At 72.1% G+C, this 57,157-nt stretch carries 53 protein-coding genes and 3 tRNA genes (2 of these 56 running past the window's edge); 40 read left to right on the top strand and 16 right to left on the bottom strand.

Features of this window, described 5'->3' with window-relative positions; all coding sequences use genetic code 11:
• From JAO84_RS11560 to rfbB, 8 genes are all read right to left on the bottom strand, one after another.
• A protein-coding gene (locus JAO84_RS11560) for a hypothetical protein (protein WP_370412789.1) crosses the window boundary here: on the bottom strand, positions 1-1,346 show its 5' portion. Its footprint begins 205 nt before the window's first position; only the first 1,346 of its 1,551 coding nucleotides appear in the window; its start codon is at positions 1,344-1,346; the stop codon falls past the left edge of the window.
• Positions 1,347-1,405: 59 nt separating this feature from the next.
• Entirely contained in the window at positions 1,406-3,676 is a 2,271-nt protein-coding gene (locus tag JAO84_RS11555) for a CDP-glycerol glycerophosphotransferase family protein (RefSeq protein ID WP_370412788.1), read from the bottom strand.
• Between the two features lie 48 nt (positions 3,677-3,724).
• Positions 3,725-4,660: a glycosyltransferase family 2 protein gene (locus JAO84_RS11550; RefSeq protein WP_370412787.1), complete on the bottom strand. Its 936-nt coding sequence runs from the start codon at positions 4,658-4,660 to the stop codon at positions 3,725-3,727.
• On the bottom strand, positions 4,657-5,391 hold the full coding sequence (locus JAO84_RS11545; RefSeq protein ID WP_265862349.1) for a glycosyltransferase family 2 protein: 735 nt from the start codon (positions 5,389-5,391) through the stop codon (positions 4,657-4,659). Before JAO84_RS11545 ends, JAO84_RS11550 begins: the two co-directional genes overlap by 4 nt.
• Positions 5,388-5,780: a DUF2304 domain-containing protein gene (locus tag JAO84_RS11540; RefSeq protein WP_370412786.1), complete on the bottom strand. Its 393-nt coding sequence runs from the start codon at positions 5,778-5,780 to the stop codon at positions 5,388-5,390. The genes JAO84_RS11545 and JAO84_RS11540 overlap by 4 nt, the downstream gene beginning before the upstream one ends.
• 148 nt (positions 5,781-5,928) lie before the next feature.
• On the bottom strand, positions 5,929-7,197 hold the full coding sequence (locus tag JAO84_RS11535) for a hypothetical protein (protein WP_370412785.1): 1,269 nt from the start codon (positions 7,195-7,197) through the stop codon (positions 5,929-5,931).
• A complete protein-coding gene (gene rfbD, locus JAO84_RS11530) occupies positions 7,194-8,087 on the bottom strand; it encodes a dTDP-4-dehydrorhamnose reductase (RefSeq protein WP_370412784.1) in 894 nt (297 codons plus the stop codon). The genes JAO84_RS11535 and rfbD overlap by 4 nt, the downstream gene beginning before the upstream one ends.
• Positions 8,087-9,073, bottom strand: coding sequence for a dTDP-glucose 4,6-dehydratase (gene rfbB / locus JAO84_RS11525; protein WP_370412783.1), 987 nt, complete (start codon positions 9,071-9,073; stop codon positions 8,087-8,089). The genes rfbD and rfbB overlap by 1 nt, the downstream gene beginning before the upstream one ends.
• 126 nt (positions 9,074-9,199) lie before the next feature.
• Here rfbB and rfbA point away from each other — a divergent pair, with 126 nt between their 5' ends.
• The 8 genes from rfbA (at position 9,200) to JAO84_RS11485 (ending at position 17,042) form a co-directional block, all read left to right on the top strand.
• Positions 9,200-10,090 (top strand): glucose-1-phosphate thymidylyltransferase RfbA, encoded by an 891-nt coding sequence (gene rfbA / locus JAO84_RS11520; RefSeq protein WP_265862339.1) that lies wholly within the window; start codon positions 9,200-9,202, stop codon positions 10,088-10,090.
• Between the two features lie 40 nt (positions 10,091-10,130).
• On the top strand, positions 10,131-10,736 hold the full coding sequence (rfbC, locus tag JAO84_RS11515; protein WP_265862337.1) for a dTDP-4-dehydrorhamnose 3,5-epimerase: 606 nt from the start codon (positions 10,131-10,133) through the stop codon (positions 10,734-10,736).
• A gap of 123 nt (positions 10,737-10,859) precedes the next feature.
• A complete protein-coding gene (gene galE, locus JAO84_RS11510; RefSeq protein ID WP_370412782.1) occupies positions 10,860-11,849 on the top strand; it encodes a UDP-glucose 4-epimerase GalE in 990 nt (329 codons plus the stop codon).
• Between the two features lie 145 nt (positions 11,850-11,994).
• Positions 11,995-13,116, top strand: a complete 1,122-nt coding sequence (proB, locus tag JAO84_RS11505; RefSeq protein ID WP_370412781.1) for a glutamate 5-kinase — start codon at positions 11,995-11,997, stop codon at positions 13,114-13,116.
• 179 nt (positions 13,117-13,295) lie between these two features.
• Entirely contained in the window at positions 13,296-13,772 is a 477-nt protein-coding gene (locus JAO84_RS11500) for a hypothetical protein (RefSeq protein ID WP_370412780.1), read from the top strand.
• 121 nt (positions 13,773-13,893) lie between these two features.
• Positions 13,894-15,177, top strand: coding sequence for a glutamate-5-semialdehyde dehydrogenase (locus JAO84_RS11495; RefSeq protein ID WP_370412779.1), 1,284 nt, complete (start codon positions 13,894-13,896; stop codon positions 15,175-15,177).
• An 89-nt stretch (positions 15,178-15,266) separates the two neighbouring features.
• A complete protein-coding gene (locus JAO84_RS11490; protein WP_370412778.1) occupies positions 15,267-15,839 on the top strand; it encodes a hypothetical protein in 573 nt (190 codons plus the stop codon).
• Positions 15,840-15,962: 123 nt separating this feature from the next.
• On the top strand, positions 15,963-17,042 hold the full coding sequence (locus JAO84_RS11485; RefSeq protein ID WP_370412777.1) for a hypothetical protein: 1,080 nt from the start codon (positions 15,963-15,965) through the stop codon (positions 17,040-17,042).
• On the opposite strand, the gene JAO84_RS11480 is transcribed toward JAO84_RS11485, so the two are convergent.
• The gene (locus tag JAO84_RS11480) at positions 17,027-18,133 is read right to left on the bottom strand and encodes a M48 family metallopeptidase (protein WP_370412776.1); all 1,107 of its coding nucleotides are present in this window, start codon (positions 18,131-18,133) and stop codon (positions 17,027-17,029) included. The two genes, JAO84_RS11485 and JAO84_RS11480, sit on opposite strands and share 16 nt — an antisense overlap.
• A 128-nt stretch (positions 18,134-18,261) precedes the next feature.
• On the opposite strand from JAO84_RS11480, the gene JAO84_RS11475 reads away from it, so the two are divergent.
• The 7 genes from JAO84_RS11475 to JAO84_RS11445 all read left to right on the top strand — a co-directional run bounded on the left by JAO84_RS11475 (position 18,262) and on the right by JAO84_RS11445 (position 22,556).
• A complete protein-coding gene (locus JAO84_RS11475; RefSeq protein ID WP_370416961.1) occupies positions 18,262-18,525 on the top strand; it encodes a hypothetical protein in 264 nt (87 codons plus the stop codon).
• A gap of 83 nt (positions 18,526-18,608) precedes the next feature.
• Entirely contained in the window at positions 18,609-18,773 is a 165-nt protein-coding gene (locus JAO84_RS11470; protein ID WP_265862321.1) for a hypothetical protein, read from the top strand.
• 69 nt (positions 18,774-18,842) lie between these two features.
• The gene (nadD, locus tag JAO84_RS11465; RefSeq protein ID WP_265862320.1) at positions 18,843-19,463 is read left to right on the top strand and encodes a nicotinate-nucleotide adenylyltransferase; all 621 of its coding nucleotides are present in this window, start codon (positions 18,843-18,845) and stop codon (positions 19,461-19,463) included.
• Positions 19,464-19,482: 19 nt separating this feature from the next.
• Positions 19,483-21,219, top strand: coding sequence for an LCP family protein (locus JAO84_RS11460; protein ID WP_370412775.1), 1,737 nt, complete (start codon positions 19,483-19,485; stop codon positions 21,217-21,219).
• An 83-nt stretch (positions 21,220-21,302) separates the two neighbouring features.
• Positions 21,303-21,740, top strand: a complete 438-nt coding sequence (gene rsfS / locus JAO84_RS11455; RefSeq protein ID WP_265862740.1) for a ribosome silencing factor — start codon at positions 21,303-21,305, stop codon at positions 21,738-21,740.
• A complete protein-coding gene (locus JAO84_RS11450; protein WP_265862739.1) occupies positions 21,737-22,390 on the top strand; it encodes a histidine phosphatase family protein in 654 nt (217 codons plus the stop codon). Before rsfS ends, JAO84_RS11450 begins: the two co-directional genes overlap by 4 nt.
• 93 nt (positions 22,391-22,483) lie before the next feature.
• Positions 22,484-22,556: transfer RNA gene (locus JAO84_RS11445), tRNA-Ala, on the top strand.
• 84 nt (positions 22,557-22,640) lie between these two features.
• Here JAO84_RS11445 and JAO84_RS11440 read toward each other — a convergent pair.
• Complete coding sequence (locus JAO84_RS11440; RefSeq protein WP_370412774.1) at positions 22,641-23,513, bottom strand: helix-turn-helix transcriptional regulator; 873 nt, start codon at positions 23,511-23,513, stop codon at positions 22,641-22,643.
• A 93-nt stretch (positions 23,514-23,606) separates the two neighbouring features.
• Between JAO84_RS11440 and JAO84_RS11435 the strand changes: the two genes are divergently transcribed.
• Positions 23,607-25,040 (top strand): MFS transporter, encoded by a 1,434-nt coding sequence (locus tag JAO84_RS11435; protein WP_370412773.1) that lies wholly within the window; start codon positions 23,607-23,609, stop codon positions 25,038-25,040.
• Positions 25,041-25,258: 218 nt separating this feature from the next.
• Positions 25,259-25,492 carry a hypothetical protein gene (locus tag JAO84_RS11430; RefSeq protein ID WP_265862737.1) on the top strand — a complete coding sequence of 78 codons (234 nt, stop codon included), beginning with the start codon at positions 25,259-25,261 and terminating at the stop codon, positions 25,490-25,492.
• Here JAO84_RS11430 and JAO84_RS11425 read toward each other — a convergent pair.
• On the bottom strand, positions 25,471-26,808 hold the full coding sequence (locus JAO84_RS11425; protein ID WP_370412771.1) for a glycosyltransferase 87 family protein: 1,338 nt from the start codon (positions 26,806-26,808) through the stop codon (positions 25,471-25,473). The genes JAO84_RS11430 and JAO84_RS11425 overlap by 22 nt on opposite strands.
• Before the next feature lie 121 nt (positions 26,809-26,929).
• Here JAO84_RS11425 and JAO84_RS11420 point away from each other — a divergent pair.
• From JAO84_RS11420 to JAO84_RS11375, 10 genes are all read left to right on the top strand, one after another.
• Positions 26,930-27,002: transfer RNA gene (locus JAO84_RS11420), tRNA-Ala, on the top strand.
• A gap of 14 nt (positions 27,003-27,016) precedes the next feature.
• Positions 27,017-27,089, top strand: a tRNA-Ala gene (locus tag JAO84_RS11415).
• 264 nt (positions 27,090-27,353) lie between these two features.
• Positions 27,354-30,224 (top strand): leucine--tRNA ligase, encoded by a 2,871-nt coding sequence (gene leuS / locus JAO84_RS11410; RefSeq protein WP_370412769.1) that lies wholly within the window; start codon positions 27,354-27,356, stop codon positions 30,222-30,224.
• 133 nt (positions 30,225-30,357) lie between these two features.
• Positions 30,358-31,083 (top strand): hypothetical protein, encoded by a 726-nt coding sequence (locus JAO84_RS11405; protein WP_370412767.1) that lies wholly within the window; start codon positions 30,358-30,360, stop codon positions 31,081-31,083.
• A 166-nt stretch (positions 31,084-31,249) separates the two neighbouring features.
• Positions 31,250-32,095 carry a DegV family protein gene (locus JAO84_RS11400; RefSeq protein WP_370412765.1) on the top strand — a complete coding sequence of 282 codons (846 nt, stop codon included), beginning with the start codon at positions 31,250-31,252 and terminating at the stop codon, positions 32,093-32,095.
• A gap of 110 nt (positions 32,096-32,205) precedes the next feature.
• Positions 32,206-33,279, top strand: coding sequence for a helix-hairpin-helix domain-containing protein (locus JAO84_RS11395; protein WP_370412763.1), 1,074 nt, complete (start codon positions 32,206-32,208; stop codon positions 33,277-33,279).
• Complete coding sequence (locus JAO84_RS11390; RefSeq protein ID WP_370412761.1) at positions 33,276-35,702, top strand: ComEC/Rec2 family competence protein; 2,427 nt, start codon at positions 33,276-33,278, stop codon at positions 35,700-35,702. The genes JAO84_RS11395 and JAO84_RS11390 overlap by 4 nt, the downstream gene beginning before the upstream one ends.
• A 52-nt stretch (positions 35,703-35,754) precedes the next feature.
• A complete protein-coding gene (locus JAO84_RS11385; protein WP_370412759.1) occupies positions 35,755-36,348 on the top strand; it encodes a winged helix-turn-helix domain-containing protein in 594 nt (197 codons plus the stop codon).
• 3 nt (positions 36,349-36,351) lie between these two features.
• Complete coding sequence (locus JAO84_RS11380) at positions 36,352-37,620, top strand: MFS transporter (protein WP_370412757.1); 1,269 nt, start codon at positions 36,352-36,354, stop codon at positions 37,618-37,620.
• 153 nt (positions 37,621-37,773) lie between these two features.
• On the top strand, positions 37,774-38,655 hold the full coding sequence (locus JAO84_RS11375; protein ID WP_370412755.1) for a YceI family protein: 882 nt from the start codon (positions 37,774-37,776) through the stop codon (positions 38,653-38,655).
• A gap of 7 nt (positions 38,656-38,662) precedes the next feature.
• On the opposite strand, the gene JAO84_RS11370 is transcribed toward JAO84_RS11375, so the two are convergent.
• Positions 38,663-38,908, bottom strand: a complete 246-nt coding sequence (locus tag JAO84_RS11370) for a hypothetical protein (protein ID WP_370412753.1) — start codon at positions 38,906-38,908, stop codon at positions 38,663-38,665.
• Between the two features lie 56 nt (positions 38,909-38,964).
• Between JAO84_RS11370 and holA the strand changes: the two genes are divergently transcribed.
• Entirely contained in the window at positions 38,965-39,954 is a 990-nt protein-coding gene (holA, locus tag JAO84_RS11365; RefSeq protein ID WP_370412751.1) for a DNA polymerase III subunit delta, read from the top strand.
• Between the two features lie 204 nt (positions 39,955-40,158).
• On the opposite strand, the gene rpsT is transcribed toward holA, so the two are convergent.
• Positions 40,159-40,425 carry a 30S ribosomal protein S20 gene (rpsT, locus tag JAO84_RS11360; RefSeq protein ID WP_265862295.1) on the bottom strand — a complete coding sequence of 89 codons (267 nt, stop codon included), beginning with the start codon at positions 40,423-40,425 and terminating at the stop codon, positions 40,159-40,161.
• Between the two features lie 185 nt (positions 40,426-40,610).
• Here rpsT and lepA point away from each other — a divergent pair, with 185 nt between their 5' ends.
• From lepA to hemW, 3 genes are all read left to right on the top strand, one after another.
• A complete protein-coding gene (gene lepA / locus JAO84_RS11355) occupies positions 40,611-42,479 on the top strand; it encodes a translation elongation factor 4 (RefSeq protein ID WP_265862294.1) in 1,869 nt (622 codons plus the stop codon).
• Positions 42,480-42,649: 170 nt separating this feature from the next.
• Positions 42,650-44,527: a long-chain fatty acid--CoA ligase gene (locus JAO84_RS11350; RefSeq protein WP_370412749.1), complete on the top strand. Its 1,878-nt coding sequence runs from the start codon at positions 42,650-42,652 to the stop codon at positions 44,525-44,527.
• 76 nt (positions 44,528-44,603) lie between these two features.
• Entirely contained in the window at positions 44,604-45,836 is a 1,233-nt protein-coding gene (gene hemW / locus JAO84_RS11345; protein ID WP_370412747.1) for a radical SAM family heme chaperone HemW, read from the top strand.
• A gap of 14 nt (positions 45,837-45,850) precedes the next feature.
• Here the strand turns inward: hemW and JAO84_RS11340 are convergent, their stop codons facing one another.
• The gene (locus JAO84_RS11340) at positions 45,851-46,654 is read right to left on the bottom strand and encodes a DUF3097 domain-containing protein (protein ID WP_370412745.1); all 804 of its coding nucleotides are present in this window, start codon (positions 46,652-46,654) and stop codon (positions 45,851-45,853) included.
• Between the two features lie 76 nt (positions 46,655-46,730).
• Positions 46,731-47,453, bottom strand: coding sequence for an MBL fold metallo-hydrolase (locus JAO84_RS11335; protein ID WP_370412743.1), 723 nt, complete (start codon positions 47,451-47,453; stop codon positions 46,731-46,733).
• Positions 47,454-47,620: 167 nt separating this feature from the next.
• Here JAO84_RS11335 and hrcA point away from each other — a divergent pair, with 167 nt between their 5' ends.
• The 7 genes from hrcA (at position 47,621) to JAO84_RS11300 (ending at position 54,174) form a co-directional block, all read left to right on the top strand.
• A complete protein-coding gene (gene hrcA / locus JAO84_RS11330; protein WP_265862287.1) occupies positions 47,621-48,640 on the top strand; it encodes a heat-inducible transcriptional repressor HrcA in 1,020 nt (339 codons plus the stop codon).
• The gene (dnaJ, locus tag JAO84_RS11325) at positions 48,641-49,780 is read left to right on the top strand and encodes a molecular chaperone DnaJ (RefSeq protein ID WP_265862286.1); all 1,140 of its coding nucleotides are present in this window, start codon (positions 48,641-48,643) and stop codon (positions 49,778-49,780) included.
• A gap of 96 nt (positions 49,781-49,876) precedes the next feature.
• Complete coding sequence (locus tag JAO84_RS11320) at positions 49,877-51,001, top strand: nitronate monooxygenase (protein ID WP_370412740.1); 1,125 nt, start codon at positions 49,877-49,879, stop codon at positions 50,999-51,001.
• Positions 50,998-51,741: a 16S rRNA (uracil(1498)-N(3))-methyltransferase gene (locus tag JAO84_RS11315; RefSeq protein WP_370412738.1), complete on the top strand. Its 744-nt coding sequence runs from the start codon at positions 50,998-51,000 to the stop codon at positions 51,739-51,741. The genes JAO84_RS11320 and JAO84_RS11315 overlap by 4 nt, the downstream gene beginning before the upstream one ends.
• 133 nt (positions 51,742-51,874) lie before the next feature.
• Entirely contained in the window at positions 51,875-52,234 is a 360-nt protein-coding gene (locus tag JAO84_RS11310; protein WP_370416726.1) for a histidine triad nucleotide-binding protein, read from the top strand.
• Positions 52,235-52,248: 14 nt separating this feature from the next.
• Positions 52,249-53,163 carry a ribonuclease Z gene (locus tag JAO84_RS11305; protein ID WP_370412736.1) on the top strand — a complete coding sequence of 305 codons (915 nt, stop codon included), beginning with the start codon at positions 52,249-52,251 and terminating at the stop codon, positions 53,161-53,163.
• 12 nt (positions 53,164-53,175) lie between these two features.
• The gene (locus JAO84_RS11300; RefSeq protein WP_370412734.1) at positions 53,176-54,174 is read left to right on the top strand and encodes an adenosine deaminase; all 999 of its coding nucleotides are present in this window, start codon (positions 53,176-53,178) and stop codon (positions 54,172-54,174) included.
• A 12-nt stretch (positions 54,175-54,186) separates the two neighbouring features.
• On the opposite strand, the gene JAO84_RS11295 is transcribed toward JAO84_RS11300, so the two are convergent.
• The gene (locus JAO84_RS11295; RefSeq protein ID WP_370412732.1) at positions 54,187-55,608 is read right to left on the bottom strand and encodes an MFS transporter; all 1,422 of its coding nucleotides are present in this window, start codon (positions 55,606-55,608) and stop codon (positions 54,187-54,189) included.
• Positions 55,609-55,768: 160 nt separating this feature from the next.
• Between JAO84_RS11295 and JAO84_RS11290 the strand changes: the two genes are divergently transcribed.
• On the top strand, positions 55,769-56,977 hold the full coding sequence (locus tag JAO84_RS11290; RefSeq protein WP_370416725.1) for a carbohydrate kinase family protein: 1,209 nt from the start codon (positions 55,769-55,771) through the stop codon (positions 56,975-56,977).
• 167 nt (positions 56,978-57,144) lie between these two features.
• Positions 57,145-57,157: the beginning of a PhoH family protein gene (locus JAO84_RS11285; protein ID WP_370412730.1), read on the top strand. 1,040 nt of this gene lie beyond the right edge of the window; 13 of the gene's 1,053 nt are visible here — the first part of the coding sequence; its start codon is at positions 57,145-57,147; the stop codon falls past the right edge of the window.

The raw sequence follows: 57,157 nt of genomic DNA, 5'->3' as shown, positions 1-57,157 counted from the left end.
AGGCCCAGCGTCACGGAGACCAGGGCCAGCGTGCCCTTCAGCTTGGTGCGGCGGCGGTACAGCAGCACGATCAGGTACGACGCGTAGCACCAGATCGCCCCGCGGAACAGCAGCCACTGCAGCTGCGGCACCTTGAACGCGCGCCACGAGAAGTCCGCGACCTTGTGCAGCGGCTCCGACAGCGGCCGGATCTTCAGCTTCGGCCGGTACTCGCTGTGCTTGATGTCGTCGTTCCACTTGAGGTACGAGAACAGCGTCTTCGACGTCTGCGGGTCACTCAGCAGCGTGTTCGCCCGCAGCTCCTTCGGGCCCGGGAAGATCGCCCACGCGATGTGCGCCCGGCACACCCGCGCCCCGATGACCAGGTCCGGCGTGCGCTTCATGACCCGCTTCCACAGGGCCATCAGCTCGTCGTTGCGCTCCGCCGCGAGCGGCCGGTTCATCGGCGGGGACTCCATCGCCCAGTCCGCGTTGTAGCAGTTCGCGGCGCGGCCCTTCCAGTGGGACAACGGCGCGATGCTGGACATCAGCGCCTTGTCCTCCTTGGTGAAGAAGCCCGGGCGCTGCCCGTACGCGACCGCGATGTCCGCGTAGAAGAAGGCGTACACCGCGTCCTTCGGCGGCGTCTTCACGCCGGCCGCCGGGTAGATCACGGCGGTCAGCAGACCGAAGATCAGCACCGGCACGGCGGTCGCCGCGAGCACCCACTTCCGCATCGACGGCAGCGCGATCAGCAGGATCGGCGCCGCGACGACGCCGACCAGGATGCCGTTGTTGCGGAACAGTGCGAGCGACAGGAAGCCCAGGAAGAGCAGGCCGACCGTGCGGTAGAACTCCCTGTCGCGGACGGCCTGCCGGCCCCGGGCCCGACGGGCCGCGAGCCGGCCCGCCGCGCCGAAGGCGAGGACCGCGCCGATGACGAACGGCACGTCCTTCCAGACGAAGATCACGAAGACCGCCGTCGGCGGCAGCAGCGCCGGCACGCTCGCGGCGACGGCCGCCCACCGCTGCCGGACACCCCACGCGCGCAGGGTGACGGAGCAGTAGGCGAGCGCCGCCGACATCGCGACGGTCTGCGCCAGCGTCAGGATCCACAGATCACCGGTGGTGTTCAGCGACAGCCACACCAGCGAGTCGTAGACCACCGAGTGGTTCGACTCCCAGTGGTTCGTCGTGACGTGCCACACGTAGGTGATCGAGTCGTAGCTCAGCGCTCCGGGGAAGAACGCCGCCCACCACAGCAGGAAGAGAAACTGCGTCGTGGCGAAGACCGCCACGGGCAGTCGGCGCTTCTCCGGGATTCTCTTCCACTGCTTGCTGAGGAAGGCGTTGCGCGGGAGTTTCAAACTCGGCTCCGCTGGGCATCGTGGTTGGACGTTCGGGACAGTCGAACAGACTAGTCGGTTCAGACGGTCTCTCGGTCACGCGGCCTGGCCACCTCGGCCAGCGGCTGCTGCCCGGGGCGCGGCGGCACCGGACGCTCGCCGATCGGCAGCACCGGCGGCACCTCGTCCTGGCCGAGGAACACCTTGCGGACCACGCGCTCGGCCGCCCGGCCGTCGTCGAACTCGCAGAAGGTCTTGCGGAACTCGGCGCGGGCCGCGTCCGACTCGGGACCGTTCCAGCGGCCCGAGGTGAAGACCTCCAGGAGCTCCTCCTCGGTCTGCACGGTCAGACCGGGGGAGTCGACGGTGACGTCGAAGTAGGTGCCGCGGGTCGTGCGGTACACCTCCCAGTCGTTCGCGTAGATCACGACCGGACGGTCGAGGTTCGCGTAGTCGAACATCACCGACGAGTAGTCGGTGAGCAGGCAGTCCGCGGCGAGGTACAGCTCCTCGACCGAGGGGTGGCTGCTCACGTCGACCAACCGCGCGCTGCCGGTCGAACCGGCGGCCAGCAGGCTCTGGTCGTAGAAGTAGTGCGCGCGCACCAGCAGGGTGAACTCGGAGCCGAGGGTCTCGGCGAACTTCTCCAGGTCCAGCATCTGCTTGGGGGCGTCGTGGTAGTCGCGGTGCGTCGGCGTGTAGAGGATCACCTGGGTGCCCTCGGCGATGCCGAGCTTCTTGCGGGCCGCGGCCACGTCCGCCGCCGACGCGTTGACCAGCTGGTCGTTGCGCGGGTAGCCGTACTCGAGCGCCTCGTAGAACGAGGGGTAGGCACGGTCCCAGGCGGCGGTGGAGAAGCTGTTGGACGTGAGGCTGTAGTCCCAGCGGTCCACCCGGTCCATCAGCCGGACCAGGTTCATGCCGCGCCGGCCGACCGGGTACTCGGCCAGGTCGACGCCCATGCGCTTGAGCGGGGTGCCGTGGTGGGTCTGGAGGTGCACCTGGCCCTCGCGCTTGACCACGGACGGCGGGAAGTTCACGTTGTTGACGAAGTACTTGCCGCGGGCCATCGCCTTCCAGAACCCGAGCGAGCCCGGGTGCACGGTCGGCACGCCCTTCGGCGGACGGCTGGTGGCGTCGTTCTTGAGGACCCACACCGCCTTCATGCCGGGGGCGAGTTCCTTCATCTTCTCGTGGATCGCCGCCGGGTTGCAGGAGTACGAGCCGTTCCAGTACGCCGCGAACACGGCGACGTCCTGCTGGACCGGCAGCATCCGCTGGGCCCGGTAGTAGGCCTGCAGCACGCGCTTGCGCAGCTTCTTCTTCAGCTTCGCCGGCACGGACTTCTTCGCCCGGAGCGAGCGGACCGTCTTGCGGGCCTTCTCCCGGTGCTTCGCCGGGATCATCTGGCCCTTGCCCTTCGGCGCGGCCGGCACGCCCGCCGGACGGAGCCGGCCCTCGGCCTCGGCCCAGCGCTCGCGGAACTCGGCGCGCGCGTCGTCGGGGAGCCGGCCGGGGGAGACGTCGACCACCCGGAAGTGGTTGACCATCCGCTCGTACAGCGCGCCCCGGTACTCGTCGAACTGCGGGTTCTCGTCGAGGAACTTGAAGACCAGGTCGTACTGGTCGAACACGTCGAAGTGCTTGCGGCTGGTGCTGTGCAGGATCGAGCCCTGGCGCCGCTGGCGGTAGTAGACGCAGACGCGGTCGAGCACGGCGATGGTCTCCGCCGCGATCATGACCGGGTAGGTCCAGGGGGTGTCCTCGTAGTAGCCCGAGGGGTACTGGAAGCCCCACTGCTCGACGAAGTCGCGGCGGTACGCCTTGTTCCAGGCGACCTGCAGCAGGCCGAGCAGCTCCGGCTGCTTCTTCAGCGGGAAGACGCCCTGCTTGGCGGCCTTGGCCAGCACGTCGGCGCGGGCGTTCGGGGTGACCCGGCCGTCCCAGTGGGTCCGCGAGTAGTCGAAGATCACCAGGTCCGGGTCCGCGGCCTCCTCGATGCGGCGGGCGATGGCCTGGAGCGAGCCGGGCAGCATCGTGTCGTCGCTGTCGAGGAAGAGCAGGTACTTGCCCTTGGCCCGGGCCATGCCCGCGTTGCGGGCCTTCCCGAGACCGACGTTCTGCTCCAGGTGCATCGCCACGACGCGCTCGTCGGCCTTGGCGTAGTCGTCGATGATCGCGCCGCAACCGTCCGGCGAGCAGTCGTTGACGACCAGGAGCTCGTAGTCCCGGAACGACTGCTCCAGCACCGAGTCCAGACAGTCCCGCAGGAACGCCTGCACCTTGTACGTGGGCACGATGATGCTGAACAGGGGCACTTCGGAACCGGAGGGGGATTGCGTCTGTGTCATCTCAATACCGTGGAATCTGACGTGGGAGACAGGGGCGTGACCGCCGGGTCAGCGCTGACTCGTGGACAGGGCGTAGCCGAGGAGCGTGCGTATGGTCTTCGACTGTCCGTGGCGCAGCGCCCCCGGAACCATTGTCAGCGCGTGCAGCCGCATGGACAGGTGCCGACGCGCGGCACGCGCGGCCTTGGACCAGCCGTGTGCGTCGAGTTCGTCGGCGACCTGGTGGAAGAAGCGCACGGCCTCGCCGAAGCGGGCGCCGGAGACGGCTTCCGCGGAGGAGAGGCTGCCGGAGTGCCGGCGGTAGCGGAACGCGGTCGTCGGCTCGACGACCAGCTTCCCGCCGCGCCGGATCAGCTCGATGATCAGCGCCAGGTCCTGGATGACCGACAGGTCCTCCCGGAAGCTGACCTCCTTGACCGCTGCGGCGCGCCAGACGATGGACGGGAAGTAGAGCCAGTTGCCGCCGAGCAGGTTGGCGGCGAGCGGCTCGCCGGAGAGCACCAGGCGGCGGCCGGTGTCCTTCGGCGCGTACAGCCGCTTCTTGACCTCGTCGCCGAGGGTGGAGGACCGGTTGCCGTGCTCGTCGATGACCTCGACGCCCGGCTGGTAGATCGTGGCGTCGGGGACGGCCGCGATGGCGGCGCGCATGGTCTCGACGTAGTTCGGCAGCAGCAGGTCGTCGCTGCCGAGCATGCTGAAGTGGGTGGATTCCACCAGGTCGACGCACTTGCGGAAGTTCCGGGTGATGCCCAGGTTCTGCTCGTTGCGCTGGTAGCGCACCCGGTCGTCGCCGAGCGAGGCGAACCACTCGGGGACGCCGGGTTCCCTGCCGTCGTCGACGACGGTCAGCCGCCAGTTCCCGTCGGTCTGCTCCAGGACGCTGCGCACGGCGGCCTGCATCAGACCGGTGTCGCCGTAGTGCGGGAGCATGATGTCGAGCGGGGCGGCGCCGGCCGTGCTGTCGCTGTGGGGCACTGCGGTCACTTGCCCTTCCCCTTGGGGCCGAGGGCCGAGCGGCGGCTGAGCGCGAGCAGCAGGATCATGCCGATCCGGCCCAGGTAGAGGGTGGCCTTCCACGGCGACTGGCTGGGGGTGCCGGTGGCCCGCGGGCGCATCGCGACGGGCACCTGCTCGACGCGGTAGCCGGCCCGGACGACGGCGATGGTGGACTCCACCGTGTCGCCCAGGTACTCCACGGGGTACCAGTGCGCGAAGACGTCGATCAGGTCGCGGTTGGAGGCGCGGAAGCCGGAGGTGACGTCGGTCAGCTTGGTCTTCGCCATCTTCGACAGCCAGAAGGCGAGGACGACCATGGCCCACTTGCGCGGGCCGCGGGTCTCGTACGCGCCGGTGCCGGCGAAACGGGCGCCCATGACGAGGTCGGCGCCGCCGTCGAGGCGGGCGAGCAGCTCGGGCACGTTGCGCGGGTCGTGCTGGCCGTCGGCGTCGACCTGGATGGCCACGTCGTAGCCGCGGTCGTGCGCGTACCGGTAGCCGGCCCGCATCGCGCCGCCGACACCGAGGTTGTACGGCAGGGTCATCACGGTCGCGCCGGCGCCGCGCGCGACGGCGCTGGTGTCGTCGGCCGATCCGTCGTCCACCACGAGGACGTCGACGCCGGGGAGGGTCGTGTAGACCTCCTTGACGACGTCGGCGACGCCCTCGGCCTCGTTCCACGCGGGCATGATGATCAATACGCGCTTGCCGTCGATCACTTGAGGCCCCCCTGCCCGGCCCGGTCGGCCGCCTCCCCGGACGCCGCGTGTTCCGCGACCTGCTTCTGCAGTTCCTTCACGTCGATGCGCAGCAGCGCGACTTCCTCCGAAAGGGTGCGCCCCTCTTCCTCGAGATGACCCACCTCCCAGCTGAGCTGGAGGCAGACGATGAAGAGGAAGGCGACACTGAGGAAGAGCAGCAGGCTCACACCGGAGCGGACGCCCACCGCGGCGGCGACCGAGTCGAGACCGCTCGGGAAGAAGCCGAGGGGGATGATCACCAGACCGGTGAGCACCCAGAGGAAGGCGTACTTCTCCTTGAGCTTGCGACGGCGCAGCAGCTCGATGATGCACGCGACAAGGAAGACTCCGGTGACCGAAGTCAGCATCCACAACTTCACGCGGGGCTCCGGTCTATCGGACGACTCATGGAAACGGCCTGTCTACTTTTCCGGGGTGAGAGGCGAAGAACGCCGCAAGACTGCAGCACACTGTCCGTCGCGTTGGTCACGGAGAGTGAGGGAATGGTGATCATTCCTATGAGTGCACCGAACGGTAGCCTACACGAGAGCGAAGAAGCAGCGTCATGCAGGTGACGACCGCCAGCGACCCCACGGCATAGGCGATCTCGACCCTGGTGCGCAGCTCCAGCGGACTCAGCGTGACCGCCAGGAGAACGCCCGTTCCCACGATCCAGGACACCAGCTGCTGCCGGGCCGCGCCACTTGTGAGCATCGCCTGACCGAGCACCATCGCCAGCATGTAGAGGGTCGTGCCGAGCGCCAGCCAGAAGAAGTCGACCGGTCCGAGCACGTCCGGCGAACCGAACAGCACCGGCAGCAGGAACGGACCGAGCGCCACCGCGACGATCCCGAACACCGCGCCCATGCCAGCCGTGATCGAGCACGCCCGCAGCAGCAGCCGCCGGTAGCCGCGGTCGTCGCCCTCCGCCTGCGCCGTCGACAGACCCGCGAGCAGCGAGGCCTGGAAGGCGCCGAACGCGAAGAGCGGCACCCGGGCAAGCACCAGGGCCGACAGCAGGGCCGCGACCAGCGCGCTGTCGTCCGTGGCGATCAGCTTGGTGCTGATCACCGCGATGTTGACCAGCACCTGCGCGAGCAGCGTCGAGCCCACGAGCAGCCCGAGGTGCTCGATCAGCTCCCGCCAGTGCGCCGTGGAACCGGGCCGCGCCCCGCGCAGCACCGCCGGCAGGGTCACGAGTACGGAGATCAGCGGAGCGACCGTCATCACGGCGGCGAAGACGAACGCCGAGGTGACCCCGGCGAACGCCAGGCCCACCGAGAGGACGATCCGCAGCAGTCCGTCGAGCCCCAGCTGCAGCCCGTACGACTCGAAGCGGCCGAGGCCCGCGAGGACACCGCGGGTGACATGCGCGCAGGCCAGCGCCGCGAAGGCGCCACCGAGCGCGGCCACCAGGCTCCGGTCGCCGTGGAAGAAGAGGTCGGCCAGCTGCCCGGAGAACAGCGCCAGCGGCAGCAGCACCGCCGCGAGCAGCCCGAAGGACAGCGCGGCACCGCGCCGCAGCACGGGCAGCGCGCCGTCGCCGGCCACCACCCGGGCGGCCACCACGCGGGTGACCTCCTGCTCCACCGGGAAGAACAGGCCGAGACCTATGGAGGCCACCACGGTCCACAGGACCGAGAAGCTCGCCATGTCGTCGACGGAGAGCGAGTGCCCAGCCGCCGCGAGATGGACGTAGTTGGCCCCGCCGAGCAGCGCGGTACCGATCCCTACGAAGGCGGTACCGCGCGGCAGGGCCGTCGTGATGCGGTCGAGCAGGGTCACGCGCCGGACCGTCCCCCGGGAGCCATGACCTTCAGCGCCTCGATGAGCTGGTCACGCCAGTGCGGCTGCACCGCGACGCCCGCCTCGGCCCAGCGCTCGTGCGCCAGCACACTGAAAGAAGGACGACGGGCCGGCCGTACGAACTTCTCCGAGGTGGTCGGCCGCACCCGCTCCGGGTCCAGGCCGGTCAGCTCGAAGGCCGCCCGCGCCAGGTCGAACCAGGTCGCCGTCTCGGAGGCCGTGCCGTGGTAGACGCCCGCCGGGGCCTCGCCCTTGACGGCCGCCGTGCCCAGGTCCCGCAGCTGGCGCGCGAGCGCCCGGGTCCAGGTCGGCTGGCCGCGCTGGTCGTCGACCACGTCGAGGGTCTCGCGCTGCTCGGCAAGGCTCAGCATGGTCGCCACGAAGTTGCGCCCGTGCGCCCCGTACAGCCACGCGGTGCGCACCACGTAACCGCGCTCGGGCAGCAGTGTGAGGACCGCCTCCTCGCCCGCGAGCTTGCTGCGGCCGTAGGCGTTCACCGGGGAGGTGGGGGCGTCGTGCGGGTACGGCTCGGTGGCGTCGCCCGGGAAGACGTAGTCGGTCGACACCTGGAGCAGCACGGCGCCGGTCGCGGCGCAGGCCTCGGCGAGCGCGCGCGGGCCGTCGCCGTTGATCCGGGTGGCCGCGGCCTCCTCGGTCTCCGCGCCGTCGACGTCCGTCCAGGCGGCGGCGTTGACGACCACGTCATGGCCGTCGACCGCGGCCCGGACGGCCGCGGCGTCGGTGATGTCCAGATCGGCCCGGGTCAGCGCGGTGACCTCGGCGCCGGCCTCGGTCAGGACCTCGGTGAGGTCGCGGCCGAGCATCCCGGCCGCACCGGTGATCAGCCAGCGATTGGCGGCGGCACTCATCAGGCCAGCGCCGCCTTGGCCTTCAGCGGCTCCCACCAGGCGCGGTTGTCGCGGTACCACTGGACGGTGGTGGCGAGGCCCTGCTCGAAGGTGACCTGCGGGGTGTAGCCCAGCTCCTCCTGGATCTTGGCGATCGACAGGGAGTAGCGCAGGTCGTGGCCCTTGCGGTCCTCGACGTGCTCGACCATGTCCCAGCCGGCGCCGCAGGCGTCGAGCAGCAGACCGGTGAGCTCCTTGTTGGTGACCTCGGTGCCGCCGCCGATGTGGTAGACCTCACCGGCGCGGCCGCCGCGCAGCACCATCTCGATGCCACGGCAGTGGTCGGAGACGTGCAGCCAGTCACGGATGTTCAGGCCCTCGCCGTACAGCGGGACCTTCTTGCCGTCCAGCAGGTTCGTGGTGAACAGCGGGATCATCTTCTCGGGGAAGTGGTACTGCCCGTAGTTGTTGGAGCAGCGGGTCACCACCACGTCCATGCCGTGCGTGCGGTGGTACGACAGCGCCAGCAGGTCCGAGCCGGCCTTGGAGGCCGAGTACGGGGAGTTCGGCGCCAGCGGCCAGTCCTCGGTCCACGAGCCCTCGGCGATCGAGCCGTACACCTCGTCCGTGGAGACGTGCACGAACCGGCCGACGCCGTGCCGCTTGGCCGCGTCGAGCAGCACCTGGGTGCCGAGCACGTTCGTGGTGACGAACGGCGACGAGTCCAGGATCGAGCGGTCCACGTGGGACTCGGCGGCGAAGTGCACCACCGCGTCCTGGCCGCGCATCACGTCGTCGACGGTGGCGTAATCCCGGATGTCGCCCTGCACGAAGGTGTAGCCGGGCTTGTCGGCGACGGGGGCCAGATTGGCCTCGTTGCCGGAGTAGGTGAGGTTGTCCAGGACGGTGACCTGGGCGCCCTCGCTCGAGGGCAGCTCTCCGGAGAGCAGTGCCCGCACGAACTGTGAACCGATGAACCCGGCGCCGCCGGTGACCAGAATCCTCATAAGGGCCACCATTCTATGGGCTGGGGTGCCGACACCAGTTCGCCCGTCGTTCCGTGGCCGTTCTCACGGCCGACCACCGGGTGTGAGGGTGAGCGGCCCCGTGGCGCTGCCGTAGGCTGCGTGCCCATGCGTGGAATTTTGCTTGCCGGTGGTACCGGCTCCCGACTGTGGCCGATCACCCGAGCCGTGTCGAAGCAGCTGATGCCGGTCTTCGACAAGCCGATGATCTACTACCCCCTGTCGACCCTCGTGATGGCGGGTCTGCGGGAGATCCTGATCATCACGGGCCCCGACGAGCGCCCCCAGTTCGAGCGGCTGCTCGGCGACGGCTCCGACTGGGGCCTGGACATCCGGTTCGCGACCCAGGAGAAGCCGAACGGCATCGCCGAGGCCTTCGTCATCGGCGAGGAGTTCATCGGTGACGACCCGGTCGCGCTGATCCTCGGCGACAACATCTTCCACGGCGTCGGCCTCGGCCGGCAGCTGGCGCGGTACAGCGAGCCGGAGGGCGGCGTCGTCTTCGCCCACGCCGTCTCCGACCCCACCGCCTACGGCGTCGTCGACTTCGACGAGAACGGCGTCGCCCGTTCCATCGAGGAGAAGCCGAAGAACCCGAAGTCCCGCTACGCGGTGCCGGGCCTCTACTTCTACGACAGCCGGGTCGTCGAGATCGCCAAGAACCTCGAGCCCAGCGCGCGCGGCGAGCTGGAGATCACCGACGTCAACAAGTACTACCTGGACCGCGGCGAGCTGCAGGTCTCGGTCCTCGACCGCGGCACCGTCTGGCTCGACACCGGCACCTTCCAGTCCCTCGTGCAGGCCTCCGAGTACGTCCGCGTGGTCGAGGAGCGCCAGGGCATGAAGATCGGCTGCCTGGAGGAGGCCGCCTGGCGGGCCGGCTTCATCGACGACGCGCAGCTGCGCGCCCTCGCCGAGCCGCTGACCAAGAGCGGCTACGGCGACTACCTGCTGAACCTGCTGGCGTACGAGGCCGAGCAGCGGACCGACAAGGCCTGAGGCCCGAGGCCCGAGGTCTCAGAGAGGAACGGCTCTTTTCATGAAGGTCAACCCCCTTGGCATCGAAGGCGCCTGGGAGTTCGTGCCGCAGCAGCACGGCGACGCCCGCGGTCTCTTCCTCGAGTGGTACAAGGCCGAGCGCATGGCCGAGGCCGTCGGCCACCCGCTGGAGCTGAAGCAGGGCAACATGTCGGTCTCCGCCGCCGGCGTCGTCCGCGGCATCCACTTCGCCGACGTGCCGCCCGGCCAGGCGAAGTACGTGACCTGTGTGCGCGGCGCGGTCCTCGACATCATCGTGGACGTCCGGGTCGGCTCGCCGACCTTCGGCCGCTGGGAGGCGGTGCGCCTCGACGACCAGGAGCGCAAGGCCGTCTACCTCTCCGAGGGCCTCGGCCACGGCTTCTGCGCGCTGACCGACGACGCCACCGTGACGTACCTCTGCTCCGAGGGCTACGCCCCCGAGCGCGAGCGCACCGTCTACCCGCTCGACGCGGAGATCGGCATCGAGTGGCCGGTCGAGGGCGAGCCGGAGCTCTCCGCCAAGGACGCCCAGGGCCCGACCCTCGCGCAGGCGCGCGAGGCCGGGATCCTGCCGGTGTACGAGGAGTGCGTGGCGTTCCGCCGCTCGCTGGCGGAGCGCGGCTGACCGCCTGCTTCGTCCGTGTGTGGGTTCTCTCGTGCGCGGTTCTTTCGTGTGCGGACCGGCCGTTCCCTGCGGGGAGCGGCCGGTCCGCCGTTTGTGCCGTCCGCTTCGCGTTAGGCTGCCCGAATGACGTGGCTCATCACCGGCGGCGCCGGCTACATCGGTTCCCATGTCGTCAAGTCCATGACCGAGGCCGGCGAGCGGGTGGCCGTCCTGGACGACCTGTCCAGCGGCGACCCGGCCCGCCTGCCCGCGGGCGTGCCGCTGGAGCGCGGCAGCGTGCTCGACCGGCCCTTCGTCGACCGGGTGCTGCGCGAGCACGCGGTCCGCGGGATCGTGCACCTCGCCGCCAAGAAGGCCGTCGGCGAGTCCGTCGAGCGGCCCCTCCTTTATTACCGGGAGAACATCACCGGCCTGCAGGTGCTGCTCGAAGCGGCCGCCGGCGCCGGGGTGCGCTCCTTCCTCTTCTCCTCCTCCGCCTCCGTGTACGGGATGCCCGACACCGAGCTGGTGACCGAGGACACCCCGTGCGCGCCGCTCAGCCCGTACGGCGAGACCAAGGTCGCGGGGGAGTGGATGGTGCGCGCCACCGGCCGCGCCCACGGCATGGCGACCGCCTGCCTGCGCTATTTCAACGTGGCCGGCACCGCCGACCCCGTGCTCGCCGACACCGGCGTCTCCAACCTCGTCCCCATGGTCTTCCAGCGGCTCGACGCCGGAGCGGCGCCGCTGATCTTCGGCGACGACTACCCGACCCCCGACGGCACCTGCGTCCGCGACTACATCCACGTCGCCGACCTCGCCGACGCCCATCTGGCCGCCGCCCGGCGGCTCGCCGAGCGGGCCGGGAAGGGCGAGTACACCGATCTGACCCTCAACATCGGCCGCGGCGAGGGCGTTTCGGTACGGGAGATGATCGACCTGGTCCGCGAGGTCACCGGCCGCGACATCGCGCCCGAGGTGGTCGCCCGCCGCCCCGGCGACCCGGCGAAGGTCGTCGCCTCCGCCGAGCGGATCTCCACCGAGCTGGGCTGGACCGCCCGCCACGACGTCCGTTCCATGATCGCCTCGGCCTGGGCCGCGCATACCGGCACCGTCGTCCAGCCCGCGGAATAGGCGGGCGGCGCCCGGAGCGGCTCGCGTAGATTGCCTGCCGGGCGGGACCCGCGCGAGCACGGCCCCGGGCACCGCACAGCACGCACAGCACGCACAGCGCGCAATGGCATGGCACGGCACGAGCAGGACGGCGAGGACGACGCAGGTGACAGTGGCAAGGCAGTACGTGACGGAAGCCCGCAGGATCGTCGTGAAGGTCGGCTCGTCCTCGCTGACCACCGCGTCCGGCGGCCTCGACGCCGACCGTGTCGACGCCCTCGTGGACGTCCTCGCCAAGGTCCGCAGCGGCGGCGAGAAGGAGATCGTCCTGGTCTCCTCCGGCGCCATCGCCGCCGGCCTCGCCCCGCTCGGCCTCACCCGCCGCCCCAAGGACCTGGCCCGGCAGCAGGCCGCCGCCAGCGTCGGACAGGGCCTGCTCGTCGCCCGCTACACCGCCTCCTTCGCCCGCTACGGCATCCGCGTCGGCCAGGTCCTGCTCACCACCGACGACACCAGCCGCCGCGCCCACTACCGCAACGCCTACCGCACCCTGGACCAGCTGCTCGCCATGGGCGCCCTGCCGGTCGTCAACGAGAACGACACCGTGGCCACGGACGAGATCCGCTTCGGCGACAACGACCGGCTCGCCGCCCTCGTCGCCCACCTCGTGCGCGCCGACCTGCTCGTGCTGCTCTCCGACGTCGACGGGCTCTACGACGGCGACCCGTCCCGGCCCGGCACCTCCCGCATCGCCGAGGTGCGCGAACAGAGCGACATCGCGCACGTCGAGATCGGCTCGGCCGGCAAGGCCGGCGTCGGCACCGGCGGCATGGTCACCAAGGTCGAGGCGGCCCGGATCGCCGCCGCCGCGGGCATCCCCGTGGTCCTCACCTCCGCCGTCCGCGCCGCCGACGCCCTGGCCGGCCGCGACACCGGCACCTACTTCCACCGCACCGGCCGCCGCTCCGCCGACCGGCTGCTCTGGCTCGCCCACGCCTCCACCCCGCTCGGCCACCTCACCCTCGACGACGGTGCCGTACGGGCCGTGACCGAGGGAAAGAAGTCGCTGCTCGCGGCCGGAATCGCCGCCGTCGAGGGCGAGTTCAGCGCCGGCGACCCGGTGGAGCTGCGGGACACCGCGGGCCGCGCCGTCGCCCGCGGGCTCGTCAACTTCGACGCCAAGGAGATCCCCCAGCTCCTCGGCCGCTCCACCCACGAGCTCGCCCGCGAGCTCGGCCCCGAGTACGAGCGGGAGATCGTCCACCGCGACGACCTCGTGGTGATGTGACGCGACGCCGGTGTGAACCGAAACGGCTGAAAGTCTGGTCATCCGGTAGGGACCTTTACCAAAACCGCCCCACGCGCCGCCGCGGGCTGGTCAACTTTGTCTCGGGGGCGACGACGAGGGTGGGGAACGACCAGCACGCGCAGCAGCACACAGCACAGGCATCACACAGGAGGCCGCCGGTGAGACGAGCGCGCCCAGGGGCCATGGCCCGCGGGACGACCGAACGCGCCCTGACGAGCGTCGAGGCCGGAGCCGACTTCGACGAGGAGTCCTTCGACGAGGAACCCCAGAACAACAGGACGCCGGAGCGGGAGGTGTCCAAGCTCTGGCACATCACCCTCAGCGTCTCCGGCGCCGCCGCCCCGCTGAAGGAGGTGCGCCGGGCCCTGGAGCAGCTGGCCCACGACCACCCCTTCCTGCTGACCAGCCGATACGCCGACGACCACGCCGAGATCCGCTACTGGGAGGAGGCCCGCGACCTCCACGACGCCGCCGCCGTCGCCCTGCGCCTGTGGGGCGAGCACCGGCAGACCGCCCAGCTGCCGCCGTGGGAGATCGTCGGCCTGGAGGTCATCGACCGGGAGACCTACCACCAGCGGATCGCCGAGGGCTACGGCCCGCCACCGGCCGCCCCGGTCGGCGTCCACCCCTACTGACGGACGGTCGCCCGCGACCGTCGACTTCCGGTCACTCCGGCGCCCCGCCGGGTGTCTCGTAGTACGGGACGGCGGAGGGATACGTGAGGGATGTCCGCAGCGGTGCCAGTACCCTGCGGACATGACCTCGCTCATGCCCTTCGACAACATGTCCCCGGTCGCCCAGACCGCCTACCGGGCCCGCGCCGCGGCCGCCGACATCGCGCCACTGCCGCGCGCCGCGAAGGACGACGCCCTGCTGGCCATGGCGGACGCCCTGGAGGTCCGCACGGCCGAGATCGTCGAGGCCAACGCCGAGGACATCGCCCGCGCCCGCGAGGCCGGCACCAGCGAGGCCATCATCGACCGCCTCACCCTCACCCCCGAGCGGGTGCGGGCCATCGCCGCCGACGTCCGGCACGTGGCCGCGCTCCCCGACCCGGTCGGCGAGGTCGTCCGCGGCTCGACCCTCCCCAACGGCATCGACCTGCGCCAGGTCCGCGTCCCGCTCGGTGTCGTCGGCATCATCTACGAGGCCCGCCCCAACGTCACCGTGGACGCCGCCGCCCTCTGCCTCAAGTCCGGCAACGCGGTGCTGCTCCGCGGCTCGTCCTCCGCCTACTCCTCCAACACCGCCCTGGTGAAGGTCGTGCGCGACGCCATCGGCGGCGCCGGCCTCCCCGCCGACGCCATCCAGCTCGTCCCCGGCGAGTCCCGCGACTCGGTGCGCGAGCTGATGCGCGCCCGCGGCCTCGTCGACGTCCTCATCCCGCGCGGCGGCGCATCCCTCATCAAGACGGTCGTCGAGGAGTCCACCGTCCCCGTCATCGAGACCGGCACCGGCAACTGTCACGTCTACGTGGACGCCCAGGCCGACCTCGACATGGCCGTCGACATCCTGGTCAACTCCAAGGCCCACCGGGTCAGCGTCTGCAACGCCGCCGAGACCCTCCTGGTCCACCAGGACATCGCCGACGCCTTCCTGCCGCGCGCCCTGGACGCCCTCGCCGAGGCCGGCGTCACCGTCCACGCCGACGAGCGGGTCCTCGCCCGCGCCGAGGGCAGCAAGGCCACCGTCGTCCCGGCCACCCCCGAGGACTGGGAGACCGAGTACCTCTCCTACGACATCGCCGCCGCCGTCGTCGACTCCCTCGACAAGGCCGTCGAACACATCCGGCTCTGGTCCTCCGGCCACACCGAGGCCATCGTCACCACCTCCCAGGCCGCCGCCCGCCGCTTCACCCAGCTGGTCGACTCCACCACCGTCGCCGTCAACGCCTCCACCCGCTTCACGGACGGCGGACAGTTCGGCTTCGGCGCCGAGATCGGCATCTCCACCCAGAAGCTGCACGCCCGGGGCCCCATGGGCCTTCCGGAACTCACCTCCACCAAGTACATCGTGACCGGCGACGGTCACATCCGGTAACCGGCACTCACCCTCCGTGCCGCTGTCACGGGCAGGGACAGTTCGCGCTCTCCCTGCCCAAAACCCCCTCTCCGGTCTACTCTGAACCCGTGCCGGACGACGTGGGGGGCACGCCGTTCCAGGACGGCCAGGACCCCGAGGACTCTGTCGACCGCGGCGGCGCCGACGAGGAATTCGCCACCGTGGTCTTCGACGAGGACTTCGTACGGGGGGCGCAGTTCCACGAGCCCACCGCGGTCGAGCGGCTGCTCGCCGCCGCCCAGGCCCGCGCCGAGGCCGAGGCCGCCCGGGCCCGCGCCGTCGCCGGCCTCGCCGACGAGGACCCCTACGAGGACGCCTACGACCTCGGCCGGCACCACGACAGCTACGACCCGGACACCGCCGACGACGCCTTCGGCCCCTACGGCCCCCACGGCGGCGCCCTGCGCCCCTACCGCGGCAGCGCCCGCTGGCACCGCCCGGTCGCCTGGGTGCTCGCCCTATTGATGGGCGTCGGCATGGTCGCCCTGGCCTTCAGCGCCGTCTACCGCGGCGCCTCCGCCAACCGCCAGGACCGCATGCCGCCCCCGGCCACCACCGGCGTCGACAAGGCCCCCGCCGCCCCCTCCGCGGCCACCATGTCCTCAGCCCCGCCCGTCCCGGCGGTCCCGGGCGCCCCCTGACCCCTCCCCTCCGGCGCCGCCCGCAGGGCCCTTCGCCCATTCGCCGCAGCCGCGTCGGAAATCTTCCGAAGTTGTCGTGTACCTGGGCGTTTACCGGGGCTTCCGCCGACCTACCCTGAAGGTATGGCAGGGCGTGGCGACCCGCCTGAGGGGAACCCCGAGGGACTCCCCGGCGGTGAGGACGAGTACCGATCCGTCGTCTTCGACGAGTCGTTCGTCCGCGCTGCCCGGCTCCAGGAGTTCTCCGCCGAGGAGCGGATGGGGGAGCACGCCCAGGCGGTCCGCTCCCGCCCCGGCCGGGAGGGCCGCAGCGGCTCCCGGCAGGCCCTCATGCTCGTCCTGCTGATCCTTCTGGCCTTCGGCACCGCGGTCTACCTCGGCGTCCGCAACCCCTACCAGCCCCCGCTCGACCAGCGCGCCGAACCCCTGAGCACCACCATGGTCCCGCTCGCCCCGCAGGACGCCGTCCCCGGCGGCACCCCCGCCAGTCTCTTCGCGCACAGCCCCGCCGCCGAATACCGCACCGGCGCCGCCGGCATCAACCTCCCCCTCGCCGCCCGCACCACCGACTTCTCCGAGAGCCAGGTGGTCACCGCCCTCGGCATCGCCAAGGAGTACCTGGTCGCCTCCTCGCTCGATCCCGAGGTCCTGTCCGGACAGACGGTCCGCCCGCCGCGGCTCCTCCTCGACCCCGACCAGCTGGAGCAGTTCGACCGGAGCGTCGAATCGCCCCAGGACGACGGCCGGCACGCCGTCTCCGGCTGGCTGGTCCGCTTCGACCCGCGGACCGTGGTCCTCGCCGACCCGAACATCCGGGTCCAGGGCACCCTGCGCTTCGCCGAGGTCAACACCGACCTGCTGGACGTCACGGCCGACCACACCTTCACCTACGCGGTCCGGCCCGCGACCTCCGGCCCCGGCCCGGCGCCCCGCGCCTCGCTGTTCACCGTCCACCGCGAGCTGCACTTCCGCTTCGACCGCGAGGACCTGCGGATGCACCGCGCCGAACTGCTCACCAGCACCGTCCAGGCCGGCCCGCAGTCCTGCGACGCCGACCCGGCCGGAGCGCTCCGGCCGCTGCTGGCCGGGCAGCGGGCCGCCGACCCGAGCCGGCAGGCGGTCACCGACCCGTACGCCACGGGCCGGCCGACCACCTCCGCGCTCTGCGGGACCCTGGCCCCGGGTGCTCAGCCCTCGCTCTGACCGTCCGGGCTCCGACCGTCCGGCTCGCCCTGGGAGCCCTTCGGGCCCTTGGGCCCCTGCCCGCCGCCGGAGCGGCCGAACAGCTTGTCGCCCAGGCCGCCCGCCAGATCGCCGGCGCCCCCGGCTATGTCGCTGACCAGCTTCATCAGCGGATCCTTGCTCGTGCGCACCGTGTCCGCGTAGTGCCGCCCGGACTCGCGGAAGGAGTCGGTCACCGAGGTGTCCTTGTCCTCCGTGCGCTTCGGGTAGTGGCCGTCCATGATCCGCTGGTAGTCGCGGGTCTCGGACCACTTCTTCAGCTCGGCCGCCCGCACCGTGGTGAAGGGGTGGGAGCGCGGCAGCACGTTGAGGATCTTCAGGACGGAGTCCCGCAGGTCGCCGCCCTTCTCGTACTCGTCCGCCTGGGCGAGGAACGCGTCCACGTTCATCTCGTGCAGGTGGTTGCCGCCGGCGATCTTCATCAGGCCGCGCATCGACGCCTGGACGTCCTGCCCGACGAGCAGCCCGGCCCGGTCGGCCGACAGCTCCGACTTGCGGAACCACTCGCGCAGCGCCGTGACGATCGCCATGATCGCCACGTTCCCCAGCGGGATCCAGGCGATCTTGAGCGCCAGGCTGGTGAGGAAGAGCAGCACCGTCCGGTACACCGAGTGACCCGACAGCGCGTGGCCGACCTCGTGTCCGACGACGGCCCGCATCTCCTCCTCGTCGAGGAGCTCCACCAGACCGGTGGTGACCACGATGATCGGCTCGTCGAGACCGATGCACATGGCGTTGGGCTTCGGGTCCTGCGTCACGTACATCGGCGGGACCTTCTCCAGGTCCAGGATGTAACAGGCGTCCCGCAGCATGTCGTTGAGATGGGTGAACTGCGCGTCGCTCACCCGCACGGAGTCGGAGAGGAACAGCAGCCGCAGACTCCGCTCCGGCAGCAGTCCGCTCAGGGCCTTGAAGACGGTGTCGAAGCCGCTCAGCTTGCGCAGCGCGACCAGCGCCGAGCGGTCCGCCGGGTGTTCGTAGGCCCGGGAGGAGATGCCGGGGAAGCGCTTGCGCTGCCGGCCCGGCAGGTGTCCCTCGTGGTGATCGGTCATGGATACCCCCTGTTCGTACGAGTCGATGCTCGTCCCCCTGACGCAACCCAGCCTAGGGGAGGGGACTACCGTGTGCCGGAGCCTGTGGATAACTCGGGCAGTGTGGACAACCGAGGAGCACGACCGCCATGCCGGACATCGCGACCACCGCCGTCACGCCCCTGCTCGCCGCCGCCACCCAGCAGGGCCCGGGCGACACGCTGCGCATCGTGCTGCTCGTCTCGATCGTCGGCGGCGCCTTCCTCGCCTGGTTCCTGCTCCGCGGCTACCGCAGCGACGGCGACACCGCCGACAGCACCGATGCCGACAGCGACCGCGGTGGAGCCGACGCCGAGGCCGCCGCGTCCACCCCGGCGCGCGGGGAAAACGGCCCCGGTGACGCCAACGCCTGAGTCGGCGTGAGCGCTCCGCGACGCGCCGCATACGATGTGCGCGAAGTCTCCGCTCCCATCCCCGATCGAAGGTCACGTCGAAGATGAGCCTCCACGCCACCGCCGCCAACCTGGTCACGCTCGCGAACGAGGGTGCCGAGCACGGCGGCAACCACGAAAGCCTCAGCCCGTACGTCACCGGTGGCGGCGCCCTGCTCGCGCTGCTGCTGCTGCTCTGGGTGACCACCCGCTTCAACCGCGACCGCTGAGCCGCGGGCCGGCCGAGCCGCGAGGCCGCTGATCCGGTGTTCGACGCCGTGCCAGTAGGCTCTGCACGCATGGGAGAGCAGGAAGTGCCTACTGGCGGTCGCGGCAAGCGCAGACTCGGCGTGATGGGCGGAACGTTTGACCCGATCCACCACGGACACCTGGTGGCCGCCAGCGAGGTGGCCGCCCTGTTCCACCTCGACGAGGTGGTGTTCGTGCCGACCGGGCAGCCGTGGCAGAAGAGCCACAAGGCGGTCTCGCCCGCCGAGGACCGCTATCTGATGACGGTCATCGCCACCGCGTCCAACCCGCAGTTCTCCGTCAGCCGCATCGACATCGACCGCGGCGGGCCGACGTACACCATCGACACCCTTCGGGACCTGCGCTCCCTCAACAGCGACTCGGACCTCTTCTTCATCACCGGCGCCGACGCGCTGTCGCAGATCCTCACCTGGCGCGACGCCGAGGAGCTCTTCGCCCTCGCCCATTTCATCGGGGTCACCCGGCCGGGTCACGACCTCACCGACGACGGCCTGCCCAAGGGCGGTGTGTCGCTCGTGGAGGTCCCCGCGCTCGCCATCTCGTCCACGGACTGCCGGGCGAGGGTCGCGCAGGGCGACCCGGTCTGGTATTTGGTCCCGGACGGTGTGGTGCGCTACATCGACAAGCGCCAGTTGTACCGCGGCGAGTGAGCCTCGGGGAGGGGCACCGGTGAACGATCAGCAGAACCCGTACGACCCGTACTATCCGCAGCCGCAGATCATCGGCTACGACGCGTACGGGCAGCCGGTGTACCAGCAGCAGGTCCCGCAGCAGCACTACGACCCGTACGGACAGCCCGTCCAGCAGCAGCCGGAGCCGCAGGCACCGCCGCAGCACTACGGCTACGACCCGTACGGGCAGCAGCAGGCGGCTCCCCAGCAGGCCCAGCATCCCCAGCAGCCGCAGTACGACCCGTACGCGCAGCAGCCCGGCTCGTACGACTACCAGCAGTACGACACGGGCCAGATGGGTCAGGTCGGCCAGGCCGGTCAGGTCGACCAGACCGGTCAGCAGTGGGCGGTCCGCACCGAGCCCGTTCCCACCCCGCAGGCCCCGCCGCCGCCCCGTCCGCCGCAGGCCGCCCCCGGCGCCCCGGCCGCCGTGCCCGGGCAGCGCCCGGCGCCCGAGAACGACGGGCGGGACTACCGCACCGAGCAGTTCTCGTTCATCGAGGAGCCCGACGAGGACTCCGAGGACGTCATCGACTGGCTCAAGTTCACCGAGAGCCGTTCCGAGCGCCGCGAGGAGGCCCGCCGCCGCGGCCGCAACCGCCTGGTCACCCTCGTCGTGGTCCTGGTGCTCGTCGCCGTCGGCGGCGTCGGCTACCTCTGGTCGGCCGGCAAGCTCCCCGGCCTGTCGTCCGGCGAGGGGGCCGCGCAGAACACCGCCACCGGCCCGCAGCAGCGCGACACGATCGTCATCCATCTGCACAACACCAAGGGCGGCGGCACCTCCACCGCCCTCCTCGTCGACAACAGCACCACCAAGCAGGGCACCACCGTCCTGCTGCCCAACTCCCTCGCCGTCGCCGACGAGGACGGCGCCACGACGACCCTCGCCAAGTCCGTCGAGGACGACGGCTCCAGCGGCACCCGCGAGGCCCTCGGCAACCTCCTCGGCGCGAAGATCGCCGGCACCTGGCGGCTCGACACCCCGTACCTGGAGAACCTCGTCGAGCTTGTCGGCAACATCGACATCACCACCGACACCGACGTGCCCGGTGACAAGCCCGGCGCCGAGCCGCTGGTCAAGAGGGGCGAGGACCAGACCCTCAACGGCCGCGCTGCCGTCGCCTACGCCACCTACCGGGCCTCCGGCGAGGCCGAGGCCAAGCAGCTCCAGCGCTTCGGCCAGGTCATGTACGGCGTGCTGCGGAAGATCTCCGACGATCCCAAGGCCGCCACCGTCACCATCGAGACCCTGGCCCAGATCCTCGACCCCTCGCTGCCCGAGAAGGACCTTGGCGCCTCCCTGGCCAAGCTGGCCGAGCACGCCAAGATCGGCGCCTACAAGACCGCCGTGCTGCCCGTCGAGACCGACGGCTCCCTCAGCGAGGCCACCGGCGACAGCGTCGTCAAGGACATCCTCGGCGGCAAGGTCACCGCCCCCGAGCAGGGCGCCGCCACCCGGGTCGCGATCCGCGACGGCAGCGGCAAGGAGGCCACCGAGGCCGCCCGCGTGGTCCTGATCAACGGCGGTTACGCCGTGGTGGGCGGCACCAGGGCCGGATCCCAGGAGAAGTCGCAGGTCCTCTACGCGGACGACGCCCAGAAGCCGGCCGCCGTGGAGGTCGCCAAGACCCTGGGGCTGCCCGCCGGATCCGTCGCCAAGGGCAAGGCCGCCACAAACGCCGAGGTCACCGTGGTGCTGGGTGAGGACTACAAGGCTCCCGGAGGGAAGGGGTGACCCCCCTCCGGTAATCCTTTTCGGGCCCGTCGGCGGTACATGAGACCCTTGAGGTGTCTCAGACCGCCGACGAAAGCCTGCTTGTGACCGCCACGGATCGCTCCATCGAGCTCGTCAACGCCGCCGCCCAGGCGGCGGCCGACCGGCTCGCTCACGACATCATCGCGTACGACGTCAGCGATGTGCTGTCGATCACCGACGCCTTCCTGCTCGCCTCCGCGCCCAACGACCGCCAGGTCAAGTCGATCGTCGACGAGATCGAGGAGCGGCTGCTCAAGGAGCTCGGCGCCAAGCCGGTGCGCCGCGAGGGCGACCGCGACGCCCGCTGGATCCTCCTCGACTACGTCGACATCGTGGTCCACGTCCAGCACAGCGAGGAGCGGGTCTTCTACGCCCTGGAGCGTCTGTGGAAGGACTGCCCCGAGCTGCCGCTCCCCGAGGACGCTGTGAAGACCCGCGGCAAGGCGGAGGAGCACGCCCGGCTCACGGGCGCCGAGGGTGCGGACGGTGAGCTGAGCTGACCAGTGGCAAGGGCGGCAACGGCCGCCGCATCGTGCTCTGGCGCCACGGCCAGACCTCGTGGAACCTGGAGCGCCGTTTCCAGGGGAGCACGGACATCGAGCTGACCGAGACCGGCGTCGCCCAGGCGCGCCGGGCCGCCCGGCTGCTCGCCGCGCTGAAGCCGGACGCGATCGTCGCCTCCGACCTCAAGCGGGCGGCGGCCACCGCCGCCGAGCTGTCCGCGCTCACCGGCCTCGCCGTCGCCCACGACTCCGCCCTGCGCGAGACGTACGCGGGGGAGTGGCAGGGCCTGACCCACGACGAGATCACCTCGCGGTACGGCGAGCAGTACGCCGCGTGGAAGCGCGGCGAGCCGGTCCGGCGCGGCGGTGGCGAGCTGGAGACCGAGGTGGCCGACCGGGCCGCCCCGGTGGTCCTGGAGCACGCCGAGAAGCTGCCCGTGGACGGCACGCTCGTCGTGGTCAGCCACGGCGGCACCATCCGCACCACGATCGGCCGGCTGCTCGAGCTGGAGGCCCGGCACTGGGAGTCCCTCGGCGGCCTGTCGAACTGCTGCTGGTCGGTCCTCGGCGAGGGCGCCCGCGGCTGGCGTCTCCTGGAGCACAACGCCGGCACGCTGCCCGAGCCGGTCCTCGGCGACGACGACTGAGCACCGCGTGTGGCCTGCCGGACCGATTTCACTTTCCGGCAGGTCACAGGCTAAAGTTCATCTTGTTCGCAGCGCGGAGCGCGAAGAACGCGCGGGGCTATAGCTCAGTTGGTAGAGCGCCTGCATGGCATGCAGGAGGTCAGGAGTTCAATTCTCCTTAGCTCCACAATCACCGGATCCCGTCCCCAGCAGGGGGCGGGATCCGTCGTTTCCCCCGCCCCTCGCCCTCGCCCCGCTTTCCCTCCGCACGTCAAGCACCGTTCAGCAGGAGGTCGATGGAGCGCCGGCTCTCCTCGTCGTTCGGCGTGTAGGTGACGATCCGGCACTCCGGCATCCCGTTGATCGACAGCGAGACCGAGGTCATCCGTATCTCGCCCGCCCGGTGGTGCCGGAAGGTCTTCACCCGGGTCCCCGGCGGCACCACGTCGCCGCTGCGCCACAGCTCCGCGAAGTACGGGCTCGCCTCGCTCAGCAACCGTACGAACGACTCCCACGCCGGCTCGCCCACATGACGCCCGTACGCACCCCGTAACTGGGCCACCATGAGCGGCAGCTCCAGATGCCTCTCGACCACCGGGCACTTGTCCGCGGGCATCGTGAACAGGCTCCACAGCACATTGCGCACGCCCAGCGGGCCCGTCCAGGGCCTGCCGTCCTCCCGGAGGAACATCATCTCGTACGTCGCGTTCGTGGCCAGCACGTCGTACCGCGCGTTGTAGACCACCGCCGGAAGCGGCACCAGGGCGTCCAGGATGCCCTGGATCTCCGGGCCGGCCCCGACGGCGTGCTCGGGCGCCGACTCCGGCTCGTACGGCACCTCCGCCAGGTGGTAGAGGTGCTCGCGCTCCGGCCGGTCGAGCCGCAGCGTGCGGGCCACCGCGTCGAGCACCTGCGACGAGGCGTTGATCGGCCGCCCCTGCTCCAGCCACGTGTACCAGGTGACACCCACCCCGGAGAGCTGCGCCACCTCCTCGCGGCGCAGCCCGGGCGTGCGCCGTCTCAGGCCTGGCGGCATGCCCACGTCCTGGGGCGTCACCCGCGCCCGCCGGCTCCGCAGGAACGCCGCCAGCTCCGGCCTCCGCCGCGTCTCGCCCGCCACTGCCACAGTCGTCACATCCCCCATGGTCGAGTCCCCGCGCCGCCGTTGCCAGGTGCTGTCAGTACCAGCATCGACGGGCTCTCGTTACCCGTATCCGGCCGGCGTCACGCTCCTCGTATGACGACGACCACCACACGTCCCGTACTCAGTAAAGACCCCGGCACCGACAACCGACCCCGCGCCCTGCTCGGCGTCGTGCTCGCCGCCCAGTTCATGGCGCTGCTCGACGTCTTCATCGTCAACGTCGCCGCCCCCACCATCCGTACCGAACTCGCCGCCAGCGGCGCCGGAATCCAGCTCGTCGTCGCCGGATACACCATCGCCTACGCCGTGTTGCTGATCACCGGCGCGCGGCTCGGCGACCGGCTCGGCCACCGGCGGGTCTACCTCGCCGGGCTGATGGTCTTCACCGTCGCCTCGCTCGCCTGCGGACTGGCCGCCGGAACCGGCCAGTTGATCGCCTTCCGGGTCGTCCAGGGCGCCGGATCGGCCCTGATGATCCCCCAGGTCCTCAGCCTCATCCAGCGCAACTTCACTGGCGAGGGCCGGGTCCGCGCGCTGAGCGCCTACTCCGCCGTCCTCGCCACCGGCGCCGCGGCCGGCCAGGTCGTCGGCGGCGTCCTCGTCAGCGCCGACCTGTTCGGCACCGGCTGGCGCCCGGTCTTCCTGGTCAACGTGCCCATCGGCCTGGCCCTGCTGGCCCTCGGCGCCAAGGTGCTGCCGCGCGACGCCGGCACCGCGGCCGAGCGGTCCCGCTCCCTCGACCTGCCCGGACTGCTGCTGCTCGCCGGCTCCGTCACGCTCCTCACCGTCCCCCTCGTCCTCGGCCAGGAGAAGGACTGGCCGCTGTGGACCTGGCTGTCCTTCGCCGGCGCGCTGCTCCTGTTCGCCGCCTTCGGCACGTACGAGGCGGGGCTCGCCCGGCGCGGCGGCGCCCCGATCGTCGCGCCCCGGGTCCTGCGCAGCCCCGGCATCGGCCGGGCCGTCGTACGGATCGCCGCCGTGATGGCCGTCAACGCGGGCTTCCTGTTCACCCTCACCCTGCACCTGCAGGGCGCGCTCGGGCACAGCGCGCTGCGCACCGGCCTCACCTTCGCGCCGACCGCCGCCGTCTTCGGACTCGTCGGCCTCACCTGGCGCCGCTGGCCCGCCCGCCTGCAGCCCTTCCTGGTGCCCGCCGGCTTCCTGCTCACCGCGGCCTCCTCGGTCGGCGTGGGCGCCGTTCTCAGGGACGGCGGCGCGGGCGGCTGGGTGCTCTATCCGGTGCTCTGCGCCATGGGCGCCGGTCTGGCGCTGGCCTTCAGCCCGGCCCTGACCGGCGCGCTCGCGACGGTACGGCCGGAGGACGCCGCCGACGCCAGCGGACTGCTCGCCACGGTGACCCAGCTCGGCCAGCTGATCGGCGTCGCCGCGTTCGGCGCGCTCTTCCTCGGCCGGATCACCGGGCCGGGGGCGCATGTGTCCGCCCACGCGCTCTGGGTATGCACCCTCGCGCTGGCCGCGGCGGCGGTCCTGGGTGCCTCGGCGAGCCTGCTCCGCCGACGACGCTGACCCCCTTGCGGGCCCATGGCAGAATCGGACCGCCGGTGGGGAAGAGGGTCCGGGCGGGAGGGAGCGCGCATGGCCGTGGACGGTGCCGACGAGGTCGCAGCCGACAGCCTCGCAGCCGATGCCGTCGCGGAATCCGCCCCCGGACCGTGGAAGTCGCCCCTCACCCGTGTGGCGCTCACCCGTGCGCCGCGTGCCGCCTCCGTGACGGGAGCCGCATGATGGGGGCGCACCGGCGGAAGTGCGACTGGTGCGGCAGCGGGACGCCCATCGTCCGTGACATGGACCCCGTGAACCCCTCCTTCCAGTACTGGTGCGAGGAGTGCGCGCGGGCGCTGATCATAAAAGGCGACCCCATCGAGACCTACCGCGAGCTCGAAGGGGAGCCGATCTACGGCCGGCTCCTCGACGAGCACTGCACCCTGAAGCGGTTCTACTCGTTCGCCACGGCCTGAGGCTCCCGCCCCTGAGGCTCCCGCCCCTGAGGCTCCCGCGTCTCCTCGCGGGGCCGCGGGACCGTCTCCACAGGGTCCAGGCCGCGCGTCCGCCGCAGCGACAGCGCATAGCCGGCGAAGACCGCGAGCGCCGTCAGTGGATAGACCGCGGAGAGCAGCATCTGCCCGGCGTTCTGGTCGAGTTCGGGACGGCCCGGGTCGTGCGGCACCCACCACAGCGCGAACGAGGCGAACGCCAGGGCAACGGCCCCCGTCACCAGCCACGCGCGCGTGGCGCGGTCGTACAGCAGGATCAGCAGCGGCACGCACCACACCCAGTGGTGCGACCAGGAGATCGGGCTGATCATCAGCGCCGCGAACGCCGTGACGACCACGGCCACCGCCCGGTCGCCGCGGACCGCCGCCCGTACCGCGAGCACCATGGCCGCGCCGCCCAGGAGGACCGCCGCGGCCAGCCACCACAGCCCCGGCGCGTCCGTGTGCAGCAGCCGGGCCAGGACGCCGCTGAGCGACTGGTTGGCGGTCTCCTCGGCGTGGCCGACCCGGCCGGTCTCGAACAGGGTCCCGGTCCAGAACCGCTTCGAGTCGGCGGGCAGCGCCACCGCCATCGTCAGCGTCGTCACCAGGAAGACGCCGGTCGCCGTGAGGCCCGTCCGCAGCCACTGGTTCAGGGCCCGGTCCCGGTCCCGGCGCCACAGCAGCAGCCCGGCGGCGAACAGCAGGACCACGAACAGCCCCGGGGTGAGCTTCACCGCGGTGGCCAGGCCGATGCCCAGACCGGCCCAGCGGCTGCCCTCGCGACGGGTCAGGTCCCACAGCACGGCCACCGCCACGAGCAGGTTGATCTGCCCGTACCGCAGCGTCGTCCACACCGGCTCGCACCACACCACGACCGCCGCGATCCACAGTGTGGTTCGCCACAGCTCGGCGCGCGCCTCCGGACGTGCCAGAGCGGGGCGGATCAGCCGCAGCGACAGCTGTACGAGCGCCACCACCAGGAGCAGGTTCCCCGCCGTGGTCAGCGTCCGCATCAGCGGCACGCCCACCAGGGTCAGCGGCAGGAACAGCACGGCGGCGAACGGCGGATAGGTCATCGCGAGGTTCGCCGAGGTGGCGCGCATCGCGTAGAGGTCGCCGCCGGCCCGCAGCGTCTCGGCCTCGGCCCGGTAGACCATCACGTCCAGCATGTTCACGTGGGCGAGCCGCTGCGCCACCCAGAACGCCGTGAACGAGAGCAGACAGACCGCCGCGGCGACGGCCGGGGACCGGAGCCGGGCGCGGGACGGGGCGGGCGGGGGCGAGGAGGAGGCGGACACAGACGGCGACCCTACCCGCACCGCCGGACGGGCCCGCCAAATGGATTTGGCGAACGGACCGGCGGACGGTTACTGTTCTGTCCGTCGCCGCACGGGAAACCGGCGCGACACAACTAAACAAGGGGCTATAGCTCAGTTGGTAGAGCGCTTGCATGGCATGCAAGAGGTCAGGAGTTCAATTCTCCTTAGCTCCACAGAACCCGTACAGGGGGCTATAGCTCAGTTGGTAGAGCGCCTGCATGGCATGCAGGAGGTCAGGAGTTCAATTCTCCTTAGCTCCACAGAAGAGAAGCGGGCCGTCCACACCAGGACGGCCCGCTTCTTCGTATCCCGGTCCCCGGAACGTCGGTGCGGCCCGATCGGGCCCTGCGGTACCCTGACGCCATGCGTGCCGTACGCCTTCTGCTTAGCGAGCCGCGCTGATCAGTCCCGACGGATGAAGATCCGGTCGGCATCGGCGCGGCGTCCCCTCCTGTGCGAGGGGATTTTTCATTTCGTGGCAGTGCCGGCAGTGGGCAGAGACGATCGATGGAGCTTCAAGGACCATGACCGAGATCAACACGGCTGTCGAGACGGCGGCCCCGCATCGCTACACGGCGAGCCTGGCCGCCGACATCGAGGCACGCTGGCAGGACGCCTGGGACGCCGAGGGCACCTATGAGGCCCCGAACCCCAGTGGTGACCTGGCCGGGGACGCGGCCCTCGCGGCCCGCCCCAAGAAGTTCATCATGGACATGTTCCCGTACCCCTCCGGTGCGGGCCTGCACGTCGGCCACCCGCTGGGCTACATCGCCACCGATGTCTTCGCCCGCCACGCGCGCATGACCGGCCACAACGTCCTGCACACCCTGGGCTTCGACGCCTTCGGCCTGCCCGCCGAGCAGTACGCGGTGCAGACCGGCACGCACCCCCGCGTGTCCACCGAGGCCAACATGGAGAACATGAAGGTCCAGCTGCGCCGGCTGGGCCTGGGCCACGACAAGCGCCGGTCGTTCGCCACGATCGACCCGGAGTACTACAAGTGGACCCAGTGGATCTTCCTGCAGATCTTCAACTCCTGGTACGACGACGAGGCCAGGAAGGCCCGCCCGATCGCCGAGCTGGTCGAGCAGTTCGAGAACGGCACTCGTGAGATCCCCGGCTCCACGCGCGCGTGGAGCGAGCTGACCGCCGGCGAGCGCGCCGACGTCCTGGGCGAGTACCGCCTGGCCTACGCCTCCGACGCCCCGGTCAACTGGTGCCCCGGCCTGGGCACCGTCCTGGCCAACGAGGAGGTCACCGCCGACGGACGCTCCGAGCGCGGCAACTTCCCCGTCTTCAAGGCCAAGCTGCGCCAGTGGAACATGCGCATCACCGCCTACGCGGACCGCCTGCTCGAGGACCTGGACGGCCTGGACTGGCCCGAGGCCATCAAGCTGCAGCAGCGCAACTGGATCGGCCGCTCCGAGGGCGCCCGCGTCGACTTCCAGGTCGGCGACACCGGCGCGATCACCGTCTTCACCACCCGCCAGGACACCCTGTTCGGCGCCACCTACATGGTGCTGGCCCCCGAGCACGACCTGGTCGAGAAGATCGTCCCGGCCGCCTGGCCCGAGGGCACCCACGACGTGTGGACCGGCGGACACGCCACCCCCGCCGAGGCCGTCGACGCCTACCGCAAGCAGGCCGCCGCCAAGTCCGACGTCGAGCGGCAGGCCGAGGCCAAGGACAAGACCGGTGTCTTCACCGGCGCGTACGCGACCAACCCGGTCAGCGGCGAGCAGGTCCCGGTCTTCATCGCCGACTACGTCCTGATGGGCTACGGCACCGGTGCGATCATGGCCGTCCCGGCGCACGACACCCGCGACTTCGCGTTCGCGCGCGCCTTCGAGCTGCCGATGCGCTGCGTGGTCGAGCCCAACGACGGCCGTGGCACCGACCCGGCCGAGTGGGACGACGCGTTCGCCTCCTACGAGGCGAAGCTGATCAACTCCTCCAACAAGGACGTCGCGCTGGATGGCCTGGGCGTCGTCGAGGCCAAGGAGCGGATCACCGCCTGGCTGACCGACCGCGGCATCGGCGAGGGCACTGTCAACTTCCGCCTGCGCGACTGGCTGTTCAGCCGGCAGCGCTACTGGGGCGAGCCCTTCCCGATCGTCTACGACGAGGACGGCGTCGCCCACCCGCTGCCCGAGTCCATGCTGCCGCTGGAGCTGCCGGAGGTCGAGGACTACTCGCCGCGCACCTTCGACCCGGACGACGCGGACACCCAGCCGGAGACCCCGCTGTCCCGCAACGAGGACTGGGTCAACGTCACCCTGGACCTGGGCGACGGCCCCCGGAAGTACCGCCGCGAGACCAACACCATGCCCAACTGGGCCGGTTCCTGCTGGTACGAGCTGCGCTACCTGGACCCGCACAACGACCAGAAGCTGGTCGACCCGGCCATCGAGCAGTACTGGATGGGCCCGCGCGAGGGCATGCCCACCGGCGGCGTCGACCTGTACGTCGGCGGTGCCGAGCACGCCGTGCTGCACCTGCTGTACGCCCGCTTCTGGTCCAAGATCCTGTTCGACCTGGGGCACGTCTCCTCCGCCGAGCCGTTCCACAAGCTGTACAACCAGGGCATGATCCAGGCATTCGTCTACCGGGACTCCCGCGGCATCGCCGTCCCGGCCGCCGAGGTCGAGGAGCGCGACGGGGCCTACTGGTACGAGGGCGAGAAGGTCAGCCGCGTCCTGGGCAAGATGGGCAAGTCCCTGAAGAACGCCGTCACCCCCGACGAGATCTGCGGCGAGTACGGCGCCGACACCCTGCGCCTGTACGAGATGGCCATGGGCCCGCTGGACGTCTCCCGTCCGTGGGACACCCGCGCCGTCGTCGGCCAGTACCGCCTGCTGCAGCGCCTGTGGCGCAACATCGTCGACGAGACGACCGGCGAGGTCACGGTCGTCGACGAGGCCGCCGACGAGGACACCCTGCGTGCCCTGAACAAGGCCATCGACGGGGTCGCCCAGGACATGGCGGCGATGCGCTTCAACACCGCCATCGCCAAGATCACCGAGCTGAACAACCACCTGACCAAGTCCGGTGGCGCGGTGTCCCGCCCGGTCGCCGAGCAGCTGGTGCGCCTGGTCGCCCCGCTGGCCCCGCACATCGCCGAGGAGCTGTGGCACCGCCTGGGCCACTCCGACTCGGTCGTCCACCAGGACTTCCCGGTCGCCGACCCGGCCTATGTCGTCGACGAGACCGTGACCTGCGTCGTGCAGATCAAGGGCAAGGTCAAGGCCCGCCTGGAGGTCTCCCCGTCGATCACCGACGCGGAGCTGGAGGCGCTGGCCCTGGCCGACGCGCACGTCGTCGCGGCGCTGGGCGGCGCGCAGATCCGCAAGGTCATCGTCCGCGCGCCGAAGCTGGTCAACATCGTCGCCGGCTGACGCCGTCGGCCGCTGATCCACGCCGTCCCCTAGGGGAGTGGTGGGGGCAGGTTGGGGGTTCATCTGGAACCACCGGCCTGCCCCTTCCGTTTACCGTGGAAGAACCACAATCCAGGCCGGAGGGGCGACGCTCATGGAAGCCGCGATCACGATCATGGCGCTGCTGTTCGTCGCCTTCGTGGCGCTCGGGATCTACGCCACGGTGAAGGTCGCCAAGGCGGCGAAGCGCGGGGTCGACCGCACCATCGACCAGGCCCGGCGCACGGTCGAGGACACCACGCTGCGCGCCAAGAGCCTCGGCCAGACCGGCGTCGCCGGCGAGCTGGCCCAGCTGCGCCTCTCACTGCGCACCTCGATGCGCGCCACCCAGGACTCCCTGAACGCGGGGGTGGCCGAGGACGCCTCCCTGCAGGAGTCCCTCGACCTCTTCCAGCGGCTCAGCGCCCACGGGCGCGAGCTCGACGAGGACCTCAAGCGGCTGGAGCGCGAGCCGGACCGGGCCCATGTCGCGGCCCAGCTGCCCGAGCTGCGCCGGCGCACCGAGCAGATCACCCACTCCGCCGACGCGCTGCGCTTCGCCGCCCGCGACCGCGCCCGCAAGTTCGCCGAGGACGACCTGTCCTCGCTGAGCGCCCAGATCGACGTGGAGGCGGGCGCCCTGCGCCACTGGACCGGCACGGACGGCCTCGACGGGGCGACGGCCGGACCCGCGCAGAGCCAGGGGCAGAGTCAGAGCCGGCCGGGGGCGGCGAGCGGTCCGGCCGGACCGTCGGGGCAGCCGCAGGCGATCCAGGGGCCGGACCCGCGCCGCACGGCCTACCCGTGGGAGAAGTCGACCCGGCCCGAGACCACGACCTGAACCGTCGGCTCTCCGGGCGCCCGACCTCTGTGAGAGCCGTGCGGTATCGCCCGGGCGTACGTTCGTGCGCACGGCGGGCGGATTCCGTGCGGGTCACGGGCCGGACGGGGCCCGTGCCGGGGGCCCGGGCTGCCGCACGGCGGCCCCTCCGGGTAACCTCCCGCTCATGTCCCGGCATGTCGCGATCGTCACCGATTCCACGGCCTACCTGCCAGCCCAGGCGATGGAGCGGCACGCCATCACCGCCGTTCCGCTCACCGTCGTCATCGGCGACCGCGCGCTGGAGGAAGGGACCGAGATCTCGGCCCGCTCGCTCGCGGAGGCCCTGCAGAAGCGCCGACTGGTGACCACCTCGCGCCCCGCGCCCGAGGTCTTCGCGGCCACCTACCGGGCCGCCGCCGAGGCGGGTGCCCAGGGCGTCGTCTCGCTCCATCTGTCCGGTGAGATCTCCGGCACCTACGACGCCGCCGTGCTCGCCGCGAAGGATGCCCCCGTGCCCGTACGGGTCGTCGACACCCGCATGGTGGGCATGGCCCTCGGCTTCTGCGCCCTCGCGGCGGCGGAGGTCGCCGACGCGGGCGGTTCGCTCGACGAGGCCGTCGCCGCGGCCGAGAAGCGGGCCTCCGGCACTTCCGCGTTCTTCTATGTCGACACGCTCGACTACCTGCGCCGCGGCGGCCGGATCGGCGCCGCCCAGGCCCTCCTCGGCTCCGCGCTGGCCGTGAAGCCGCTGCTCGAACTCGAGGGCGGCCGGATCGAGCTGCGCGAGAAGGTGCGCACCGCGTCCAAGGCGATCGCCCGCCTGGAGGAGATCGCGGCCGAGCGGGCCGGCGCCGGAGCCGTCGACATCGCCGTGCACCACCTCTCCGCCCCTGAGCGGGCCGCCGCACTCGCCGAGCGGCTGCGCGAACGCCTGCCGGGCGTCGAGAACCTCCAGGTCACCGAGGTCGGCGCGGTCATCGGCGCCCACACCGGTCCGGGGCTGCTCGCGGTCGTGGTCTCGCCGCGCTGACGGACCGACATCCCCCATACGGGTGACGGAGTTTTCCACAACTCGGCGGTTGTCCACGGGAATCGACCGGCCCCGGCCGAAGGGTTCCGCGGCGGCCTACCGTCGATGTCATGACTCTTCGCACGCAGATCGCAACACGTCGTAGTGGCCCCACGAGCGGCCCGGGCCGGGCGCCCGGCTCCGACGGCAGGTCCCGGGGCCGCGCCGTGGGCCCCAGGGCCCGTCGCCGGCGCACAGCAGGCGCGCTCGCCTCTCCTCCTTCGGTACGAAGCCGGGGCGAGGCCCTCTTCCCGTCCACCGCCCCACCACGCCCCGCCCCCGCGCCGCCCCCGGCCCCTCCCACGCCCCCGGCACCACCTCCACCCTCCCCGCCGCCGGCCCGTGAGCCCGAGGCGGACCGCGAGCCCGAGGCGGACCGGGAACGGGCCGGACCGCAACCGGAGCTGTCGCGCGGGGAGCTGGCGAAGCTCGCGCTGCGGGACCGGCTGCCGTTGTGGGCGCAGTCCCGGTGCGGGCTCGAACGGCGCTCGCTGGCCGCGCTCACCATGGTCCTGATGGTGGCCGCGGGCGGGGCCGGGGCCTACTTCTGGACGGGACGGCCGCAGCAGATCAGGGCGCCCGAGGTGGTCGCCGCGGCCCGGCCGCTGCCCGGGACCCGGGCGGTGGACACCGGACCGGGCGAGGGATCGCCCGCCGACCCGAGCCCGAGTCCGCAGCTGAGTCCGAGTGCGGCGGCGGTGGTCGTGGTGGACGTCGGCGGAAAAGTCCGCACTCCTGGGGTGTTCACGCTGCCCGTGGGGTCGCGGGTCACCGACGCCCTGCGTGCGGCGGGCGGCATCCGCCCCGGCACGGATCTGACCGGGCTCAACCGGGCCCGGGTGCTGATGGACGGCGAGCAGGTCGTGGTCGGACTGCCGGCAGTCGCCGCCGGCGGTGGGACGGGAGTCGGCGGTGCGGCGGGCGGGACCGCGGCCGGGGTGCCGCGGCCGGCCGCTCCGCTCAGCCTGAACACGGCGACCGTGGAACAGCTCGACGCGCTGCCCGGGGTCGGCCCGGTCCTCGCCCGGCGCATCGTGGAACACCGGGTGGAGCACGGCGGGTTCCGGACGGTCGCCGAGCTGCGGGACGTCAACGGGATCGGCGCGCGCCGGTTCGCGGACCTCGCGCCGCTGGTCCGGCCGTGAGCGCCGTGGAGGAGGGGCCGGCGGATCTGCGGCTGGTGCCGCCGGCCCTCGCCGCCTGGGGCGGGGCGGCTCTCGCGGTGGGCGCGGCCGGCTGGTGGACGGTCGCGGGTGTGCTGCTCTGCCTCGGCGGAGCGGCGCTGCTCCTGGTTCCGGCCGCCCGGCGGGGGCTGCGGGCGACGGCCTGCGCGGGGGTGCTGCTCTGCGGGGCGGCGGGCGCGGCGTCCGCCGGACTGCACGCGGCCGACCTGCGGCGGGGGCCGATGCCCGAACTCGCGCGGGCCGAGGGGCGGGTGGCGGCGGAGGTGACGGTCACCGCCGATCCGCGGCTCACCACCCCGAAGGTGCGCGGGAGCCGGGCGGCGCCGGTGTCCGTGGTCCTGGAGGGCGAGGTGACCCGGGTCGAGGCGCGGGACGGCGCGGCGTACCGGACCAGGGCCCCCGTCCTCGTCCTGGTGACACCGGGGCGGGAACGTGCGGCGTGGCTGCGGCTGTTGCCGTCGACCCTGCTGCGGGTGACGGGCCGGGCGGCCGTGCCGGCCCGCCCGGGCGACCCGTTCGCGGCGGTGCTGCGGGCCGATGACGCCGGGCCGCCGCGGATCACCGGGCCGCCGAGCGCGCTCCAGCGCACGGCCGGCAGGCTGCGGGCTGGGCTGCGCGAGGCCACGGAGGGGCTCGCACCGGACGCCCGGGCGCTGTTGCCGGGCCTGGTGGTCGGTGACACCTCGCGGGTCGGTCCCGAGCTGAAGGGGGCCTTCGAGGCCACCGATCTGACCCATCTGCTGGCCGTCTCCGGCTCGAACCTGACCGTCGTCCTGCTGCTGCTCATCGGCAGGCCGGGCACGGCGCAGCTGGTCGAGCGGGGCGGGCTGGCTCCCCGGATGGGGCTTCCGCTGCGGGGCACGGCGCTGGCCGGGGGAGTGCTCACGCTGGCGTTCGTGGTGGTGTGCCGACCGGATCCGAGCGTGCTGCGGGCGGCGGCCTGCGGGCTTGTCACACTGCTCGCCGTCGCGACCGGCCGGCGGCGCTCGCTGATCCCGGCGCTGGCCGCCGTGGTGCTCGTCCTCGTGCTCTACGACCCGTGGCTGGCGCGGAGTTACGGCTTCCTGCTGTCGGTGCTCGCCACCGGTGCGCTGCTGACCGTCGCCCCGCGCTGGAGCGACGCGCTGCGGCGGCGCCGGGTGCCGGGCCGGATCGCGGAGGCGCTGGCCGCGACGCTGGCGGCGCAGGCGGTGTGCGCGCCGGTCGTGGTGGTGTTCGCGGCCCGGGTGAGCCTGGTCGCCGTGCCCGCGAACCTGCTCGCGGAGCCGGCGGTGGCCCCGGCCACCGTGCTCGGGTTCCTCGCGCTCGCCCTCGCGGCGCTGTGGCCGGGAGCGGCGCAGGCGGTGGCCTGGTGCGCGGGCCTGCCGGCCGGGTGGATCGCGAAGGTGGCCCGCACCGGGGCCGGGCTCCCGGGGGCGGAGATCTCCTGGCCGGAGGGCTGGTGGGGCGGACTCCTGCTGGCGCTCCTCACCGGTCTTGTGCTGCTCGCCGTGCGACGGCTGCCGGGGCGCCGCTGGGTCGGTGCGGGCTGTGCGGTGCTGCTGCTCCTGGCGGTGGTGCGGCCGCCGCCAGTGGTCTGGCTGGTCACGGGCTGGCCGCCGCCGGGGTGGGTGTTCGCGATGTGCCAGGTCGGGCAGGGCGACGCGACGGTGCTCGCGGCCGGCGGGGACACCGCCGTGGTGGTGGACGCCGGGCCGGATCCGGGGCCGGTCGACCGGTGTCTGCGCGAGCTGGGGGTGCGCCGGATCCCGCTCCTGTTGCTCACCCACTTCCACGCGGACCATGTGGCCGGGCTTCCCGGGGTGTTGCGCGGGCGGGAGGTGGGGGTGATCCAGACGACCGGCCTTGAGGAGCCGCCGGAGCAGGCGGAGTTCGTGCGGCGGACGGCGCGCGCGGCCGGGGTGCCGATGGTGCGGGCCGGGGCGGGGGAGCGGCGCCGGCTGGGGTCGCTGGAGTGGTCGGTGCTGTGGCCGCCGGCCGGCGGGGGCCCGGTGGAGTCGGGGCCGAACGACGCCAGCGTCGCCCTGCTGGTGCGGGCCGCGGGCGGGGTGAGCCTGCTGTTGCTCGGGGATCTCGAACCCCCGGCGCAGCGGCTGCTGGCCCGGGCGTATCCCGGGCTGCGGCCGGTGGATGTGCTGAAGGTCGCGCACCACGGTTCGGCGCACCAGGACCCGGGGCTGATACGGGCGGTGCGGCCGCGGCTCGCGCTGGTGTCGGCGGGCCGGGACAACCCCTACGGACACCCCTCGCCGCTGACGGTGGGGGCGCTGCGGGAGGGCGGGGCGCGGGTGCTGAGCACGGACCGGGACGGGGCGATCGTGGTGAGCGGCGCGGGTGGCGGGCTCTCGGCGTACACGCTCCCGGGCGGGCCGGACCCCGTCTGAGTCATCTAAAGAAATCGTTGTAAAGGAATCTTTCTAAGGATACGTTTACATCATGACGGAGCAGCCTCGCAGCATCCAGCTCACCGATCCGCGCGCCCTGCGCGCCTACGCCCACCCGACGCGGATGACCCTCGTGGGCCTGCTGCGCCGGGAAGGCCCGTTCACCGCCACCCGGGCCGCCGAGCTCACCGGCGAGTCCGTCGCCAGCTGCTCGTACCACCTGCGGATGCTCGCCAAGTACGGGCTCGTGGAGCAGGCGCAGGGCGGCAAGGGGCGGGAGAAGCCCTGGCAGGCGACGGCCCGGTTCACCGAGTGGCCCGACCACAGCGACGACGTGGCGGTCGCGCAGGCCGCCGACGCGCTCAACGTGGCCGCGGCCGAGGTGTACTTCGAGCGGATCGTCCGGGCCATGGAGCACCGGCACACCCTGCCCCGGGAGTGGCAGGAGGCCGAGCGGTTCGGCGACACCCTGCTCCACCTCACCCCCGAGGAGCTCACGACCCTCGGCGAGCGGATGGCCGAGCTGCTGCGCCCCTACGAGGAGCGCGAGGCCGACCCCGCGCGGCGGCCCGAGGGTGCCCAGCCCGTGGCAATCGTCCACCTCGCCTTCGTGGACCGGCTGCCCCCGGCCGGCGGAGAGGGGTGAGCGATGGCCCTCACGGCGCGCGTGCCCGCACTGCTGCGGGAGAAGACCTTCCGCCGCTACTGGACCGGACAGACCGTCTCCCTCCTCGGCGACCAGATCTCGCTCATGGCCCTGCCGCTCGCCGCCGTGCTCGTCCTGGGCGCGGACGCCGCCGAGATGGGCTGGCTGAAGACGGCAGAGCTGCTGCCGGCGCTGCTGTTCAACCTGCCGTTCGGCGCCTGGGTCGACCGGCAGGCCCGGCGGCGGCGCGTGATGATCCTCACCGACCTGGCCCGCGCCGCACTCCTGCTCACCCTCCCGGTCGCCTACCTCCTCGACCTGCTGACGCTCGGCCAGCTCTACCTGGTGGCCTTCGGGGTGGGGGCGCTCACCGTGCTCTTCGAGGTGTGCAACGCCACCCTGTTCGTGGCGCTCGTCCCCACCGAGCGGTATGTGCAGGCGAACTCCCTGGTCAACGGCAGCCGTTCGATGGCCTGGCTGGCGGGGCCGGGCATCGGAGGCGTGCTGGTGCAGGTGCTCACCGCACCCCTCGCGCTGTTCGCCGACGCGCTCACCTATCTGCTGTCGGCCGGCTACCTCGCCCGGATCCAGCCGGCCGAGCCCGCCCCCGCGCCCGTCGAGAAGGGCCACTTCACCGAGGGGCTGCGCTGGCTGGTGCGGAACCCGTCGATGCGGGCGCTGTTCGCCGCCTCCGGCACGGTCCAGTTCTTCAACTTCATGTTCCACACCCTCTCCGTGCTCTACGCCACGAAGGAACTCGGCCTGAACCCCGGCGTCCTGGGCGCGGTGCTCGGCACGGCCGCCGTGGGCGGACTGATCGGCGCGGCCTGCAGCGGAGCGGTGGTCCGGCGCATCGGAATCGGCCCCTCGCTCGTCCTCGGGTTCACCGGCTTCACCCTGCCGCTGGTGCTCATACCCGCGGCCCACGGGCCGCTGCCGCTGGTCCTCGGGCTGCTCTTCGCCGCGGAGTTCCTGTCCTGCGCCGGCGTCATGGTCGTCGACATCGCGGCCGGCTCCCTGCAGATGGCGCTGATACCCGACGCCATCCGGGCCCGGGTGATGGGCGCCTACCGGATGCTCAACCACGGCTTCCGTCCCCTCGGCGCGCTCGCCGGAGGATTCCTCGGCACCGTCCTCGGACTGCGCCCCACCCTCTGGATCGGCACCGCCGGTGCGGTGCTCGCCGTGCTGTGGCTGCTGCCGTCGCCGCTGCCGCGGTTGCGGAAACTGCCCGAACAGCCCAGGGAAGCGCCCGTGCCCGTGCGCTCCTGACACGGGAGTCGGGTTCCGGCCCACTCCGCCGAAAACGGACCTCCGGTAACACTTCCGCCGTTTGCCTCTAACGCGGCAAGAGTGATCGAATGCGTTTTCTCGTCAGGTTTCGTCGAAGCGAAAACGTCAGCTGGTCTTCCGGGGGTACGGAAAGTGTTCGGTCTGTTCGGCAAGCGTGGTCCGGGAGCCTCCAGGGGCGGTCCGCTGGCGGGCATCACGGTCCCGTCCTCGGCGGGGGTGCTCAGCTGCCGGGTCCTGGATCCGGTGGACGAGCCGGTCCGGCAGGCGGAGTTCACCGTGACCGACACGGCGGGGCGCAAGGTGCTGGCCGGGGAGACCGACCCGTACGGCAGCGTGCTCGCGACCGTGCCGGCCGGGGAGTACCGGGTCGCGGTGACGGCCGAGGGCTACACGCCGTACCACTCCAACGCGCTCGTCGAGGAGTCCGGGCACGCGGGCCTGGGCGACGTACGGCTCCGGATCGCACCGCAGCAGACGCTGCCCGAGCCCGGCGACTGGGAGATCGACCCCACCCACTCGCAGATCGGCTTCACCGCCCGGCACATCGGACTGGCCCGGATCCACGGCCGGTTCAACAGCTTCGCCGGCGCCGTGCGGATCGCCGAGCGGATGGAGCAGTCGGCCATGCACGTCGTGATCGACGCGGCCTCCATCGACACCGGCGTCCAGATGCGCGACGACCACCTGCGCTCCGGCGACTTCCTCGACGTCGGCGCGTATCCGACGCTGGAGTTCTACAGCGACCGGTTCGTGCACCGGGGCGGCAGCCGCTGGGCCGTCACCGGCGCGCTCACCCTGCACGGCGTCAGCCGCACGGTCACCCTCGACACCCAGTACCTGGGCCTCGGCAACGGGCTGCAGGGCGAGACCCGCGGCGCCTGCCGGGCGACCACCGAACTGCACCGCGAGGACTTCACCCTCACCTGGCAGACCCTGCTCGCCCGCGGCATCGCGGCCATCGGCTCCAGCATCACCATCGACCTGGACATCCAGATCGTGCCCAAGGCGTCCTGAGCCGGCCTCAGGGGGCCTCCAGCCAGCCCTCGTGCTCGGCGGCCAGCGCGTCCAGGGCCGCCGGGTCGAGGCGGCCCTCCGGGTCCTCGACGACGACCAGCCACTGGGCGTCCTCCGCGTCGTCCTCGCCCGCCAGGGCGTCCCGGACGAGCTGCGGCTCCTCGGCAAGCCCGAAGCGGTCCGAAAGCTCCTCCGCGACCTCCTCGGCCGCGTCGCGGTCGGGCAGCACCAGCACGTGTCTCACATCGCTCACGCGCACATTCTCGACGATGGACCGGCTGTCGGTGGCGCGTGGGATCCTTGACCGCGATGGCCACCAAGAAGTCTTCCCCCGACGACCTCCTCGCCCCGCTCACGCTCGCCGTGGGCCAGGAGGACCTGCTGCTCGACCGTGCCGTGCGCGAGGTGGTGGCGGCCGCCCGGGCCGCCGACGCCGACACCGACGTGCGCGACCTCGCTCCCGAGCAGCTGCAGCCCGGCGCACTCGCCGAGCTGACCAGCCCCTCGCTCTTCGCCGAGCGCAAGGTCCTGGTCATGCGGAACGCCCAGGACCTGCCGGCGGACACCATCAAGGAGATCAAGGTCTACCTCGACGACCCGGCCGAGGAGATCACCCTCGTGGTGCTGCACGCCGGCGGCGCCAAGGGCAAGGGGCTCCTCGACGCGGCCCGCAAGGCGGGCGCCCGCGAGGTCGCCTGCCCGAAGACGACCAAGCCCGCGGAGCGGCTGACCTTCGTGCGGCAGGAGTTCCGCAGCCTCGGCCGCTCGGCCACGCCCGAGGCCTGCCAGACGCTCGTCGACGCCATCGGCAGCGACCTGCGGGAACTGGCCTCCGCCGTCGCACAGCTCACCTCGGACGTCGACGGCACCATCGACGAGGCGGTCGTCGGCCGCTACTACACGGGCCGCGCCGAGGCCTCGTCCTTCACCGTCGCCGACCGCGCCGTCGAGGGCCGCGCCGCCGAGGCCCTGGAGGCCCTGCGCTGGTCGCTGTCCACGGGCGTCGCGCCGGTCCTCATCACCAGCGCCCTCGCCCAGGGCGTCCGGGCCATCGGCAAGCTGTCCTCGGCCCGCGGCGGCCGCCCCGCCGACCTCGCCCGCGAGCTCGGCATGCCGCCCTGGAAGATCGACCGGGTCCGCCAGCAGATGCGCGGCTGGACCCCCGACGGCGTCTCCCTCGCCCTGCGCGCGGTCGCCGAGGCCGACGCGGGCGTCAAGGGCGGCGGCGACGACCCCGAGTACGCGCTGGAGAAGGCGGTCGTCGCGATCGCCCGCGCCGCCCGCATGCGCCGCCCCTGACGCGTACCCGTACGCCTGGAAAAGCCCTGGAAAAGCCGCAGGCCCCGCCGCCTCCTGGGGAAGGAGGACGGCGGGGCCTGCGGGATGTTGCTCGGGTGGCCCGTACACGCGTGGCGAACGCGTCTCGCGTACGGAGCCGGGGTGGCCGTCGGGAGCGGTTAGAGGGCCCGCTGGAGTCCCGGACGGCCGGTCACATCAGAGAGCTCAGCCCTGGAGGGTGGCAACCTTGGTGGCCAGCGCCGACTTCTTGTTGGCGGCGGCGTTCTTGTGGATGACACCCTTCGAGACAGCCTTGTCGAGCTGACGCGAAGCGGCACGAGCGGCCACGGTGGCCTTCTCGAGGTCGCCGGCGGCGACAGCCTCGCGGGCCTTGCGGATCGCGGTCTTGAGCGACGACTTGACGGCCTTGTTGCGCAGGCGCGCCTTCTCGTTGGTCTTGTTCCGCTTGATCTGGGACTTGATGTTCGCCACGAAAAGAGCCTTTACAGGTTCGATGTTTCTTCAGGACGTGTCACGCAGCTGAGAGGGCATACGAGACACAGCCGTCCACGATATCAGCCGCCCACCAGACCGCCCAAACCGAGCACCCGCCCGCAGTCATGGGACGATGGAGCCTACGTATCCGTTCTGAACATCGCCCGAGACGAGAACCCTGCGTGCCCGCGACTCCTACCAACGTGCCCGAGCCGAGCCGTACCGACCCGGCTCTGATCCGCAATTTCTGCATCATCGCGCACATCGACCACGGCAAGTCGACCCTTGCCGACCGGATGCTCCAGCTGACCGGAGTGGTCGACCAGCGGCAGATGCGCGCCCAGTATCTCGACCGGATGGACATCGAGCGTGAGCGCGGCATCACGATCAAGTCCCAGGCGGTCCGTCTGCCCTGGGCCCCCACCGAGGGGCCGGAGCTGGGCCGGACGCACATCCTGAACATGATCGACACCCCGGGGCACGTCGACTTCACCTACGAGGTCTCCCGCTCGCTCGCCGCCTGCGAGGGCACGATCCTGCTGGTGGACGCGGCCCAGGGCATCGAGGCGCAGACCCTGGCCAACCTCTACCTGGCGATGGAGAACGACCTCACCATCGTCCCGGTGCTCAACAAGATCGACCTGCCGGCCGCCCAGCCGGAGAAGTTCGCCGAGGAGCTCGCCAACCTCATCGGCTGCCAGCCCGAGGACGTCCTCAAGGTCTCCGCCAAGACCGGCATGGGCGTCGAGGCGCTGCTCGACCGCGTCGTCCGGGACATCCCGGCCCCCGTCGGCAACGCCGACGCCCCGGCCCGCGCGATGATCTTCGACTCGGTCTACGACTCCTACCGCGGCGTCGTCACCTACGTCCGGGTCGTCGACGGCCAGCTCAACAAGCGCGAGCGCATCAGGATGATGTCGACCGGCGCCACCCACGAGCTCCTGGAGATCGGCACCAACTCGCCCGAGATGCTGCCGGCCGACGGCCTCGGCGTCGGCGAGGTGGGCTATCTGATCACCGGTGTGAAGGACGTCCGCCAGTCCAAGGTCGGTGACACGATCACCTCCCAGAGCAAGGGCGCCGAGGAGGCGCTCGGCGGCTACAAGGACCCGAAACCGATGGTGTTCTCGGGCCTCTACCCGCTGGACGGCTCCGACTACCCCGAGCTGCGCGACGCCCTCGACAAGCTGCAGCTCAACGACGCCGCGCTGGTCTACGAGCCGGAGACCTCCGCCGCCCTCGGCTTCGGCTTCCGCGTGGGCTTCCTCGGCCTGCTCCACCTCGACGTGATCCGCGAGCGCCTGGAGCGCGAGTTCGGCCTCGACCTGATCGCCACCGCCCCCAACGTGGTCTACCGCGTCGTGATGGAGGACCGCAGCGAGCACACGGTCACCAACCCGAGCGAGTTCCCCGAGGGCAAGATCGACGAGGTGTACGAGCCGGTCGTGCGCGCCACGATCCTCGCCCCCGCCGAGTTCATCGGCTCCATCATGGAGCTGTGCCAGACCCGGCGCGGCACCCTCCTCGGCATGGACTACCTCTCCGAGGACCGCGTCGAGATCCGCTACACCCTCCCGCTCGCCGAGATCGTCTTCGACTTCTTCGACCAGCTGAAGTCCAAGACCCGCGGCTACGCCTCGCTCGACTACGAGCCCACCGGCGAGCAGAGCAGTTCACTCGTGAAGGTCGACATCCTGCTGCACGGCGACAAGGTCGACGCCTTCTCGGCGATCACCCACAAGGACGCCGCGTACGCCTACGGTGTGCGGCTCGTCGCCAAGCTGCGCGAGCTCATCCCGCGGCAGGCCTTCGAGGTGCCCATCCAGGCCGCCATCGGCTCCCGGGTCATCGCCCGCGAGACCATCCGCGCCATCCGCAAGGACGTCCTCGCCAAGTGCTACGGCGGTGACATCTCCCGTAAGCGGAAGCTGCTCGAGAAGCAGAAGGAAGGCAAGAAGCGGATGAAGATGGTCGGCTCCGTGGAGGTCCCCCAGGAGGCCTTCATCGCCGTCCTCTCCAGCGACGAGTCCGCGGGCAAGGCCAAGAAGTAGCCACCTGTGGCCACCGCGAACGGGTCTGCACGCCGACGGCGTGCAGACCCGTTCGTTATATGCAAGCCCTTACGCGCCAGTCCCCGGCGCTCTACTCTGAAGCCGCTCGAAGGTTACTCGCCAGTTAGTTACGCCCCGCCTGACCGCACCGCCGCCGCCCGGAGGACGTCGTGAGCGACACACAGACCCTGATCGAGAACCGGCCGCCCTCCGTGGCGGCGCTCTTCCTGGAGCGCGTGGAGCGGACCCCGGACGCCGAGGCCTACCGCTACCCGGTACCGGCCGCCTCCGGCCAGGGTCCCGACGAGTGGAAGTCGCTCAGCTGGGCGCAGGCCGCCGAACGCGTCCACGCCATCGCCGCCGGCCTCATCGACCTCGGCGTCGAGCCCGAGGAGCGGGTCGCCCTCGCCTCCGCCACCCGGGTCGAGTGGATCCTCGCCGACCTCGGCGTCATGTGCGCCGGTGCCGCCGTCACCACCGTCTACCCGCAGACCAACGCCGAGGAGTCGGCGTTCATCCTCTCCGACTCCGACTCGCGCGTCCTGATCGCGGAGAACGCCGCCCAGTACGCCAAGGCCGTCGAGCGGCGCGCCGAGCTGCCCCAGCTCCACCACGTCGTCGTCATCGACGCCGAGGGCGTCGACACCTCCGACGAGTGGGTGCTCACCCTCGCCGACCTGGAGGCCCGCGGCAAGGCGTACCTGGAGAAGCACGCCGAGGTGGTCAAGGAGCGGGTCGCCGCCATCACCAAGGAGCAGCTCGCCACCCTCATCTACACCTCCGGCACCACCGGCCGCCCCAAGGGCGTACGGCTGCGCCACGACAGCTGGTCGTACATGGCCAAGGCCATCGCCGCCACCGGCCTGGTCACCCAGGACGACGTGCAGTACCTCTGGCTGCCGCTCGCCCACGTCTTCGGCAAGGTCCTCACCTCCGGCCAGATCGAGGTCGGCCACGTCACCGCCGTCGACGGCCGCATCGACAAGATCATCGTCAACCTTCCGATCGTGCAGCCCACCTACATGGCCGCCGTCCCCCGGATCTTCGAGAAGGTCTACAACGGCGTGGCGGCCAAGGCCCGCGAGGGCGGCGGCGCCAAGTACAAGATCTTCCAGTGGGCGGCGGGCGTCGCCCGCGAGTACGCCAAGGTCACCCAGGACAACTTCCGCCGCACCGGCACCGCCTCCGCGCCCTTCGGCCTCTCCGCCAAGCACAAGGTCGCCGACGCGCTCGTCTACAGCAAGCTCCGCGAGGCCTTCGGCGGCCGGCTGCGCGCCGCCGTCTCCGGCTCCGTCGCCCTCGCCCCCGACATCGGCTACTTCTTCTCCGGCGCCGGCATCCACATCCTGGAGGGCTACGGCCTGACGGAATCCTCCGCCGCCTCCTTCGTCAACCCCGGCGAGGCCTACCGCACCGGCACCGTCGGCAAGCCGCTGCCCGGCACCGAGGTCCGCATCGCCGACGACGGCGAGATCCTGCTCCGCAGCCCCGGCATCATGGAGGGCTACCACGGCCTGCCGGAGAAGACCGCCGAGGTCCTGGAGTCCGACGGCTGGTTCCACACCGGCGACATCGGCGAACTGTCCGCCGACGGCTACCTGCGGATCACCGACCGCAAGAAGGACCTGTTCAAGACCTCCGGCGGCAAGTACATCGCCCCGACGGAGATCGAGGGCCAGTTCAAGGCCGTCTGCCCGTTCGTCTCCAACATCGTGGTCCTCGGCGCCGACCGGAACTACTGCAGCGCGCTCATCGCGCTCGACGAGCCCGCCATCCTCGGCTGGGCCGCCGAGCACGACCTCGCCGGCAAGTCGTACGCGGAGGTCGTCGCCTCCCCGCAGGTCGAGCAGCTCATCGAGGGCTACGTCACCCGCCTCAACGAGGGCCTGCAGCGCTGGCAGACCATCAAGAAGTTCCGCCTCCTGCCCCGCGACCTCGACGTCGAGCACGGCGAACTCACGCCGAGCCTGAAGATGAAGCGACCGGTCGTGGAGCGGACCTACCAGCACCTCATCGACGAGATGTACGCGGGGGCGCGGGAGGCCTGACCTGGGCCTTCGTAGGGCAGTGTGGAGTTATCCACAGGCTCGGCGGGACCGTCGGGCAGTACGGGACAATGGCTGCATGCCTTCCGTACTGCCCGATGGTGAGCCCATGCCCGAGGACGGGGCGCTGCCCGCCCACGCCCTTCAGAGCGCCGGGGAGCGACCGCTCGGGTTCTATCTGCACGTGCCGTACTGCGCCACCCGGTGCGGTTACTGCGACTTCAACACCTACACCGCGAGCGAGCTGCGCGGTGCCGGCGGGGTGCTCGCCTCGCGGGACAACTACGCGGGGCAGGTCGTCGAGGAGATACGCCTGGCCCGCAAGGTGCTCGGCGACGCCCCGCGGCCGGTGCGGACCGTCTTCGTCGGCGGCGGCACGCCCACGCTGCTCGACGCGGGCGACCTCGTGACGATGCTCGCGGCGATCCGGGACGAGTTCGGGCTCGCCGAGGACGCCGAGGTGACGACCGAGGCGAACCCGGAGTCCGTCGACCCCGCCTATCTGGCCACGCTGCGGGAGGGCGGCTTCAACCGGATCTCCTTCGGCATGCAGAGCGCCCGGCAGCACGTCCTCAAGGTCCTCGACCGCACCCACACCCCCGGGCGGCCCGAGGCCTGTGTCGGCGAGGCGCGCGCGGCCGGTTTCGAGCACGTCAACCTCGACCTCATCTACGGCACGCCCGGCGAGACCGACGAGGACTGGCGGGCCTCGCTCGACGCGGCGATCGGCGCCGGACCCGACCACGTCAGCGCCTACGCGCTGATCGTCGAGGAGGGCACCCAGCTGGCCCGGCGCATCCGGCGCGGCGAGATACCCATGACCGACGACGACGTGCACGCCGACCGCTACCTGATCGCCGAGGACGTGCTGTCCGCGGCGGGCTTCCACTGGTACGAGGTCTCCAATTGGGCCACCTCGGACGCCGGCCGCTGCCTCCACAACGAGCTCTACTGGCGCGGCGCCGACTGGTGGGGCGCCGGCCCCGGCGCCCACAGCCACGTCGGCGGCGTGCGGTGGTGGAACGTCAAGCACCCCGGCGCGTACGCGGCCGCGCTGAGGGCGGGACGGTCCCCGGGCGCCGGACGCGAGGTCCTGTCGGACGAGGACCGGCGCGTCGAGCGGGTCCTTCTGGAGCTGCGGCTCCGCGAGGGCGTCGAGCTGGCGCTGCTGAAGCCGGCGGGCCTGGCGGCCGCCGAGCGGGCGCTGTCGGACGGTCTCCTGGCGGCGGAGCCGTACGCGGAGGGGCGGGCCGTCCTGACGCTGCGGGGTCGGCTGCTGGCCGACGCGGTGGTGCGGGACCTGGTGGACTAGCGGCGCCCCTTGGCCTACGGCGCCGTCACGAAATCGATCAGCTCCTCCACCCGGCCCAGGAGCTCCGGTTCCAGGTCCTTGTAGGAGGTGACCCGGGAGAGGATGTGCTGCCAGGCCGCGCCGGTGTTGGGGGGCCAGCCGAGGGCGTGGCAGATGCCGGTCTTCCAGTCCTGGCCGCGGGGGACGGTCGGCCAGGCGGGGATGCCGAGGGCGGCGGGCTTCACGGCCTGCCAGACGTCGATGTAGGGGTGGCCGACGATCAGGACGTCCGGGGAGGAGACCCGGGCGGCGAGGCGGGACTCCTTGGAGCCCTCGACCAGGTGGTCGACCAGGACGCCGAGCCGGGCGTCCGGAGCCGGGGCGAACTCGGCGACGACGGCGGGGAGGTCGTCGATGCCCTCCAGGTACTCGACGACGACGCCCTCGATGCGCAGGTCGTCGCCCCAGACGCGTTCCACCAGCTCGGCGTCGTGGCGGCCCTCGACGTAGATGCGGCCCGCGCGGGCCACCCGGGCCCGGGCGCCCGGGACGGCGATCGAGCCGGAGGCGGTGCGGGAGGGGAGGGAGAGGGCGGGGCGGGAAGGACGGACCAGGGTGACCGGCCGGCCCTCCAGGAGGAACCCCCGCGGCTCCATCGGGAAGACCCGGTGCTTGCCGAAGCGGTCCTCCAGGGTCACGGTGCCCGCCTCGCAGCGGATCACCGCCCCGCAGAAGCCCGTCGAGACCTCCTCGACGACGAGGTCGGGATCGGCCGGCACCTCCGGCACGGGCGCCGAACGCTTCCAGGGCGGCGTGAGATCCGGGTTGTAGCTGCGCATGGCTCGATTCTCGTCGAGAGTCCGTCAGTTCGAGAGTCCGTCAGCTCCCGGGCGTGGCCCGCCCATTCGGGCGACGCTACGACACCTCGAAGCGGCGTGCCAGTTCATCCCGCTGGCGCCGGACGAACGCCGCGTCCACCACCGCGCCGTGCCCCGGCACGTACACCGCGTCCTCGCCGCCCAGGGCGAGCAGCCGGTCCAGGGCGGCCGGCCAGCGGCCCGGGAGGGCGTCCGGGCCGGCCTGCGGCTCGCCGGACTCCTCCACCAGGTCGCCGCAGAAGACCACCTCGGGCGCGCCGGGCACGAACACCGCCAGGTCGTGGCCGGAGTGGCCGGGGCCGACGTTCGCGAGCAGGACCTGCCGGCCGCCCAGGTCGAGGGTCCACTCGCCGGACACGGTGTGCTTCGGTGCGACGAGCACCTCGGCGGCCTCCGTCGCGGCCGCCTCGTCCACCCCCTGCCGTACCGCGTCCCTGCGCAGTTCCTCGGCCTCCTCCCGCAGCAGCGTGTCCATGCCGACCGCGCCGAAGACCTCCGCGCCCGCGAAGACCGCCGTGCCGAGGACATGGTCGAAGTGCGGGTGGCTGAGTGCGACATGCGTCACCCTCCGCCCGCCCGTGAGAGCCGTCACCTGCGCGCGCAGCTCCGCGCCCTCCGCGAGCGTCGCGCCCGTGTCGTACAGCAGCACCGCGTCCCGTCCGATCACCAGGCCCGTCGTGGCGTCCCAGCCGGGCAGCCTGCGGCGTCCCACGCCCTCGCCGAGCCGCTCCCAGCCGTACGCTTCCCAGTCGAGATCCATACCGGGACGCTATCCGGTCCGGATCCGCTCCGGCCCGGTCGACGCCGCCTCCTTGCCAGGAGCGACGTCCGCCGCCGTACACTGGCCGGGGGATTGCTGGCACTCGGGCAGGGCGAGTGCCAAAAGCGGAGCAACCGGAACCGGAACGACAGCTGGAGGTGCGCGCGATGCTCAGCGAACGCAGGCTCGAGGTGTTGCGCGCCATCGTCCAGGACTACGTCGGCACGGAGGAGCCCGTCGGCTCCAAGGCGCTGACCGAGCGCCACCGCCTCGGCGTGTCGCCCGCCACCGTGCGCAACGACATGGCGGTCCTGGAGGAGGAGGGCTACATCGCCCAGCCCCACACCAGTGCCGGCCGCATCCCCACCGACAAGGGCTACCGCCTCTTCGTCGACCGGCTCGCCGGCGTCAAGCCGCTGTCCACCCCCGAGCGGCGGGCGATCCACAACTTCCTCGACGGGGCCGTCGACCTCGACGACGTCGTCGGCCGCACGGTGCGGCTGCTCGCGCAGCTGACCCGGCAGGTCGCCGTCGTGCAGTACCCGTCGCTGACCCGTTCGACGGTCCGGCACGTGGAGCTGCTTTCGCTGGCGCCCGCCCGGCTGATGCTGGTGCTGATCACCGACACCGGCCGGGTCGAGCAGCGCGTGATCGACTGCCCGGCGCCGTTCGGCGAGACCTCCCTCGCCGATCTGCGGGCCCGGCTCAACAGCCGCGTCGTCGGCCGCCGTTTCGCGGACGTGCCGCAGCTGGTGCAGGACCTGCCCGAGTCCTTCGAGGAGATCGAGGACCGCGGTACCGTCACGACGGTGCTCGCGACCCTCCTCGAAACGCTCGTGGAGGAGCAGGAGGAGCGGCTCATGATCGGCGGCACCGCCAATCTGACCCGCTTCGGACACGACTTCCCCCTGACGATCAGGCCCGTCCTGGAGGCCCTCGAGGAGCAGGTCGTGCTCCTCAAGCTCCTCGGCGAGGCCAAGGAATCCGGCATGACCGTGCGGATCGGGCATGAGATCGCCCACGAGGGCCTCACGTCCACGTCCGTCGTCTCGGTCGGCTACGGTTCCGGCGGCGAGGCAGTCGCCAAACTCGGCGTGGTCGGACCGACCCGCATGGACTACCCCGGAACGATGGGAGCGGTACGCGCAGTGGCACGTTACGTCGGACAGATCCTGGCGGAGTCGTAAGTGGCCACGGACTACTACGCCGTACTGGGCGTACGCCGCGACGCGTCGCAGGACGAGATCAAGAAGGCCTTCCGCCGACTCGCCCGCGAGCTCCACCCGGACGTGAACCCGGACCCGAAGACCCAGGAGCGGTTCAAGGAGATCAACGCCGCTTACGAGGTGCTGTCGGACCCGCAGAAGAAGCAGGTCTACGACCTCGGCGGCGACCCGCTGTCCGCCTCCGGCGGCGGCGCGGGGGCCGGTGGCTTCGGCGCGGGCGGCTTCGGGAACTTCTCGGACATCATGGACGCGTTCTTCGGTACGGCGTCCCAGCGCGGCCCGCGCTCGCGCACCCGGCGCGGCCAGGACGCGATGATCCGCCTGGAGATCACCCTCGAAGAGGCGGCCTTCGGCACCACCAAGGACATCCAGGTCGACACGGCCGTCGTCTGCACCACCTGCTCCGGCGAGGGCGCCGCGCCCGGCACCTCCGCGCAGACCTGTGACATGTGCCGCGGCCGCGGTGAGGTCTCCCAGGTCACCCGGTCCTTCCTGGGCCAGGTCATGACCTCGCGCCCCTGCCCGCAGTGCCAGGGCTTCGGCACCGTCGTCCCGACCCCGTGCCCGGAGTGCGCGGGCGACGGACGGGTCCGTTCCCGCCGCACCCTCACGGTCAAGATCCCGGCCGGTGTCGACAACGGCACCCGGATCCAGCTTGCCGGCGAGGGCGAGGTCGGCCCCGGCGGCGGCCCGGCCGGCGACCTGTACGTGGAGATCCACGAGGTCCCGCACGAGGTCTTCCAGCGCCGCGGCGACGACCTGCACTGCACGGTCACCCTGCCGATGACGGCGGCGTCGCTGGGCACGAAGGTGCAGCTCCAGACCCTGGACGGCCTGGAGGACGTCGACATCCGCCCGGGCACCCAGTCCGGCCAGTCGATCCCGCTGCACGGCCGCGGCGTCACCCACCTGCGCGGCAACGGCCGCGGCGACCTGATCGTGCACGTCGAGGTCCAGACCCCGACCAAGCTCGACCCGGAGCAGGAGCGCCTGCTGCGCGAACTGTCCAAGCTGCGCGGCGAGGAGCGGCCCCAGGGGCAGTTCCAGCCTGGGCAGCAGGGGCTGTTCTCGCGCCTGAAGGACGCGTTCAACGGACGCTGACAGCCCGTACGTCCCTGAAGGGCGCCCCTCACCCTCTGTGGTGAGGGGCGCCCCTCGCGTTTCGGCGGCGTCGCGGCGGCATGGCACGATGCCTGCATGTCCACCGCACTGAACGATCTCTCGCGTCTTCCGATCGTGCAGGCCCCCATGGCGGGTGGCGCCTCCTGTCCCGAGCTCGTCGGCGCCGTGTGCGAGGCCGGGGCGCTGGGTTTCCTGGCCGGCGGGTACAAGACCGCCGGCGGGCTGTACCAGGAGATCAAGCAGACCCGTGCGCTCACCGCGCGGCCCTTCGGCGTGAACCTCTTCATGCCGGCCGGCGGGCAGCCCGCCGACCGGGCAGCCGTCGAGGTCTACCGGCACCAGCTGGCCGGGGAGGCCACCTGGTACGAGACGGCGCTCGGCGATCCGGACCACGGCCGGGACGACGCGTACGACGCCAAGCTGGCGATCCTGCTCGACGACCCGGTGCCGGTGGTCTCCTTCACCTTCGGCTGCCCCGACCGGGACGCGCTGGACGCGTTCGCGCGGGCCGGTACGTACACGATCGTCACCGTCACCTCGGTCGAGGAGGCCCGGACGGCCGAGCGGGCCGGTGCCGCCGCGATCTGCGTGCAGGGCATCGAGGCCGGCGGACACCAGGGCACCCATCGCGACGACCCGGCCGACGCGCCCGGCACGGGCAGCGGACGCGGGCGCGGGCTGCTCACGCTGCTCACCGAGGTCCGGGAGAGCGTGCGGCTGCCGATCGTCGCGACCGGCGGGATCATGCGCGGCCGGCAGATCGCCGCCGTGCTCGCGGCCGGCGCCGACGCGGCGCAGCTCGGCACGGCGTTCCTGGTGTGTCCCGAGTCGGGGGCGCATCCGCTGCACAAGCGGGCCCTGACCGATCCGTTGTTCACGCACACTGAGCTGACCCGGGCGTTTTCCGGGCGTCCGGCGCGCGGACTGGTGAACCGTTTCATGCGCGAGCACGGGCCGTACGCCCCCGCCGCGTACCCCGAGGTGCACCATCTCACCGCGCCGCTGCGCAAGGCGGCCGCGACCGCCGGCGACCCGCAGGGGATGGCCCTGTGGGCCGGTCAGGGACACCGGCTCGCGCGCAAACTGCCGGCCGGGCGGCTGGTCGAGCTGCTCGCCGCCGAACTCGCCGCCGTCCACACCTCCTCCGCCACCACATCCACTTCCACCTCCACCAGCGCCAGTCCCAGGAGCACTTCGTGACCGCACCCGTCTTCGTCGTCGACGCCGTGCCCGCCGTCGGCGGCTTCCTCCTCGACGGGCCCGAGGGCCGGCACGCCGTGTCCGTGAAGCGGCTGCGGGCCGGTGAGGAGCTGGTGCTCACCGACGGGCGCGGCGCCTGGGCGGAGTGCACGGTCGCCGCCGCCGAGGGCAAGGACCAGCTGGTCGTCGAGGTCACCGCCGTGCACGCGGACGCCGAGCCGGCGCCCCGGATCACCGTCGTCCAGGCCCTGCCCAAGGGCGACCGCGGAGAACTCGCCGTCGAGACCATGACGGAGACCGGGGTCGACGCGATCGTGCCGTGGGCCGCGTTCCGCTGCATCACCCAGTGGAAGGGCGAGCGCGGCCAGAAGGCGCTGGCCAAGTGGCGGGCCACCGCCCGCGAGGCGGGCAAGCAGTCCCGCCGCACCCGGTTCCCCGAGGTCGCCGAGCTGATGTCCGGCAAGCAGGTCGCCGCGCTGCTCGCGGAGGCGGACTTCGCGGCCGTCCTGCACGAGGACCGTGACCATCCGAGTGGTGCGCTGGCCACCGCCGAGCTGCCCGCCGACGGCACGATCGTGCTGGTCGTCGGGCCCGAAGGCGGGGTGTCGCCCGAGGAGTTGGCGCTGTTCGAGGCGGCCGGGGCCAGGCCGTACCGGCTCGGGCCCAGTGTGCTGCGCACCTCCACGGCCGGTACGGCGGCGGCCGCGCTGGTGCTCGGGCGCACCGGCCGCTGGTCGTAGGCGCCGCGGCCCGGCGTCACGGGCCGGTCTTTCGGCCCGGCGTCGTGGCCTGTGGATAACTCCGGGCTGTGGCGGCGGGGCCGGATAGCATGCGCGTGTACTGATGATCGACAGAGGCGAGGAGGTCCGGGCCATGGCCGGAGAGCCGCAGAGCGACTGCCTGTTCTGCAAGATCGCGGAGGGGGAGGTCCCGGCGACGATCGTGCGCGAGACGGAGACGACCCTCGCGTTCCGCGACATCAACCCGCAGGCGCCCACGCACGTCCTGATCATCCCGCGGCTGCACTACCCGGACGCCGCCTCGCTCGCCGCCGCCGCGCCGAGCGTCGCCGCCGACATACTGCGGGAGGCCGGCGAGGTCGCGGCGCAGGAGAAGGTCGACGGCAGCGGTTTCCGCGTCGTGTTCAACACCGGCGCCGGTGCCGGCCAGACGGTCTTCCACGCGCACGCGCACGTGCTGGGCGGCCGCGGTCTCAACTGGCCGCCCGGATAGGGCGGGACGTTCCCTTGTCCGTACGCGAACTGGTCGTCCTCGGCACGGCCAGCCAGGTCCCGACCCGGCACCGCAACCACAACGGCTATCTGCTGCGCTGGGACGGCACCGGCATCCTCTTCGACCCCGGTGAGGGGACGCAGCGGCAGATGCTGCGGGCCGGGGTCGCGGCGCACGATCTGAACCGGATATGCGTCACGCACTTCCACGGCGACCACTCGCTCGGCCTGGCCGGGGTGATCCAGCGGATCAACCTCGACCAGGTGCCGCACCCGGTGACCGCGCACTACCCGGCGAGCGGGCAGCACTTCTTCGACCGGCTGCGGTACGCGACGGCGTACCGCGAGACGGTGAAGCTCGCCCAGGCGCCGGTCGCCGCGGACGGGCCGCTGGCCGTCACCGACACGTACACGCTTGAGGCCCGGCGGCTCTCCCACCCCGTGGAGTCGTACGGCTACCGGCTCGTCGAACCTGACGGGCGCCGGCTGCTGCCCGAGCGGCTCGCCGCGCACGGCGTCAAGGGCCCGGACGTGGGCCGGCTGCAGCGGGAGGGCGTGCTCGGCGGGGCCTTCGGCGGGGTCACGCTGGAGGACGTGAGCGAGGTGCGGCGCGGGCAGCGGTTCGCGTTCGTCATGGACACCCGGCTGTGCGACGGCGTGCACGCGCTCGCCGACGGCGCCGACCTGCTCGTCATCGAGTCGACCTTCCTCGACGAGGACGCCCGTCTCGCCGCCGACCACGGACATCTGACGGCCGGCCAGGCCGCGGCGGTCGCGCGGGACGCGGGGGTCCGCCACCTGGTGCTGACGCACTTCTCGCAGCGGTACGCCGATCCGGCGGAGTTCGAGCGGCAGGCGCGGGCGGCGGGGTTCACGGGGGAGCTGAGTATTGCCCAGGACCTGATGAGGGTCCCCGTACCGAAGAGATAGATCGTTCAACCCATGCCCGTACCCAAGGCCGAACTGCACCTCCACATCGAAGGAACCCTGGAACCCGAGCTGGCGTTCGCGCTGGCCGCGCGGAACGGGGTGACGCTGCCGTACGCGGACACGGAGGCGTTGCGGGAGGCGTACCGCTTCAGCGACCTCCAGTCCTTCCTCGACCTCTACTACTCCCTGATGGCGGTGCTGCGCACCGCCGACGACTTCACCGAGCTCGCCGACGCGTATCTGGCGCGGGCGGCGGAGCAGGGCGTGCGGCACGCCGAGATCTTCTTCGACCCGCAGGCGCACGCGGTGCGCGGTGTGCCGATGGGCGTGGTCGTGGAGGGCCTCGGCGCGGCCCTGGACCGTGCGGAGGAGCGCCACGGGATCTCGACCCGGCTCATCATGTGCTTCCTGCGCGACGAGTCGGCCGAGTCGGCGATGGCCACGCTCGATGCCGCGAAGCCGTATCTGGACCGGATCATCGGGGTCGGTCTCGACTCGGCGGAGGTCGGGCACCCGCCGGCGAAGTTCCGCGAGGTGTACGAGGAGGCCGCGCGGCTCGGTCTGCGCCGGGTCGCCCACGCGGGCGAGGAGGGCCCGGCGGCGTACATCCGCGAGGCCCTCGACGTCCTCGGCGTGGAGCGCGTCGACCACGGCCTGCGCTGCCTGGAGGACCCGAACCTGGTCGCCCGGCTCGTCCGGGACCGGGTGCCGCTGACGCTGTGCCCGCTGTCCAACGTACGGCTCCGGGCGATCGACGTCCTGGAGCAGCACCCGCTGCGGGAGATGCTGTCGGCGGGCCTGGTGGCGACGGTCAACTCGGACGACCCGGCCTACTTCGGCGGCTACGCCGGCGACAACTTCGACGCGGTGCGCGGCGCGCTGGGCCTGGGCGAGGAGGAGCTGCGGACCCTTGCCCGGAACTCCTTCGAGGCGTCCTTCCTGGAGGACGACGAGGAGCGGCGCGAGCGGTACCTGGCCGAGGTCGACGCCTACGAGTTCGAGCGTTCGTAGCCCCGGCGGGCCCTACCCCCGGGCCCGCCCGGCCAGACGGAAGGACGACCGCGAGAGGCGGCGGCGGGCCGCCGGGGTCGCGCCCGGGACCAGGACCGGGACCGGGGTGATCTCCTGCTCCGGGGCGCCCATTTGGGGGACGAGGGCGGTCGGGGTGGTGGTGGCCGAGAGGACCGCGGCGGGGGCGCCGCCGCGGCGGTGGATGGAGCCGGGCACGAGGGGGCGGCCGGAGGCGTGGCGGGCGACGGCGGTCATGGGGGCGGCGATCAGGAGCAGCAGGGCGCAGAGGGCGAGGCCCATGCCGGGGTAGCCGGCGGCCTCGGAGAGGAGGCTGCCGGTGACGGGGCCGCAGGCCACGCCCAGGGAGGACGCCGAGCCGACGAGGACGGCCCAGCGGCCGTGCGGGTCGAGGGAGGCGGCGAGGCCGAGGAGGTAGGAGAGGACGACGGGGTAGAACGCGTTCCATGCGATCTCGCCGGCCGCGAAGGACGCCGGGCCGCGCGCGGCCGAACTGAGCAGCACACAGGCCGCGATCAGCGCCGTGCCGACGCCGATCGGCACCGCACGCCCGAGCCGTGAGCCGAGCACGCCCGCGCCGATCACGCCGACCAGGCCCGCGCCGAGCGCCACCGCGAAGACCAGGCCGAGCGTGACCTCCGAGAGGCCCGCCTGGGTCAGGCCGATCCGGCCGCTGACGCCCCACAGCGCGTTCTGGGCCATCGACCAGAGGAGGATCGCGCCGGCCAGGACCGTGCCCGGGACGCGGTGGGGGAGCGGACCCCGTTCCGGCCTGGCCGTCGCCGTCAGGCGGACCGCGCGGCCGTCCGGCAGCCACGCCGTGGTCGGCGCCACCAGCAGCGCCGTCCCCGCGATCGCCGCGAACGGCAGCGCGTGCCCGCTGCCCAGGTGCGGCAGCGTCAGATAGAGCGCGCCCGCCGCAGCCGACACCGAAAGCAGGCCGAGCGAGGAGGCGCGGTGCGGGTCCGGGCGGCCCGCGATGCCCGCCGCGGCGACCGCCGTCGCCGTACCGGAGCCGAAGCCGCCGACGACCGCGCCCGCCACGACCAGCGGGACGAGACCGGTCGCCGCGGCCGTGCCGTACCCGAGGAGCATCAGCAGCAGACCGAGCCGGGCCGCCCGGCGCGGGCCGACACTCCCCCATAGCCTCCGGCATGGGTGGGGGTACCACCGGCGGAGCCAGGGGGCGTGCCCCCATCTCGCTCCGCTCGCGCGCGCCGCGAAGGTGAAGCCCGCCGAGGCCGAGCCGAGCAGCAGGATCGAGCCGACCAGACCGGCCTGGGTGGGACCGAGACCGAGGCCCGCGGACAGCCGGCCGACGACCGTCGGGAGCAGGTACGGGGCGAGATAACCGGCCGTGAAGAGGGAGACGAGAGCGACGAGCGCCCCCAGGGCACGCGGGCAGCGCGACGACATGGGCGTTCCAGGGACTGAACAGGGAAATGAGACGGCGCCCGGAGGTCCACACGGTCGCGGCACCATGTGTATCAAGCATCCGAGTGGGCGGAGAAGCCGTTATCCCCCGATTCGGTCTGTGATGTGGGTCACAATCGGTTTGGGATGCGGTTGGGCGGGTATTGCGCGCGCAACACCCTTCCCCTCGGGCACACTGGCGAGATCAGCCTCAGCACCCACGGTGCCGATCCGCCGCACCACGACCGGGGAGCAAGCCGTGACCGAACGTGACAACAGCGTCGACCCGCTCGGGCGGCTGCGCGAGCCCACCGACCCCGAGTGCGACGTCTTCCTCACCGGCACCGTCTTCCTCGACATCATCTTCACCGGCCTCGACAGCGCCCCCGTCCGCGGCACCGAGTCCTGGGCCCGCGGCATGGGATCCAGCCCCGGCGGCGTCGCCAACATGGCCACCGCGCTCGCCCGGCTCGGCCTGCGCACCTCGCTGGCCGCCGCGTTCGGCGACGACCACTACGGCGAGTACTGCTGGGACGCCCTGGAGCAGGGCGAGGGCATCGACCTCTCGCTGTCGCGGACCGTGCCCGGCTGGCACTCGCCCGTCACCGTCTCCATGGCCTACGAGGGCGAGCGCACGATGGTCTCGCACGGCCACGCCGCCCCGCCCCTCGACGGCGCCCTGCCCGCCGGGCCGCCCGCCTACCCGCCGCACGCCCGCGCCGCCGTCGCCTCCCTGGTCCCCGGCCGCAGCGAGGAATGGGTTGCCCGGGCCGCCGGCGCCGGCGCCAAGGTCTTCGCCGACGTCGGCTGGGACGACACCGGACACTGGGACCTGGCCGGCCTGACCGACCTGGAGCACTGCGAGGCCTTCCTGCCCAACGCCGCCGAGGCGATGCGCTACACCCGCACCGAATGCCCCCGGGCCGCCGCCCGCGCGCTCGCCGACAAGGTGCGCTACGCCGTCGTCACCCTCGGCTCCGAGGGCGCGTACGCCGTCGACGGGGCCACCGGCGAGACCGCCGAGGTGCCCGCGATCCAGGTCTCCGCGCTCGACCCGACCGGCGCCGGGGACGTCTTCGTCGCCGGTTTCGTCACCGGCACCCTGGCCGGCTGGCCGCTCGCCGACCGGCTCGCCTTCGCCGGGCTCACCGCCGCCCTCTCCGTCCAGGAGTTCGGCGGCTCGCTGTCCGCGCCGACTTGGGGCGAGATCGCCGCCTGGTGGGCGCACGTCCAGGACCACGAGTGCCAGGACCCGGCCGCCCTGCGGGCCCGCTACGCCTTCCTGGAGCGGCTGCTGCCCGCCCCGGCCCGCCCCTGGCCGCTGCGCCGGGCCGTCCCCACCATCGGCTTCCGCCCGGCGCCCGCCCCGTAGGACCAGGTTCTCCGGGCGCCCCCCCGCCCCCCTACTACCGGGCTTCGTGGGGGTCCGTAAAAACGGTTCAGCGTTGTCCGAGGCGAGTCGTAGGCTTGGTACCCGAGAGGTTGTCGAGCAGCGAGAACCCTGCAACGGGAGGTATGTGCAGGCCACAGTGCCGGCCCATGACTCAGACAC

The organism is Streptomyces fradiae (assembly GCF_041270065.1).
In the GTDB taxonomy this organism is placed as follows: domain Bacteria; phylum Actinomycetota; class Actinomycetes; order Streptomycetales; family Streptomycetaceae; genus Streptomyces.
This window is presented reverse-complemented; position numbering and strand designations above follow the sequence as displayed.

What these genes read in the sequence shown, in the direction of transcription:
- leuS (WP_370412769.1), top strand. Translation starts at nt 27,354, where the DNA reads ATGACCGAGATCAACACGGCTGTCGAGACGGCGGCCCCGCATCGCTAC.
- JAO84_RS11540 (WP_370412786.1), bottom strand. Translation starts at nt 5,780, where the DNA reads ATGCTGACTTCGGTCACCGGAGTCTTCCTTGTCGCGTGCATCATCGAG.
- holA (WP_370412751.1), top strand. Translation starts at nt 38,965, where the DNA reads ATGGCCACCAAGAAGTCTTCCCCCGACGACCTCCTCGCCCCGCTCACG.
- JAO84_RS11430 (WP_265862737.1), top strand. Translation starts at nt 25,259, where the DNA reads ATGGGGGCGCACCGGCGGAAGTGCGACTGGTGCGGCAGCGGGACGCCC.
- JAO84_RS11295 (WP_370412732.1), bottom strand. Translation starts at nt 55,608, where the DNA reads ATGTCGTCGCGCTGCCCGCGTGCCCTGGGGGCGCTCGTCGCTCTCGTC.
- JAO84_RS11555 (WP_370412788.1), bottom strand. Translation starts at nt 3,676, where the DNA reads ATGACACAGACGCAATCCCCCTCCGGTTCCGAAGTGCCCCTGTTCAGC.
- JAO84_RS11400 (WP_370412765.1), top strand. Translation starts at nt 31,250, where the DNA reads ATGTCCCGGCATGTCGCGATCGTCACCGATTCCACGGCCTACCTGCCA.
- JAO84_RS11405 (WP_370412767.1), top strand. Translation starts at nt 30,358, where the DNA reads ATGGAAGCCGCGATCACGATCATGGCGCTGCTGTTCGTCGCCTTCGTG.
- hemW (WP_370412747.1), top strand. Translation starts at nt 44,604, where the DNA reads ATGCCTTCCGTACTGCCCGATGGTGAGCCCATGCCCGAGGACGGGGCG.
- hrcA (WP_265862287.1), top strand. Translation starts at nt 47,621, where the DNA reads ATGCTCAGCGAACGCAGGCTCGAGGTGTTGCGCGCCATCGTCCAGGAC.
- JAO84_RS11435 (WP_370412773.1), top strand. Translation starts at nt 23,607, where the DNA reads ATGACGACGACCACCACACGTCCCGTACTCAGTAAAGACCCCGGCACC.
- JAO84_RS11475 (WP_370416961.1), top strand. Translation starts at nt 18,262, where the DNA reads ATGCCGGACATCGCGACCACCGCCGTCACGCCCCTGCTCGCCGCCGCC.
- JAO84_RS11335 (WP_370412743.1), bottom strand. Translation starts at nt 47,453, where the DNA reads ATGGATCTCGACTGGGAAGCGTACGGCTGGGAGCGGCTCGGCGAGGGC.
- JAO84_RS11385 (WP_370412759.1), top strand. Translation starts at nt 35,755, where the DNA reads ATGACGGAGCAGCCTCGCAGCATCCAGCTCACCGATCCGCGCGCCCTG.
- rfbC (WP_265862337.1), top strand. Translation starts at nt 10,131, where the DNA reads ATGAAGGTCAACCCCCTTGGCATCGAAGGCGCCTGGGAGTTCGTGCCG.
- rfbD (WP_370412784.1), bottom strand. Translation starts at nt 8,087, where the DNA reads ATGAGTGCCGCCGCCAATCGCTGGCTGATCACCGGTGCGGCCGGGATG.
- JAO84_RS11340 (WP_370412745.1), bottom strand. Translation starts at nt 46,654, where the DNA reads ATGCGCAGCTACAACCCGGATCTCACGCCGCCCTGGAAGCGTTCGGCG.
- JAO84_RS11320 (WP_370412740.1), top strand. Translation starts at nt 49,877, where the DNA reads ATGTCCACCGCACTGAACGATCTCTCGCGTCTTCCGATCGTGCAGGCC.
- JAO84_RS11310 (WP_370416726.1), top strand. Translation starts at nt 51,875, where the DNA reads ATGGCCGGAGAGCCGCAGAGCGACTGCCTGTTCTGCAAGATCGCGGAG.
- JAO84_RS11380 (WP_370412757.1), top strand. Translation starts at nt 36,352, where the DNA reads ATGGCCCTCACGGCGCGCGTGCCCGCACTGCTGCGGGAGAAGACCTTC.
- rfbB (WP_370412783.1), bottom strand. Translation starts at nt 9,073, where the DNA reads ATGAGGATTCTGGTCACCGGCGGCGCCGGGTTCATCGGTTCACAGTTC.
- JAO84_RS11440 (WP_370412774.1), bottom strand. Translation starts at nt 23,513, where the DNA reads ATGGGGGATGTGACGACTGTGGCAGTGGCGGGCGAGACGCGGCGGAGG.
- JAO84_RS11395 (WP_370412763.1), top strand. Translation starts at nt 32,206, where the DNA reads ATGACTCTTCGCACGCAGATCGCAACACGTCGTAGTGGCCCCACGAGC.
- rfbA (WP_265862339.1), top strand. Translation starts at nt 9,200, where the DNA reads ATGCGTGGAATTTTGCTTGCCGGTGGTACCGGCTCCCGACTGTGGCCG.
- JAO84_RS11495 (WP_370412779.1), top strand. Translation starts at nt 13,894, where the DNA reads ATGACCTCGCTCATGCCCTTCGACAACATGTCCCCGGTCGCCCAGACC.
- JAO84_RS11480 (WP_370412776.1), bottom strand. Translation starts at nt 18,133, where the DNA reads ATGACCGATCACCACGAGGGACACCTGCCGGGCCGGCAGCGCAAGCGC.
- JAO84_RS11485 (WP_370412777.1), top strand. Translation starts at nt 15,963, where the DNA reads ATGGCAGGGCGTGGCGACCCGCCTGAGGGGAACCCCGAGGGACTCCCC.
- galE (WP_370412782.1), top strand. Translation starts at nt 10,860, where the DNA reads ATGACGTGGCTCATCACCGGCGGCGCCGGCTACATCGGTTCCCATGTC.
- JAO84_RS11470 (WP_265862321.1), top strand. Translation starts at nt 18,609, where the DNA reads ATGAGCCTCCACGCCACCGCCGCCAACCTGGTCACGCTCGCGAACGAG.
- nadD (WP_265862320.1), top strand. Translation starts at nt 18,843, where the DNA reads ATGGGAGAGCAGGAAGTGCCTACTGGCGGTCGCGGCAAGCGCAGACTC.
- JAO84_RS11300 (WP_370412734.1), top strand. Translation starts at nt 53,176, where the DNA reads ATGCCCGTACCCAAGGCCGAACTGCACCTCCACATCGAAGGAACCCTG.